The following is a 53,686-nucleotide window of genomic DNA, read 5'->3' on the forward strand; positions in this document are numbered from 1 at the left end:
TGGGTCCAGCGCCGTGAACCCCCGCTCGTTGAACGTGTGGATCACCTCACGCACGTAGTCCTCGCTCACCTGCATCAACGAGGTGATGTCCCGGACCGCCTGACCCTGGCCCGACATCAGCACCACGATCGCCCGCCGCAGCCGCACCGGATCCTTCGAGGTCCTGGTGATCCGCTGGATCTTCCGGCCCTCCTCCATCGATAAGGGCCGGACAAACACGCTCGGTCGACGAGCCACAGCCACCTCCCGCACTCGACATGCGAGACCAGCCTGGCCGATCAGCCCACCAGACCGATTACCGGGTCAACCCTCCGAGACACGCCACTAGTTGTCGGCGGTCGCTCTGAGCTGTACTCGGTGCTGCGCGTTGATTCCGCTAGCTGTTGGTGGTCGACCTCGTGCTGTCGCTGAGGCGGGTCCACCTGACCCCGACCGGTCCCGGTCGGGGTCAGGTGGGACGTGCTGGAGCTGGTGGTGCAGGCAGAGCGGTCGTGCGGGTGCGGTGGTGTCGGGGCTGGTCGGACTGGGCTGGGTCAGCGGGTCGCGGTGGCTGCCGTGGCAGGCTGTTCCACGACCACGCGGCCTGTGCCGGGCAGCAGCGCGGCCACGCCCGCTGCGGACAGCGCGGCGCCCGCGCCCACGGCCATGATCACCTGGAACGCCTGCTGCGACGGCAGGCCCGCCGCTGTGGTCAGCTGGGTCAGGATCACGCCCGCGACCGCGCTGGACAGCGACGTGCCGATCGAGCGCATGAGGGTGTTGAGGCTGTTCGCGGCTGCGGTCTCCGAGACCGGGACGGCGGACATCACCAGCGCGGGCAGCGCGCCGTAGGACAGGCCGATGCCCGCGCCGATGATGCTCGACACCAGCACCAGGTGCCAGATCTCGCTCATCAGCACCACGTTGAGCCCGTAGCCGACCGTGACCACGAGCGCGCCGGTGATCAGGGTGACCTTGGGGCCGCGCTCCCGCGACAGCCGCGCGGACAGCGGCGCCATCGCCATCATGACCAGGCCGGACGGGGCGAGCACCAGGCCGACGCCGAGCAGGGACTGGCCGAGGCCGTAGCCGGTGGACGCGGGCAGTTGCAGCAGCTGCGGCATCACCAGGGACATCGCGAACATCGCGAACCCGAAGACCACCGAGGCGGCGTTGGTCAGCAGGAGCTGGGGGCTCGCGCTGGTGCGCAGGTCCACCAGCGGTTCGGCCGCGCGCAGCTCCCACCAGCTCCACGCGGCCAGCGCGACGACCGCGCCGCCGAGCAGGCCCAGCGTCAGCGCGCTGCCCCAACCCCACTGCGCGCCCTTGGACACCGCCAGCAGCAGGCACACCAGCACCACGGACAGGCCGAGCGCGCCCACCAGGTCGAACCGGCCGCCCGAGCGCACCGCTGATTCCGGCACCAGCGCGACCACGAGCACCCCGGCGATCACGCCGAGGCCTGCGGCGGCCCAGAACAGCACATGCCAGTCCAACTGCTCCACCAGCACCGCGGCCAGCGGCAGACCCAGCGCGCCTCCGACGCCGAGCGAGGCGCTCATCAGCGCGGTCGCCGAACCGAGCTTCTCGGCGGGCAGCTCGTCACGCATGATGCTGATGCCCAGCGGGATCACGCCGGACGCCAGGCCCTGGAGCACCCGGCCGACGATCATCGGACCGAGGCTGTCGCTGAGCGCGCCCACGACCGAGCCCGCGACCAGCAGCACGATGCTGATCAGCAGCATCCGGCGCTTGCCGTGCATGTCGCCGAGCCTGCCCACGGTGGGCGTGGCGACGGCGGCGGCCAGCAGGGTCGCGGTGATCGCCCAGGCGGTGTCGGCGGGGTCGGCGTTCAGCAGCTTCGGGAACTGCGGGACCAGGGGGATCACGACCGTCTGCATGAGCGAGACGACGATCCCGGTGAAGGCCAGCACCCAGACGACGGTGTTCGCCCCCGGTGGCGCAGAGGGGGCTGCTGGCGTGTGCGGGCGTGCGCTGGACATGGTGAGTCGGCCTTCCGGGAGGGCGGGGTTCGGCAGGGGGTTAAATCAGTTGCTTGACTTAGGTTAACCCGGACGGCTTCACTGTCCCGCACGCGCCCGCGCCGGTGTCCGAACTGTCCGGGGGCGTCCCGAATCGACCTGAGGCGGAGGAGGTCCCCCGGTGAGGCGGCTCCACAACGAGACCACGCGCGCCCGCATCCTGGACACCGCCGAGCGGCTGTTCGCCGAGCGCGGCCTGCACGCGGTGTCCAACCGGCAGGTCAGCGCGGCGGCCGGGCAGGGCAACAACGCGGCCGTCGGGTACCACTTCGGGACCAAAATCGACCTGGTCAGGGCGATCGTGCGGCGGCACGGCCTGCCCGTCGAGGCGCTGCGGGCGGACATGGTCGCCCGCGCCGGGGACTCGCCGGTGCTGCGCGACTGGGTCGACTGCCTGGTGCGACCGGTCACCGCGCACCTGGCCGACCTGGCCGGGCGCGCCGACGTCGTGGCTCCGGGCGGGATCACCTGGTACGCGCGGTTCGTCGCGCAGGTGGTGACCGATCCGGCGCTGCGGCTGGTCGCGGCGGCCGAGGTGATGACCACGCCGGGGATGGGGCTCGTGCTGGAGCGGTTGCGCGCGCACCTGCCCCCGGAGGTCGCGCCGGAGGTGCGGTTCGGGCGGGAGCGGATGGTGTGGCACCTGATCGTGCAGGTGTGCGCGGAGCGGGAGCGAGCGCTGGCCGAGGGGGTGGCGACGCCGCGCGACACGTGGGACGGTGCGGCGCGCGGTTTGGTGGACGCGATCACCGGGCTGTGGACCGCGCCGGACAACACGGTGGGGGAGCGGGTCGGGCGCGGGTAGAAGGCTCGGCGGGGCGACCGGGGGTGGGCGTTGGCGGGGGGACGGGGCTGACGTCGTGGGCCTGGTCGGCGGGGCGGCCCGGTTGGCGTGGTGCGCGCGAGGGGGCGGCTGATCGGCCGGGTGGACGTGGGGTGGGCGCGGTGAACAGGCTGGGCGCCTGCCGGTCAGGTGTGGTGAACGCGCTGGTTGGGCGTGTGTCGGGTTCGGCGGGCGGACTGGGTGGGTGCTGGTCGGGTTTCGTGGACTGGTCGGGCGGCGGGGCGAGCATGGTCGTGGCAGGCGGGGCGAGCGTGGTCGTGGCAGGCGGGCTGTGCGGCGGAGTGGATGCGGCTATGGCAGGCGGGCTGTGCAGCGGGGTGAACGCGGCTGTGGCAGGCGGGCCGTGCCGTGGGGTGGATGCGGCTGTAGTCGGTGAGCCGTGCGGCGGGGTGAACACGGCTGCGGCTGGTGAGCCGGACGGACGCCGGTCGGGTGCCTGCGTGGCAGGCCTGCCGGGCAGGCGTTTGTTATGCGTGGCCTGCCGGTCGGTCGGACGTGTGTCGAGCGTGGCCGGTCGGCCAGCGGGGCGCGGGTCGGGTGCGGCTGTGACCGGTCGGTCGGGTGAGCGCGGATCGGGTATGGCTGTGACCGGTCGGTCGAGCGGGTGTCGAGCGGGCGCGGCTGCGGTTGGTCGTGCGATCGGGTTCGGCCTGGGTTCGGGTTCGGCGGAGTGGCGCGGGGGCAATTCGCCCATCGTGGTGGCCGTGGGGCGTTACCGCGCATTTCGTAAGTCAGTCGCTTGACTCAAACGGAGAGCTGTGGCTATCTGGAGTCATCCCCGACGACACCGCGCTGGAGGACTCCATGCCCCCGAGCGACCACCACGAGAGCGATCCCGGCGAGAGAGCGCCGCGCACCACGCCTTCCACGACTACGCCGATCCGCACTCCACCGGTCGGGAACACGCAGTGCGCGGCCGGATTGGCCCGCACCGCGACCGCTGCGTTCGGCACCATGCCGTTCAACGCCGCGACCTCCCCGCGCGCAGCCGCGCCGACCCACCTCATCCCACCCGGCTCGCGGCGGCGCGTCCGGCGGAAAACCGGGGAGCGCCCGTGACCCCCTCCCATCAGGGCGACGGCCCCTCCCGCCGGAACGACCGGGCCGCCGAGACGCGCGAGGTGATACTGGCCGCCGCCGAGCGGCTGTTCGCCGAGCGCGGCGTGAGCGCGGTGTCCAACCGGCAGGTCGGCGAGGCCGCCGGGCAGGGCAACAACTTCGCCGTCGGGTACCACTTCGGCAGCCGGGTCGAGCTGGTCCGCGAGATCGTGCGCAGGCACGCCGAACCGGTCGAGCGGGCCCGCGCCGCGATGCTCGCCGCCGCCGGGGACAGCCTGGACGTGCGCCACTGGGTGGACTGCCTGATCCGCCCGTACACCGAGCACCTCGAAGCGCTGGGCAGCCCGAGCTGGTACGCCCGGTTCGCCGCCCAGGTGCTCACCGACCCGGTCCTGCGCCAGGTCGTGGTCGACGACGCGCTCAGCGGCGGGACGGTGCGGCAGGTCGTCGAGGGCCTCAACCGCTGCCTGCCCGCGCTGCCGCTGCCCGTGCACCTGGAGCGCGGTGACATGGCCCGCACCCTGCTGTCCCACACCTGCGCCGAGCGCGAGGCCGCGCTGGCGCGGGGCGAGCCGACCACCAAGACCAGCTGGGACGCCACGGCGACCGGGCTGGTCGACGCGATCGTCGGCCTGTGGCTCGCGCCGGTCACCCCGACCGGCCCGCGCCGCGACCGCCAACCCTCCCCCGATTGGAGTGCCCGATGAAGATCACCGTCGACGAAGGCAAGTGCTGCGGCGCGGGTTCCTGCGTGCTGGCCGCGCCGGAGGTGTTCGACCAGCGCGACGAGGACGGCGTGGTGGTGCTGCTGGACCCGGAGCCCGGCGCCGAGTTGCACGCGGCCGTCCACGAGGCCGCGAGCGTCTGCCCGGCCGCCGCGATCGCGCTGGCGGAGGCGCAGTGAGCCACGTCGGGACCACCGGTTCCGCCGACGGGCAGGGGGCGAGCGGGGGCCCGGCCGGGGAGGGCGCGGGCCACCCCGGCCACGTGCTGGTCGTCGGCGCCGCCGCAGCCGGCCTGTCCACGGCGGAGGCGCTGCGCCGCAAGGGCTTCACCGGCCGCCTCACCCTGCTCGGGGCCGAGGCGCACCCGCCCTACGACCGGCCGCCGCTGTCCAAGCAGGTGCTCGCGGGCGCCTGGGAGCCCGAGCGGGCACGCCTGCGCACCGCCGAGGTGCTCGCCGACCTGAACGCCGAGTTCCACCTCGGCGACCCGGCCGTCGCGCTCGACGTCGCCACCCGCACCGTCCGCACCGCCTCGGGAGCCGAGCACACCGCCGACGCCGTCGTCATCGCGACGGGCGTGCGACCGCGCGCCCTGCCGGGGCAGGACGGGCTCGCCGGGGTGCACGTGCTGCGCACCCTGGAGGACTCGCTCGCGCTGCGGGCCGACCTGCTGCCCGGCCGCCGCGTCGTCGTGGTCGGCGACGGGGTGCTCGGCGCGGAGGCCGCCGCCACCGCGCGCGGGCTCGGCCTGGACGTCGTGCTCGCCGGACCGCAGGACGCCCCGCTCGCCGCCCAGCTCGGACCGCTGGTGTCCGGGCTGCTCCGCGAGCTGCACGCCGAGCGCGGCGTGCGGCTGCGGCTGGGCACGGCCGTCCTCGGGCTGGAGGCCGAGGGTGGTCGGGTCACCGGCGTGCGGCTCGACGGCGGCGAGGTGCTGCCCGCCGACGTGGTCGTGGTCGCGCTCGGGGCCGTGCCCTGCACCGAGTGGCTGGAGGGCAGCGGCCTCGCGCTCGACAACGGCGTGGTGTGCGACGCGAACTGCCGGGCCGCCGACGGCGTCTACGCGGTCGGCGACGTGGCCCGCTGGCAGCACCCCGGCCTCGGTCGCCTGGTGCGGCTGGAGAACCGCACCAACGCCACCGAGCAGGCAGCCGCCGTCGCCGACAACCTCCTCGGCGCACCGGTCGAGTACGCGCCCGTGCCGTACTTCTGGACCGACCAGTTCGACGCCAAGGTCCACGTGCACGGCGTGCTGCCCGCCGACGCCGAGGTGACCGTCGAGGACGGCGACCCGGCCGCCCGGCGGTTCACCGCCGTCTACCGCAGCGGCGGCCTGGTGACCGGCGTCATCGGCTGGAACATGCCCAAGCAGGCCAGGCAGACCCGCCAGCGGCTGCTCACGCCGGAAGGGCTGGCTGCCGCGCGCGTGCCCGCCGTCGCGCCCGCCGGACCGACCCTGCCCGTCGCGCAGACCCCGCCCGCTCTCGCGCAGGGCGCAGCGGCGGGAGCAGTGGCTCCCGCGTTGACGACCGCGCTGACCACGGTAGCGCCCACCCCCGACAGAACCGCTCCGAGCGCTGCCCTCCGCACCACCCCGGAAGGACGAGCATGACCAGCACGCAGGTCCCCGCAGGGGCCGAGACCACCGAGATCCCGGACTACCCGATGCCCAGGTCACAGGGCTGCCCGTTCGACCCGCCGCGCGAGCTCAACGACCTGCAGGAGCAGGCCGCCATCACCCGCGTGCGGCTGTGGGACGGCAGCACCCCGTGGCTGGTCACCCGGCACGCCGAGCAGCGCGCCGTGCTGTCCGACCCCAGGGTCAGCGCCGACATGACCCACGAGCGCTACCCGCGCCAGGCCCCCGGCCGCGCCGGTTCGCTCAGCTTCATCGGCATGGACGACCCCGAGCACGCCCGCCAGCGGCGCATGGTCGGCTCGGCGTTCACCATCAAGAACGTCGCCGCCATGCGCCCCATGGTGCAGCGCGTCGTGGACGACGCCGTCGCCCAGCTCCTCGCGGGCCCCAAGCCGGTCGACCTGGTGGAGGCGTTCGCGCTCCCGGTCCCGTCGCTGGTGATCTGCGAGCTGCTCGACGTCCCCTACAGCGACCACGACTTCTTCCAGGACAACAGCAAGCGCATCATCAACCGCAACTCCACCCCCGAGCAGCGCGCCGAGGCCTCAGGGGCGCTCGCCCAGTACCTCGGCGGCCTGGTCGCGGCCAAGCTCGACAACCCCGGCGACGACCTGGTCTCCCGGCTCGCGGGCAAGGTCGAGGCCGGTGAGCTGACCATGGAGCAGGCCACCTCCATGGCCGTGCTGCTGCTGATCGCCGGGCACGAGACCACCGCGAACATGATCGCGCTCAGCACGTTGCTGCTGCTGCGCCACCCCGACCAGTTCGCCCTGCTGCGCGACTCCGACGACCCGGCGCTCGCCGCGTCCGCCGTGGAGGAGCTGCTGCGCTACCTCAACATCACCCACGGCGGGCGGCGCAGGTTCGCCACCGAGGACATGGAGGTCGCGGGCTGCCCGGTCAAGGCCGGTGAGGGGCTCGTGCTGCCCACCGACATCGCCAACCGCGACCCGAGGGCCTTCGACGACCCCGACCGGCTCGACATCACCCGGTCCGCGCGGCACCACCTGGCGTTCGGGTTCGGCGTGCACCAGTGCCTCGGCCAGCCGCTCGCCCGGCTGGAGCTGGAGGTGGTGTACCGGACGCTGTACCGGCAGGTGCCCGAGCTGCGGCTGGCGACCGACTTCGAGTCGGTGCCGTTCAAGCACGACGGGTTCGTGTACGGGGTGTACGAGCTGCCCGTGACCTGGTAGCCGACCGCCCCGCCGCGCTCCCCGGCGCGGCGGGGCCGCCGGACCCCGCGCCCGCCCGGCGCTGAACCGCGTCCCCCGAACCGCGTCACCGACCGCCGCTCCCGAACCACCGCCTCCACCCCGCCGCCACCCAGCGACCGACAGGAGAGACCGTGGCCGACCAGCTGCGCTACCCGTTCACCGGCCCCGCCGTGCTCGACCCGCCCACCGAGTGGGCCGCGCTGCGCGCCGACCGCCCCGCCGCCCCCGTCACCCTGCCCAGCGGCGACACCGCCACCCTGGTCACCCGCTACGCCGACGTCCGCACCGTCCTGGCCGACCCGCGCTTCAGCCGCGTCAGCCCGGCGGGCGAGGGCGCGCGGGTGGGCGAGCAGGAGTCCGGCGGGGTGTTCACCAGCGACATGTCCACCGTCCTGCCGCAGAGCGGCGAGGGCCACCTGCGCTGGCGGCGGCTGCTCAACCGCTGGTTCACCGCGAAGCGGATGGCCGCGCTGCGCCCCGGCATCGAGGACATGGCCGATCGGCTGCTCGACGAGCTCGTGGAGCGCGGCGCGCCCGGCGACCTCAAGGCCGGTTTCGCGTTCCCCCTGCCGGTGTGGGTGATCTGCACCATGCTCGGCGTCCCAGACTCGGACCGGGACCGGTTCGCGCACTGGTCGGACACCCTGCTCAGCATGACCCGCTACACCCAGGCCGAGATCGCGTCGGCGCAGGCGGAGTTCGTCGAGTACATGGCGTTCCACGTCGCCGCCAAGCGGGCCGATCCCGGTGACGACCTGATCGGCGAGCTGATCACGGCCACCGCCGCCGAGGGGCAGCCCATGTCGGACGCCCAGCTCGTGGCCACCGCGCAGGGACTGCTGGTCGCCGGGCACGAGACCACCGCGAACATGATCGCCAAGATGGTCGCGATGCTGCTCGCCGACCGGGAGGAGTGGGAGCGGCTGGTCGCCGAGCCCGCGCTGGTGCGGTCCGCGGTGGAGGAGGCGCTGCGGCTGGACGCCAACCCCGGTTTCGGCATGGTGCGCTACCTGGACGCCGAGCTGGCCGTGGCCGGGACCGTGCTGCCCGCAGGTACGACCGTCGTGTGCAGCATGGCCTCGGCGAACCGCGACGACGAGGCGTTCGAGCGCGCGGGGGAGATGGACCTGGGCCGAACCCCCAACCCGCACCTGTCCTTCGGGGCGGGCGCGCACTCCTGCCTCGGGCAAGCGCTCGCCCGCACCGAGCTGCAGGCCGCGCTGACCGCGCTGCTGCGCCGTCTGCCAGGCCTGAGACTGGCCGTTCCGGTGAGCGGGCTGCGCCGGGTGGAGGGCTTGCTCGTCGGAGGTCTGCGGGAGCTGCCCGTGGCGTGGTGAGTAGGGTCTCGCCATGCGCGTGCTCTTCGCCGCCCTGGCGTCTCCCGGTCACACCTTCCCGATGATCCCCCTGGCCGTCGCAACCCGAGAGGCCGGCCACGAAGTCCACTTCGCGGCGGGGGAGAGCGTGCACCCGGCGCTGGCGGCGCAAGACCTGCGACCGTTCCGGCCCGCCGACGCCTTCTACGAGCTGTACCCGGAGGACCTGGAACCCGAGCTCGCCCGCCTGGAACCCGACCTGGTCGTGCACGGCTGGGGGGTTCCGGGCGCGGCGGTCGCCGCCGAGCGCGCGGGCATCCCCGCGCTGTGGCACGGGTTCGGCCGGATGTTCGACGAGGGCATCGGCTTCGACCGGCCGTTCGGCACCGGCAGGCCGCACCTGGACGTCTGTCCGCCGTCCTTGCAGGACAAGGAGTTCATGGCGGTCGAACGGCGCGTGGAACTGCGCCCGGTCGCGCTGCCCGAGCCGGGCGCGGTTCCCGAGCGGGACACCTCGAAGCCGCTGGTGTACCTCACCCTCGGCACCGCGTTCGCCACCGCAGGCCTGCTCAGCACCGCCGTGCGGGCGCTCGCCGGGGTGGGCGCGCAGGTCGTGGTGTCGACCGGGCGGGTGCACCCGCAGGAGCTCGGCCCGCTGCCCGAGGGCACCACGGCGCACGAGTGGGTGTCCCAGGGCGCGCTGCTGCCGCACGCCTCGGTCGTCGTGCACCACGGGGGCAGCGGCACCACGCTGGCCTCGCTGGCCACGGGCGTGCCGCAGCTGTTCCTGCCGCAGGGCGCGGACCAGTTCAGCAACGCCGACGCGGTCAGCGCGGCGGGCGCGGGCGTGGCGCTGCGCGGTGAGCAGGTGACGGCCGAGGCGATCGCGGCGAGCGTGCGCAAGCTGCTGTCGCCCAAGGACGGGGCCGGGCACCGGGAAGCCGCGCGGGCCATCGCCGAGGAGATCGCGGGGATGCCCGCGCCCAGCGAGGTCGCGCGACAACTGCCGGAGCTGGCCGCGAGCTGAATCCCCGGTCGCTTCCGAGCCTACCGGCGCCGACCTGGTAGATCCCGCACCGCCGGTGGTGCTCGTGAAGTTCGCCCTATCGGGGAAGGTGCGGGTTCGCCCCATTCGCACGGCGAACCCGCACACTGTGATCAGGCCCGTTGTGGTGCGGTGGCGCGGTGGTCCGGTGGTGCGGCCGGAGTGACGTGGCGCTGTGGTTTGGCGCTGTGGTGCGGACGGTTTCGCGGTTCAAGGGACGCGGTTGTGCGCCGCTGGTGCTGCTCCACGCCGTGAGCACGCCGCTGTCGCCTGGTCATCCGGTGCGCGGCGTGCCGCAGGGGCGCGGATTCCTGTCTTGCGAGAACCGTCGAGGAGCCTGGACTCGGGAGCCGAGGGCGCCATCGGGTTCCTGGTGCTGTCCCTGCCGGGTGCTCTGGGGACGACGCTGGGCGCCCACCTGCCGGGCCGAAGGTGAGCAGCTCCTGGAGCGCTCCGAGTGCGCCTACCGGATTACCGCCGGTGAGGACGGTGCCGACAGGCGTGAGCGGTTGGTCGGCACACCTGCACCTGCTTCTTGCGTGGGGAGTTCCGCGCGGGGAAACGTCAGAAGGGCCCCGACTGGGTCTTTGTCGCGAACGCGAGGCGCTCGCGCACCGCGAGGCGCTCGCGAACCGTGGGGTGCTTGCGAACTGCGAGGTGGTCGCGAACGCAGGGAGGTCGCGAGTGCGGGGTGCTCGTGAGGGCTCGGAGGTGTGGTTTCGCTTTCCGTGGCTCTCGGGTTCGCCGGAGCTGATCGGGGTGCGAACGGCGTGATCGTGTCGCGCTGACGGTGAGAACCGGGTGACCCGGTGTGACCGTGAAGTGGCGATTTACCCCTTTTGTGCGCCTCGTGGTGGTTGTGCTGGAAAACTAATGGGCATGAGCACGCCGCCACCGGGCCGGGCACCCCGGCACCCGCACCTCCAGTCGCAGGTCATGCCTGCTTCGCCGCCCTTCGCGGTGGGTTCCCGGTGCGGTGCGCGAGGGCGTCGCGAGCGATGGGTCGGTCACGGCGTGCTACCGGTTGATCGGCGCGTTCGGTGGTGGCCTTCCCCCGGAGGAGTCACCGGCTCGTCCTCCGTCGCGGTCGTGGGCTGAGGCGCCGTGACCGATCACCACCTGCGGCCGGAGGGGCGGTCCCGGTCCGGTCGGGAGGACGTCCCGATCCCGCGTGAGGGAGACCGCTCCGCGCTGGTCGACGTGCCCGTCGCGAAACGGGTCGGGTTGCTGCGCAAGCACCTCGTCGCGCTCGCCGTGTCGACCGCGGTTCTGGCGACCGTGCTGTTCGGGTTGCCGCTCGCGCTCGGGGTCGCCCAGTACAACCTCGACAACGAGCGCGCCGAGCTGGAGCGGGCCGCGTCGCGGGTCGCGCTGTCGCTCGCCGACGACCCGGACCGCCTCGTGCCGCCCGTGGGCTCGGGCAGTGATCCGGCCGCGACGATCGGCGTCTACTCCGCGCAGGGGCGGTTGCTGTCCGGGGAAGGACCTGCCGAGGACGTGCTCGCCCGGCAGGCCGCCGAGTCCGCGCACGTCGCCGACTCCGACGGCATGGTCGTGGCTGTTCCGGTCACCGACGAGGGGGAGGTCACGGCTGTCGTCCGCGCCGCCGCGCCACCCGGTGAGGTGATCGGCCGGACCATGGTCGTCTGGGCCGGTATGCTGGTCAGCGGTGCCTTCGCGATCGCGTTGACGTGGCTCGTCGCCAAGCGGATGGCGGCCAGGCTCGCCCGGCCGCTGGAAGAGCTGTCGGTGCTGGCGCACGACCTCGGTGACGGTGACTTCACCATCCGCCCTGCTCGCAGCAGCGTCGCGGAGATCGACCAGGTCGCCACCGCGCTGGAGTCCACGGCCCGCAGGCTCGGTGAGATCCTGCGCCGGGAGCGGTCGTTCACCTCACGGGCCTCGCACCAGTTGCGCACGCCCGTCGCCGGGTTGCGGCTGCACCTGGAGTCGGCGCTCGACGCCCCCGAGGCCGACCTGCGGCCCGCGCTCCGCACCGGTGTGGAGGCGGCCGACCGGTTGGAGCGGACCATCGACGATCTGCTCGCGTTGACGCGCGCGACGCACGGGCGGTCGAGGCTGGACCCCGAGGCGTTGCTGACCGACCTGCACCGGACGTGGCGGGACCAGTTCGCGCTGCACGGGCGGACGCTGCGGGTGGTGGTGGCCGGTGCGCCCGGTCCGCTCGCCGCCGAGGCCGCGGTGCGGCAGGTGCTGCACGTGCTGCTGGACAACGCCGTGGTGCACGGCCGGGGCGCGGTGGAGGTGACCGCGCGGGACGCGGCCGGGCTGTTCGCGGTGGACGTCGTGGACGAGGGCGAGGTGCACGGTGATGATCCGTTCCAGGTCCGTGATGGGGACGGTGACGGTTCCGGGGACGAGCGCGGAAGTGGTGAGGACGAGCACGGGCAGGGCGGCGGTGCGCGCGGCGGCCACGGGAGCACTGGCAACGCGAGTGCCGGTAGCGGAGGCGCGCGTAGTGGAAGTGCGGGCAATGGCAGCGCGGGCAACGGAAGTACCGGCAGCAGGGGAATTGGTGGCGGAAGTGCCGGTAGTGGGAGCGCTGGTAGCGGGAGCGTCGGTAGTGGGGGTTCTGGCAACGGGCACGGTGTGGGGCGCAACGGCACGCGGGTGCACGGCATAGGGCTCCCGCTCGCTCGTGACCTTGCCGAGGCCGAGGGGGGCAGGCTCGTGCTGTCCGATCGCTCCCCGACCCGGTTCACCCTGCTGCTGCCAACCGGTGGCACCGACCGGCCACAACTGCCGGGACCGGCCTGACCGGTTTCCGGGGCCGGTCTGACTGAGGTCTTGGACCGGTCTGACTGGGTTCTTGTACCGGTTGGATCGGCTTTCGGAACTGGTTGGGCCGGTTTTCAGGAGTGGTCCGGTCTGCTTCCGGGAACAGGGTCGGTCTTCGGGGACGAGGGGCGACGCACGAGGGGTGGCGTCGGGAGTTACTGGGTGGGGGACCACTCCTCGGGGAGTTCGTCCTCGAAGGTCTCGCCCTCCTCGAAGTCGGTGACCGTCGCCGAGATCTCCACGCTGCCCTCGTGCAGCAGGTAGCGAGGGGACCAGAAGGCGATCATCCGGTTGATCCGCGTCGAGTGCTCGACCAGCCGGTTGAACACCGCGCCCAGCCTCGGCAGCGTGTCCCTGCCCGGTAGCACGATCGACACTTCCTCGTGCGCTTCGAGGACGTGGTGGTGGACGTCGTCGGGCAGGGACTCGGGGGCGATCGGGGTGCGCACGGGCAGGGCGACGAACAGGTCGTGGCCCTCCGGGTCCATCATCTTCGCCTTCTGCTCCTGGGTTTCCATGGCGTGCTGCTTCCACGGTGGTCCGGAGGGCTCGACGCCCGCTTCCGCTGCGATGTGCCGCAGTCGGTCCACTGCGGCTGACACGCGCGCCGCGACCACGTCCTCGTCCCTGCTGCCCGGCACGATCGTTCGCAGTGCCGTGAGCTCCGGGACGGTGTGCTCGCGCACCTGCGGCCAGTCGGAGACGAACACCTCCGCGTCGCGCAGCGCCTCGTCTTCGAGCTTCCGCTTGCGCAGCAAGGACTCGCGGTGCTCGGTGAGCAGGCCGAGCGCGGTGTCGGGGGCGTCGAGCGCCTGGCGGACGTGCCGGACGCTCAGCCCGGCTCCGCGCAGGGTGCTGATCAGCATGGCTTGTTCGACCTGGACGAAGTCGTACGAGCGGTAGCCGGTTCGCTCGTCGACGTGGGCGGGGACCAGCAGGCCCTCGGAGTGGTAGAAGCGGAGGGTTTGGGCAGGGAGCGCGCACATCTCGCTGAACTCGCTGATCGACAGGAACACCATGTGGCCAGCATGGGCCTTGAGGTAACTGCAAGGTCAAACCCGGCCTTCGCGCCGGGGTGGACGACGTGCGTGCGCGGTGCTGTGACCACGGCGGATGGTTGTGGACGGCAGCGGTGAACGAGTGCCGTGGCTGGTTTTCGTGAGCGGAGGCGGTGGCCTGCGTTCGTGAGCGAAGGCGGTGGCTGGCGTTCGTGAACGAGCGCGGTGGCTGGCTTTCGTGAGCGAGGGCGGTGGCCTGCGTTCGTGAGCGAGGGCGGTGACCGGTGGTGCGCCCGGTGGGGGCTGGTTGCGGGTGGGAACCAGCCCGGCTCCGGGCGCACCGACCTGTGCCCTGCTTTCCGGCGAGCCCTTGCTGTGCTCTGCTCTCCGGCGAGCTCCTGGGAGCAGTGGTCAGCTCGTCGCCCACTCCGGGGCGTTCGCCGCTCCCGCCGCCGCCATGTGCTTCAGGAGGCCTTCCGGGCGTGGCGGCAGGAGGCCGCCTCGGGCTGCGATCCTCGGGGCCAGGCGGGTCCACACCGCGTCCGCCAGGTCGGTGGCGCGTTCGGTCCGCCCGCCCAGCAGCAGGCCGGCGCGCTTCACCGGTTCGCCGCCCACCAGCACGGTGTCCACGTCGCTCGCGCGCGAGTGCAGCACCACGGTCGCCACCGGGTCGACCACCGGGCGCTGGTGCACGCCGTCCGCGCGCAGCACCAGCACGTCCGCCGCCTTGCCGACCTCCAGCGAACCGGTCACCTCGCCCAGGCCCAGCACCCGCGCGCCGCCCAGGGTGGCGTGGTGCAGGACGTCGCGCACCGACGGGGTGGGCGTGGTCAGGCTGGCGCTGCCCTCGGTGTCCAGGACGTGCTGGTGCCGCTGGCCCCTGACCGCCTGCAGTGCCGCGCGCATCCACGCGAACGGGTCCGCCGGGCTGCCCGCCTGGATGTCCGTGCCCAGGCCCGTGGGGATGCCCAGTTCGGCCGTCCTCGCCAGCACGGGGTAGCCCAGGCCGAGCATCACCTCGGTCTCCGGCGTGCTGGACACGGCGGCGCCCGCCTCGGCGAGCAGCGCCAGCTCCTCGTCGGTGGCGGCGTTGGCGTGCGCGTGGACCTGGTCCGGGGACAGCAGGCCGTCGCGGTGGAGCCAGGTGATCTCGGGCGCGGAGAGCTCGCCCCAGAGGGAGCGCGCGTGGACCGTCGAACGCAGTCCGAGCTCGCGGGCCAGGTGGAACTCGGTGCGGGTCTGGGTCCACGGTACCGAGCCGATGTCGTTCACGGCCACACCCAGGCGGACCCGACTTGCCGCCGTGGGGGAAGTGAACTCGTCCGTGTGAAGGGCGCGCAGGTCCGCCCGCCGCTGCTCGGCGGTGAACGCCTCCGCGCCCGGCGTCGTGGTCAGGCCGTAGCAGAACAGGGCGCGCACGCCCGCCTCCCGCACGGCCCGCAGCCCCTCGCGGGCGTGCTCGGGGGTGTTCACCGCGTGCGCGACGTCCAGGACGGTGGTGATGCCCGCGTCCAGCGCGGCCACGGCGCCCGCGTACGTCCCGGCGTGCACGTCCTCCGCCTCGTGCGCGCCCGCGTGGTGGGCCCGGACGCCCCAGAAGAAGTCCAGGGCGCTCCAGTCCGCGGTCAGGCCGCGCAGCGAGGCCTCCCACAGGTGGTGGTGGGTGTCCACGAAACCGGGCAGCACGAACGAGCCCGTCGCGTCGACCCGCTCGGCGCCCGGAGCCTCCAGGTCGGGGCCGATCGCGGCGATCAGGCCGTCCCGCACGAGCACGTCGGCCCGCTCGAAGCGGCCGTCCAGGGGGTCGCCGAGCAGGACCGAACCGCCCGTGATCAGCAGGTCCGCCAACGGCAGCGGCATGTCCGCCTCCTCGATGTAAAAGCTTTTAACATCAAGTTAGGCGGGTAGGGTCTCGCTCGTCAACCACGGCGGGGAGGGTGCGGTGACCGGGGAGGGCACGGGCAAGCGCGGGTACCACCACGGCGACCTGCGGCGGGCGGTGATCGACGCGGCGCTCGACCTGGTGTGGGAGCGCGGCGCGCACGGGTTCAGCCTCGCCGAGGCCGCGCGGCGGGCCGGGGTGTCGGTCGCGGCGCCCTACCGGCACTTCGCCGACCGGGAGGCCGTGCTCGCCGCCGCCGCCGCCGAGGGGTTCGACGCGCTCGCCGACGTGCTCGACGCGGCGCGGGCGAGCGCGGGGGAGGGGCGGCTGGCCGAGGAGTTCGCGGCTGCCTACGTCGCGTTCGCGCTCGAATCGCCCGCGCGGTTCACCGTCATGTTCGCCGCCCGGCTCGACAAGCCCAAGTACCCGGCCCTCATGGCCGCCGCCGACCGCACCGGCGTCCCGCTGCGCGCCGCGGTCGAGCACCTGCCCGACCCGGACGGCGCGGTGGCGCGGGTGTGGGCCATCGCGCACGGCGCGGCGACGCTGGCCGTGGAGGGGCTGCTGACCCGGTACCACGCCACGGGTGAGACGGCGGATTCCGTGGTGCGGTCGGCGGTCCGGGACTGGGAGGCGGGCGCGGGCGGTCACGGCGGGGTGGACTAGCGCCCGACACGGGCACTGTTCGCCTTGTGCGGCAGGGAAACCGCGACCGCTCGCGGGTCGGGCTACCAGGTCGAGATCGTGCGCCGGTCCACCTTGCCGCTCGGGGTGCGCGGCAGCGACCCGGCCAGCTCCACCTTCGTCGGGACCATGTGCTCCGGCAGCCGCTCGCGCAGCGCCGCCAGCGCCGCCACCGGGGAGAAGTCGGTCCCGGACGGCACCACGTGCGCCCGCAGGTGCCGGTCCTCCGCCGCGCCGCCCGCCAGCACCACGACCGCCGCCGACACCTCGGGCATCGAGTTCAGCAGGGTCTCGATCTCGCCCAGCTCGATCCGGAAACCCCGCAGCTTCACCTGGGTGTCCCGCCTGCCCAGGTACTCCAGCCCGTCCTCGGCCACCCGCCCCAGGTCACCGCTGCGGTACGCGGGCGTGGTCGGGTCCAGCGGGTCCGGCAGGTAGCCCTGCGCGGTGCGCTCGGGCAGGTTCAGGTAACCGGGGCCCACGCAGGCGCCGGAGATCCACAGCTCGCCCACCTCGCCGTCCGGCAGCACCCGCCCGTCGTCGTCGCACACCCGCACCGCGCTCCCGCGCACCGCCCGCCCGATCGACGGCAGCACCGGCCACGACGCCACGTCCTCGGGCAGCTCGTGCCACGTCGACACGTGCGTTTCCGTGGTGCCCCACTGGTTCACCAGGCGGCAGTCCGGGAGCCGGGTGAACAGCGCCCTGATCCGCTCGCTGATCTGCATCTGCTCCGCCGTGGTCAGCACCTCGCGCAACGGGTGCGCCTGCGGCGAGGCGTCCTCGGCGAACAGCGCCAACGACTGGAGCACCACGAACGGCAGGAACAGCCGGTTGACCCGCTCGCGCTCCACCAGGTCCCACAGCAGCTGCGGGTCGAGCCGCTCGTCCTCGTCGCAGCACACCAGCGCGCCGCCCTCGCCGAGCGCGGTGAACACCTCCTGGAACACCACGTCGAACGACGCGGGCGCGAACTGCAGCGTCCGGTCGCCCTCGCCGCACCGGCTGACCTCGATCTGCCAGGCGATCAGGTTCTCCAGGTTGTGGTGCTCGTACAGCACGCCCTTGGGCAGCCCGGTGGAACCGGAGGTGTAGACGATGTACGCCAGGTCGAGGCCTTCCGCGCCGGTCGGCTCGGCGGCGTCGGCCACGCGGGCGAACACCACGTCGCCCAGTTCGTCCACAACGGACAGACCGGCGAAGCGGTCGACCGGTCCCCGGTGGCCGATCACCAGGCCCACGCCCGCGTTGTCGCGCATGTAGACCAGCCGGTCCGTCGGGTACGACACGTCCAGCGGCACCGCCACCGCGCCCGCGCGCAGCACCGCCAGGATCGCCACCACCAGGTCGGCGGACCGCTCCAGGTGCAGCCCGACCCGGCCGCCCGCCGCGCCCAGCGCCACCAACCGCCCGGCCACGGTCTCGGCCTCGTCCCACAGCTCCCGGTAGGTCAGCACCCGGCCCGCCGCGCGGACGGCCTCGGCGTGCGGGTGGCGCTCCACCCGCTCGGCGACGCGCGCCAGCACGGGCGGGAGCGGGGCGGTGTCCAGCGGTGCGGCCATCGGTTTCCTCACTTGTGCCAACCGGTGTCGGTCACCGGGCTCAGGATGATGCGGCGCGGGCGCTCGGCCCGCAGCAGGACGCGGTGCAGCGCCCGCTGGATCTCGGCCTGCCGACGGGCGCTGGGCTCGTCCACGTAGACCTCCAGCTCGTAGCCCTGGCCGTCGTCCTCGCGCCGGACGCGGGTCACCGCGCGGTGCACGCCGGGCAGCGCGCTCGCCGCCTCGCGCACGGACGGCAGCCAGACCTTCTCCCCGTTGACCACCAGGGAGTCCGAGCGGCGGCCCCGGAAGTAGTGGTAGCCGTCGTCGTCGACGGTGAACAGGTCGCCGGTGGCCACGGTCCGGTGCGCCACCAGCGGGCTCGGCAGCCCGGCGGGGAGCCTGCGGCGCAGCGCGGTGTCCGTGTGCACCAGCAGTTCCGCCGTCCCGTCGCCCACCGGGCGCAGCGACGTGCGCACGTCCCGCAGCGGCAGGCCGGTGGACGCGTGCCGGTGCGCGGGCTCGGCGTGCGCGGCCAGCGTCGCGACGCGCGGACCGGCCTCGCTGAGCCCGTAGGTCAGGTACAGCTCCAGGCCGGGGGCGGACGAGAGCAGCTCGCGGGTCAGCTCGGGCGGGCAGGCGTCGCCGCCGACGGTCAGCACCCGCAGGTCCGGCGGCGGCCCCGACGCGGTGAGCCCGCGCACCAGGGAAGGCGTCAGCGAGGACACCGTGACCCCTTGGCGCGCAACGACTTCCCGGTACTGGACCGGGGTGAACGGCGGACCGGACACCACCAGGCGGGAACCGGTCACCAGCGCGGCCAGCGCCTGGGCGACCAGGCCGTACGAGTAGTGCAGCGGCAGGTTCACCAGCACGGTGTCGTCCGGTCGCTGGCCGATCGCCTCGGCGTGGCGCCGGGCGTTGCGCAGCAGGGCGTCCACGCCGTGCACGCAGCCGCTGGCGATGCCGGACGTGCCGGAGGTGGTCAGCACGACCTCGCCCGGCGACAGGTGCGGGCGCGGCGCGCCGGGCAGGCGGACCAGGTCCAGGTCGCCGACCCGCGTGACGTGCCCGGCCCCGTAGCGGTTCGGGTCGAGCACGGGCGCGAGCACCGCCGACGCCCCGATCCCCTCGGCCAGCGCGGTGATCCGCCCGGCGCCCGCCGATGGCGCGACCGGGACGGGGACGCAGCCCGCGCTCAGCACGGCGAAGAACGCGGTGAGCATCCGGACGCCGTTGGGCGCGGACAGCAGCACGGCCGAACCGGGTTCCAGGCCGAGCGCGCCCACGACCTCGGGGAGCGGCGCGGGTGGTGCGCCGGGCGCGTCCTGCTCCACGACCCCGGCCAGGAAGTCCACGAGCGCGCGCTCGGAAAGTCCCGGCGCGGCGAGCGGGTCGGCGGTCACCGGGCCAGCACCGAGGTGCGCGCGTGCTGGCGGCCCGCCTCGTCGGCGTCGTGCGCGGTCACCAGCGCGTAGTCCGCCGCGCCCGAGCGCAACCAGGCCCGCGCCACCGTGCGCGCGGCGGGCAGCCCGTCCGCCGGGCTCGTCGACAACGTCATGGTGGGGCCACGGAAACCGTGCAGCAGGCACACCAGGGTGCCCGCGCCGCCGGGGCTCGCGCCCGCGAACTTCAGCGGTGACACGCGTCCGCGCGGCACGGCCTTCGTGGCGAGCTCGGTCATGGTCCACAGCGTGCAGCGCGCGCTCACCAGCAGGACCGCGACCTGCGCCGGGTCGCGCTCGACCGGTTCGGCGCTGTCCGCCAGCGCGTTCCGCACCGACTCGGCCACCAGCCAGGCCACCGGGTCCGCGTACACCGAGGGCAGGGTCCCGCGCTCGGGTCCCAGCGCCTCGCGGTGCGCCGAGCCTGCGCCGACCACGCGCAGGCCGGTGGCGGAAAGCGCTTCCCGATACGCCTCCGAGGTCACGTCCACGGCACTCCCTCCAGCAGCAGGCAGGTGTTGAAACCGCCGAACCCGAGGGTCACGCTCATGCCGAGCCCGTCTCGAACCCGCGTCGTGCCGCCGATCGGCAGGGGCAGCGGGAAGCCCGGCAGGACGTGCTCGGTGCCGTGCACCGGCGGCACGACCCGGTCGCGCAGCGCCAGCACCACCGCGATCGCCTCCAGCGCCCCGGTCGCGCCGAGGGTGTGCCCGAACGCGCCCTTGGTGGCGAAGCCGACCGGTGGCGCGGTGGGGAAGAGCTCGGTGAAGCTCGTGGCCTCCACCGCGTCGTTGACCGGTGTGCCGGAGCCGTGCGCGTTGACCACGCCGACGTCGGCCGCCTCGCGACCGGCCGCGCGCAGCGCCCGCTCCACCGCCAGGACCACGCTGCCACCGCTCAGGTCCGGCGCGGCGGGGCTGGCGGCGTCGTTGGCCGAACCGGCGCCGACGACCGCCGCGCGGGGGCGCGCGCCCCGTGCCCGCGCCGAGTCCGCCGACTCCAGCACGAGGAACCCGGCGCCCTCGCCGAGCAGGGTGCCGTCGTGCCGGGTGTCGAAGGCGCGCAACGAGGTCGGGGACATCGTGCCCAGCGCCGAGTGGCCCAGCCGCTTCGCGTCGGTGAGCACGTCCGACCCGCCGCACACGCAGATCTCGGCCTCACCGGCGGTGATCAGCTCGGCCGCCAGCAGCACGCTGTCCGAGCCCGATGAGCAGGCCGTGGACACCACGACCGGCGGGCGGGCCATCCCCAGCTCGGCCGTCACGTCCCGCGCCCAAGTGTCCATCGTGGACACTCCGGTGGTGTCGGCGTGCGCGCCGTAGCTGGTGCCCAGCACCGCGTGCAACCTCGGGTCTGCCGGGACCAGACCCGCGTCGGCGAGCGCCGACCGCAGGGTGTCCGCGGCCAGCACGTGCTGGCGCCGCGCGGGTTCTGCGGGCAGTCCGGGCACGGCCGCCGCCGCGGTGTTGCGCAGCGGGTGCGGCGAGGGCACCGGCCCGATGCCGGTGCGCCCCTCCAGCAGCGCGCGCCACACCCGGTCCGCTCCCGCGCCCAGCGCCGTCGTCCAGGCCAGGCCGGTGATCCAGACGGGTGGCGCGCTCACCACAACTGCTCGCCCAGGTCCGCCGTCCTGACGCGCACCAGGGTGCCCCGGAAGGCGGCGACGAGCTTGCCGTCCACGGTGGCGCGGCAGGAGAAGAAGAACGTGCCGGACACCAGCCGGTCGGCGCGCACGTCCAGCAGCACCCGGTCGCCGGGCACGACGACCTTGGTGAAGCGGGACTTCACCGAACCGATCAGGGTCAGCTCGTCCTCGCCCAGCGGGCTGGTCTCCAGCTGGTAGAGCACGATCCCGGACTGGGCGAAGGCCTGCATCAGGTGGCTGCCGGGGTAGATCGCCCGCTCCGGGAAGTGCCCGGCGATGGCGTCGTTGTTGCCCGACACCGAGAGCACGGACACCAGGTGCGAACCGGGGACGTACTCCTCGACCCGGTCGACGTAGATCATCGGGTGGCGGTGCCGCAGCCACCGCTTCAGCTCGGTGAAACCCATGGCGCGCTTGGGTTCGCGCACCTCGGGGGTGGTGGTGTCAGCGTGCGCCACGGTCGTGCTCCTTCAGCAGGGTCGCGATCGGCTCTGGCAGCGGGGTCGGGGTTCCGGTGCTCTGGTCCACCACACCGAGGGTGAGGGTCCCGGTGGCCAGCGGCTCGCCGTCCGCGCGGCGGACCTCGGTTTCGGCGCGCAGCCGCACCACGCCGAACTTCACCTTGGTGACCAGCAGGTCCAGCTCGTCGGGGAAGCGCGCGGGGGAGTGGTAGCGGATCGACAGCTCCGCCACCACCAGGTCGAGCCCGTGCCCGGCCAGCGCGGTCAGCCCGGCGCCGATCCGGTCCAGGTGCTCCAGCAGCGCCGTCTCCATCAGCGAGGCGTAGCGGGAGAAGTGCACGAGACCGGACGCGTCGGTGTCCACGTGCTCGACGCGGCGGCGCACGGCGGTCACAGGTGCGCCTCGGCGAACGCGCGGGCGCCCTCGTGCAGGCGCGCCACCAGTTCGCCCGCCTGCTCGGGCGTGGTGGTCAGCGGCGGAGCAACGCGCATGGTGGGGAACACGTAGCGCAGCCCGTGCGAGCGCCTTCCCGCGCCGGACATGAACTCCACGTACACGCCGGAGCGGATCACCTGCTCGCGGAACGCGGTCAGCTTGTCCGCCGCGCGCTCGGTCAGCTCGACGCCGTGCATGACGCCGAGGCCGCGCGACTCGCGGAACACGTCGGGGAAGGACCGCACCAGCTCGTCCAGCAGGCCGGTGAGGTGGCCGCCCAGGTGCGCCGAGCTCTCCAGCAGGCCCGAGGAGACCACGTGGTCGATGCCGGAGCGGATCACCTCGCAGGTCAGCGGGCGCAGGTCGGAGGTGGCGATGGCGCCGGTGGCGCGCACGGTCAGCTCGCGGCGGGCGATCACCATCGACGTGGACAGCGCGCCCATGCCCAGGCTCTTGCCGATGACCGTGACGTCGGTGGGGATCGGGCCGCGCTCGTCGGTCATGCCGAAGAACCGGCCGGTCTTGGCGAAGGTGAGCACCTCGTCGGCGATCACCAGCGCGCCGGAGGAGGCGGCCAGCTCGGTGAGGCCGCGCAGGTAACCGGGTGGCGGCACCAGGATGCCCGCGTCGCCCTGCACCGGCTCGACCACGACGGCCAGCACGCGGTGGCCGTGCTCGGCGAAGAACTCCTCGGCGATCTCCAGCTCCCCGTAGGGGATGTGCCGCGTGGTGACGCCGAAGTCGCCGGAGTCCTGGGCGGGCAGGCCGACCCGGTAGTGCCTGCGGTTGAGCACCGGGACCAGGCCGGAGGTCCAGCCGTGCCAGGCGCCCTCGAAGCCGAGGACGATGTCCCGCTCCGCCTTGCCCTCGGCGTGGCGCAGCCTTCGCCGGTCGAACCGGGACTCCAGCGCCAGGCGCAGCGCCAGCTCCACGCCCTCCGAGCCGGAGTTGCGCCCGCTGACGTGGTAGTCCGACACCGGGAAGCGGTCGGCCCACAGGCCTTCGCGGCCGAACAGCCGGGACAGCAGGCGGGCGCGGCTGACCGAGGCGACCTCGTCGGTGACGTACTCGCCGTGGTCGACGGCGCGGACCAGCGCGTCGCGCACCACCGGGGACCCCGCGCCGAGGCAGGCGCTGGCGTACCCGCCGCTGGCGTCGAACACCTCGAACTCGCGCCCCGCGTCCGCGCCCCCCAGTTCCACGAACCGCTGGACGATCCCGCTCGCCCCAGTGCAGCCGAATGGCAGGCGCGCGCCGTCGTACTGGTTCATGTGCGCGGCTCGGTCGAACCAGTCGAGCTTTTCCTGCTGGGTTCCGACGTTGTCCATCGGTGCTTACTCCTGGTTCTTCTGGAAACCGATTCCCGGTGCAGCAGAGGTTTTTCTCAAACCTTCGCTTCGGTTTCCTGGCGGAGCTTGAGGACGAGTTCGGAAATGGTTCGGATGCTGGTGAAGTTCTCCGTGTAGAAATCCTCGTCGCTGATCGTCACGCCGAACGCGTCCTCGCACTGGACGCGCAGTTCGACGAATCCGAGCGAGTCGATGCCGAAGGTGGTCCGCAGGCCGTCGTCGAGGCCGATCCGGTCCTCGGGGACCTCCACAAACAGGTCTTCCACCAGCATCGATCGGATGCTGCGCTGGATGTCGTCCACGGGGCGGACGTCCTTCCGCTCGGTGTGCCGAAGCACGCTGAAGCCCTCCGCGAGGAGGGGGTCAGGTGGTTTGTCGCGAACAGTGCCGCAAAAGGATCGGGTGGAGTTCCGGGCCGCTCGGCAGCCGGTGCTCCGCCGTGCTGGATTCAAGCTCAAGAGGGTCTCGTATGCAACAGTGCATCGGGCATGTCCGGCGCTGTTCCTGATCATGACGCCAGTGCTTAACCTGCGGTTCAACCGGTCTCGACCGACCTTGTCGGACCGGTTCCGCTGTGCAAGACTCCCGGCCGCACCCGGCAGTTCCGCCGGACTCCGCTCCCATTTCCCGCGATTTTTCCGCGACTTCCGCCCACCGGTCAGAGCAGGCGAGGGAACAGCGTGCACCAGAAGATCACCCCCGGCGGACGGCGCACGGTCCCCGGCAGGGCGGACCCGGAGCGCCCCGCGCCCGCCACGGACGCGCAGCGGGCGCTGTGGCTGCTGGAGCGGCTGCACCCCGGCGGCTCCGCCCACACCGTGCCGGTGGCCGTCCGCCTGGACGGGGCGCTGGACGTGCCCGCCCTGCGGCGCGCGCTGGACCTGGTCGTGCGGCGGCACGAGGCCCTGCGCACCACCTTCGCCGAGCGGGACGGCGTGCTGCGCCAGGTGGTCGCGCCCGCCGGGCCCGTCGCGCTGCCGATCACCGACCTGGCCGGTGAGCCGGAGCCCGAGGCGATCGCCGGGAGGCTCCTCCAGGAGTGGGCGGACGAGCCGTTCGACCTCGCCGCTGGGCCGTTGTTCCGCGCGCGGCTGGTCCGTCTGGCGGACAACGCTTCCCTGCTCGTGCTCCTGATGCACCAGACCACTTCGGACGGTCCCTCCCTGCACCTGCTGTTCGACGAGCTGGCGCGCGGCTACGCCGGGGAGTCCCTGCCGGAGCTGGAGGTCCAGTACGGCGACTACTCCGAATGGTTGGGGGGCAACGGGACCGAACGGGCGGAGCTGGACTGGTGGCGCGAGCACCTCGCGGGCGCACCCACCACCCTCGCCCTGCCCGCCGACCGGCCGCGCCCGCCCGTGCGGGGCAACCGGGGCGGCACGTTCACCGGGACCATGCCCGAACCCGTCGCCACCGGCCTGTTCGCGCTGGCCGCGACCCTGCGCACCACCCCGTTCGCGGTGGCGCTGGCCGGGTTCACCGCGCTGCTCGGCACCCTCGCCGGGGTCGACGACCTGCTCGTCGGCACCCCCGTGGGCGCCCGCGACCTGCCCGAGCTGGAGCCGCTCATCGGGTTCTTCGCCACCACCCTGCCGGTGCGCGCCGACCTGTCCGGCGACCCCGACTTCACCGAGCTGGTCCGGCGCACGTCGGGAGCAGTGCTGGACGTCATCGAGCACCGCGAGGTCACCTTCGAGGAGTTGGTCGCCGAGGTCGCGCCCGACCGCAGCCCCAGCCACACCCCGCTGGTGCAGGCGTTCTTCAGCTTCGAGCCCACCCCGATCGTCGACGCGCGCTTTCCGGGGCTGACCGCGACACCGGTGGAGATCGCGCCGTCGGAGGCGAAAGTCGATCTCGACGTGATGATCGTTCGGGCCACCTCCGGAAGCGGGCATTTCCGGACGACCTTCACGTACGACCCCGCGCTGTTCGACGCCGGGACAATTCGCCTGCTGAACGAAAGGCTCAACGCGCTGCTGGCCGCCGCGGTGGCCGATCCGTCGATCAAGATCCGCGATCTCCCGCTGCTGGTCGAGGACGAGCGCGCGTCGGTGACCGGGTGGAGCGGAGCGGAATCCCCGGTCCCCGAAGCGGAACCGGTCGAACTGCTGATCACCCGGCAGGCCGCGCGCACCCCGGACGCGCCCGCCGTGCGCTGGGAGGGCGGGGTCCTGCGGTACGCGGAGCTGGAGGCTCGATCGGCCGCGCTCGCCCGACGACTGGTCGATCGGGGAGCGCGACCAGGGGTGGTCGTCGCGGTGCTGCTGCCGCGCGGGCCCGAACTCGTCGTGGCGCTGCTGGCGGTGCTGCGCAGCGGTGCGGCCTGGCTGCCCCTGGACCCGGCGCACCCGCCCGCCCGCGTCGCGACGTTGATCGCGCAGGCCGGTGCGGAGCTCGTGGTCGTTCCTGCGGAAGGCCTTGCCGCAGAATGGGAGTCGATCGGCGGCACGCGGCTCGTGGCCGTGCCGGTCAGCGCTCCCGAGGAAGGCCTCGCCGGGGACTTCCCCGCGCGGACCGGCGACGACCCCGCGTACGTCGTGTTCACCTCCGGCACCACCGGCAGGCCCAAGGGCGTCGTCGTCGGCCGGGCCGCGCTGGCCAACCACGTCCACGCCACCACCCAGCGCTACCGGCTCGGCCAGGACGACGTCGTGCTCCAGTTCTCCTCGGCGGTGTTCGACGTGCTGGTGGAGGAGGTCTTCCCGACCCTGGCCACCGGCGGCTGCGTCGTGCCGCGCCCCGAACCCGCGCCCGCCCCGGCCGAGCTGACCGCCCTGCTGGTGGACGGCGGCGTCACGGTCGTCAACCTGCCCGCCGGCTACTGGCGGCAGTGGCTGGCCACGCCCGGCTGGCGGGTGCCCGATTCGCTCCGCCTGGCCGTGGTGGGCAGCGAGCCCGTCGACCCGGCCGCCGCCCGCGCCTGGCTCGCCGCGACGGACGTGCCGCTGGTCAACGCCTACGGGCTCACCGAGACCACGGTCACCGCGACCGCGCACACCGTCACCGCGCGGGACCTCACCGAGCCGGGGGCCGGTGTCCCGGTCGGCGCACCGCTGCCCGGCGTGCGGGCGCACGTCCTCGACCGGCACGGGAACCCGCGCCCGCCCGGCGTTCCCGGTGAGCTGCACGTCGGAGGCGCCTGCCTGGCGACGGGGTACCTCCCCGCCGACCCGGACCGCTTCACCACCGTCGCCGGGGAACGCCTGCTGCGCACCGGGGACGTGGCCCGCTGGCGGCGCGACGGCGCGCTGGAGGTGCTGGGCCGGGCGGACGAGCAGGTCAAGATCCGGGGCCACCGCGTCGAACCCGGCGAGGTCGAGGCCGTGCTGCGCGCCCACCCCGACGTGCTCGACGCGGCCGTCGCGGCCCACCCCGCGCCCGGCGGCGGGCACCGCCTCGTCGGGTACCTGGTGCCCCGCAACGGGAACGCGCTCCCGGACGGGCTCCGGCGCCACCTGGTCGCGACCCTGCCCGCCTACCTGGTGCCCACCGCGCTGGTCGTGCTCGACCGGCTCCCCGTGACGGCGGGCGGCAAGCTCGACCGGGCCGCGCTGCCCGCGCCGCAGGCCACCGCGCCCGGAGCCACCCCGGCCCGCACCGACCTGGAGCGCGCGCTCGCCGACGTCTGGCGCGCCGCGCTGGACGTGCCCGAGGTGGGCGTGCACGACAACTTCTTCGACCTGGGCGGCACCTCCGCCGCGCTGGCCACCGTGCACGCCCGGCTCGCCGACCTGGTCGGCAGGCCCGTGCCGCTGGTGGCGCTGTTCGAGTTCCCGACCGTGGCCGCGCTCGCCGCGAGCCTCGGCGACGGCGCGGGACCGGCGGGGGCCGCAGACCCGGCGCTCGCCGACCGGGAACTCGCAGACCGGGCGCGCGTGGGTCGCGCCCGGCTCGGCAACCGCCGCCGCACCCGGTGACACCACCGACTCCGACGCACCCGGTCCGCGCCACCCGGCAGCGCACCACCGACGACCCCACGACGAGGGATTGAGATGGCACCGACCCTGTGGCGCTCAGCCAACTTCCGCAACCTCTGGTTCGCCCAGACGGTCAGCCTCGTTGGCACGCAGGTCACCCTGCTGGCGCTGCCCCTGCTCGCACTGCTGGTGCTCGACGCGAGCGCGTTCGAGATCAGCCTGCTGGCCGCGATCGAGTTCCTCCCCGTGCTGCTGCTCGGTCTGCCCGCGGGGGCCTGGATCGAGCGCCTGCCGCTGCGCCCGGTGCTGATCGCCACCGACGTGCTGCGCGGCGTGGCGCTGCTGGCCGTGCCGCTGGCCGCCGCGCTGGACGTGCTGTCCATGCCGCTGCTGTTCGCCGTCGCGTTCGCCATCGGCATCGGCACGCTGTTCTTCGACGTCGCCCAGCTGTCCTACCTGCCCGACCTGGTCGCCGAGGACCGGCTGGTCGACGCCAACGGCAAGCTGGAGCTGTCCCGCTCGGTGTCCCAGCTCGGCGGGCCGGGGGTCGGCGGGTTCCTGGTGCAGATCTTCACCGCGCCGATCGCGCTGCTCGTCGACGCGGTCAGCTACCTGGTGTCCGCGCTGTTCCTGCTGCGGATCAAGGGGCCGGTGCGGCGCACCGTCGAGCCGGAGAACCTGGGGCTGCGCAAGGAGATCGCGGAGGGCTTCCGGTTCGTCTTCGGGCACCCGCTGCTGCGCCCGCTGATCCTGTGCGCCGCGCTGGCCGAACTCGCGTTCGCCGCCGTGCTGGCGCTGCAGGTCGTGTTCGCCGCCGACGAGCTGGGGCTCAGCCCCGGTGTGACCGGTGTGGTGCTGGCGATCGGCAACGCCGGTGGGCTGATCAGCGCGCTGCTCGCCGGACCGATCTCGCAGCGGCTCGGCACCGGGCCGACGTTCATCGCGTCCATCGTGCTGTTCAGCGCCGGTGCGGCGATGCTGCCGATGGCGTCCGGGGCGGTGCTGTTCGGGGCCGGGCTGTTCGTGGTCTACCTCGGCGCGGTGCTGTTCAACGTGCTCCAGGTCAGCCTGTGCCAGGTGGTCACGCCGATCCGGTTGCTGGGGCGGATGAACTCGGTGTTCCGGTTCGTCACCTGGGGCATGGTGCCGCTGGGCGCCGCGCTCGGTGGCGCGCTGGTGGAGCCGGTGGGGCTGCGCGGGGTGTTCTGGGGCGCGGCGATCATCACGGCGCTGTCGATCATCCCGCCGCTGCTGTCGCCGGTGCGGACCTTCCGGGAGAGCGAGTCCGCCGAGCCCGGTGAGTCCGGTGATTCCGCAGAGTCCACTGAGGACGGTGCGGTTGCCGTTCGGGAGTCGGGGGAGCGCGGGTGACCGGGCAGGACACCGGGGCGCACCTGGCCGTCGTCGGGCTGGCCTGCCGGTTCCCCGGTTCGGACGGGCCCGACGAGTTCTGGCGCGACCTGCTCGACGGCCGGGACCGCGTCACCCGCGCGCCCGGTCACCCCGCCTACGGGGAACTGGCCGGTGGCAACGACTTCGAGGCAGCCCTGTTCGGCTTCTCCCCGCTCGAAGCGCTCATGATCGACCCGCAGCACCGGGTGTTCCTGGAGTGCGCGCGGGAGGCGCTGGAGCACGCGGGCTGCGACCCGCGCCGACCCGGCGGGGTGATCGGGGTGTTCGGCGGGTCCGGCGACACCGGCCACTTCACCGACCTGCTCGCCCACCGCGACCGGTTCCCAGGGGTGACCCGCTGGCAGCTCCGGCTCGCCGCCGGAGCCGATTTCCTGACCAGCCGGGTCGCCTACAAGCTCGGTCTCACCGGACCTGCGGTGACCGTGCAGACCGCGTGCTCCACGTCGCTGGTCGCCGTTCACCTCGCGTGCCAAGCGCTCCTGGCCGGGGACTGCGACGTTGCCCTCGCTGGTGGTGTGACCGTTCGCGCGTCCGTGCCGCTGGACGAGGGGGACGACGACGTGCTCGCGGGGGACGGGCACTGCAGGCCGTTCGACGTCGCGTCCGACGGGACGGTCGCCGGTGACGGGGTCGGGGTGGTGGTGCTCAAGCGGTTGGACGACGCGATCGCGGACGGGGACGCCGTGCACGCGGTCGTCCTGGGGTCCGCGGTCACCAACGACGGGGCCGCCAAGGTCGGGTTCACCGCGCCCGGTGTGGCCGGGCAGTCGTCCGCTGTCCGGGCCGCGCACGCGGTCGCCGACGTCGATCCGGCGACGATCGGTTTCGTCGAGGCGCACGGGACCGCCACGCCCGCAGGCGACCCCATCGAGGTCAGGGCGCTGGCCAACGCCTTCGGGGACGGGGCCGCGGACTGCGTGCTCGGGTCGGTGAAGGGCTCCATCGGGCACACCGACGCCGCTGCCGGGGTCGCCGGGTTGATCAAGGCGGTGCTGGCGGTGCGCGAGGGGGTGATCCCTGGGACCGCGCACTTCCGCGAGCCGAACCCGTTGCTGGAGCTGGGTTCCACGCCGTTCCGGGTGACCTCGGAGGCCGAGGTGTGGGGCGGGTCGGTGCGCCGGGCCGGGGTGAACTCGCTGGGGCTGGGCGGGACCAACGCGCACGTCGTGCTCCAGCAGCCGCCGGTGCTCCCGGTGTCGGAGCCGAGCGGGCGGGCGCAGGTGCTGCCGCTGTCCGGGCGCACGCTCGAGGCTGTTCTCGCGGCTGCCGGTCGGTTGGCCCGGCGCCTGGACGCGGGGTCCGGGGTGGTGCTGGACGACGTGGCGTGGACGTTGCAGACCGGGCGGACCTCGTTGGCACACCGGACTTTCGTGGTCGCCGGTGATCCGGGGAGCGCTGTTCGGTCCTTGGCGGCGGTGGACGTGGTGCGGGCTCCCGCCGCCGCGCCTGGTGTGGCGTTCCTCTACCCCGGTCAGGGTGGGCAGCACCCCGGCATGGCGGTCGACCTGCACGAGAGCGAGCCGGTGTTCCGGGCGGCCTTCGACCGGTGCGCCGAGCTGGCGGCGCCGGAGCTGGGCGTCGACCTGCGGGAGGTCGTCTACGGCGACCGGGGGGAGCTGCTCGGCACCATGACCGGGTGCCAGCCCGCGCTGTTCGCGGTGCAGCACGCGCTCACCGAGCTGTGGCGCGACCGGGGGGTGCGCCCGACCACTGTGCTCGGCCACAGCCTCGGCGCGTATGCCGCCGCCACCGCCGCCGGGGTGCTCGCCGTCGAGGACGCGCTGGACCTGGTCATGACGCGGGGCAGGCTGCTCGACTCGATCCCCGCCGGGGCGATGCTCGCGGTGCCGCTGCCCGAGGCCGAGCTGACCGGACTGCTGGACGGGCGGTTGTCGCTGGCTGCGGTCAACGGGGTCGACCAGTGCGCGGTGGCCGGGCCTGCGGACGAGATCGAGGGGCTGCGGGAGCGGTTGGACGGGCTCGGGGTGGACGCCCGCGTGCTGCGGATCAGCGCCGCCGCGCACTCCAGCCTGGTCGAACCGGTGGTGGACGAGTACACGGCGCGGGTGCGGCGGGTCCGGCTCTCCGCGCCGGAAATCACCTGGATCAGTGATAGGACGGGACGTCCGGTTTCGGTGAGCGAGGCCACTGATCCGGTACTCTGGGGGCGGCACCTGCGGGATGCGGTTCGTTTTGCCGATGCGCTTGGCACGCTGCTCACGGGCGGCGATGCCCTGCTGGAGATCGGGCCAGGGCAGACCCTGGGCGGACTGGCACGCAGGCACCCCGCCTTCGTCCCGCACCGGTCGGTCGTCCGGTCGCTTCCGCACGCCGCCGATGGTTCCGGCGGTGAGGTGGAGTTCCTGCGCGCCACCGGGGCGCTGTGGGCGGCGGGGGTCGAGGTCGACTGGGGCGCGGTCCACCACGGTCGTGCGCGCCGCAAGGTCCCGTTGCCCGGCTATCCGTACCAGCGTGCTCGCTACCGGCTTGATGAGCCGTTGCCCGGTGAGCGCTCGGTGGCCGGTGAGCGCTTGGTGCCCGGTGAGCGCTCGGTGGCCGGTGAGCGCTTGGTGCCCGGTGAGCGTTCGGTGGCCGGTGAGCGCTGGGTCAGTGGCGAGCGTTCGGTGACTGGCGAGGGCTCGGTGACTGGCAAGGGCTCGGTGACCGGCGAGCGTTCGGTGGCCGGTGAGCGTCGGGTGGCTGGTGAGGGCGAGGCTGGTGGCGGGCGCGGCGGGGCGAGCGGTGGGCCCGGAGAGCCTGGCGCTGGGTGGAGGGCTGTCGCTGAGCCCGGTGCTGGTGGTGCGCGGGGGTTTGTCGCCGAGCGCGGGGTGACCGGTGGGCGAGGGGCGGCCTTCGAGTCTGGAACGGACGGTGCGCAGAGGGCTGCGGCTGAGCCGGGGGACGGCCGTGCCCAGGAGACTGCCGCTGAATCGGGGCCTGCCGCTGGACCGGGGATCGGTGCTGCTGAACCGGGGATCGGTGCTGCGCGGGTGCCTTCCGTTGAACCGGGTGGTGGTCGTGCGCAGGAGCCTGCCGTTGAGCGGGGGGCCGGTGGTGCGCGCGGGCTGGGTGGCGTCGAGCAGGAGTCGGTCGGGGCTGGATCGGGTCTGGCTGGGGCGGGCCTTGCTGAGTCGGGCCTTGCTGAGGGTGGGGTCGGGCTGGGTGGTGCGCGGGCTGGTTCCGGTTGTGGGGCCGGCGTTGGGGAGCGGGCCGGTGCTGGTGGCCGGGCCGGTGCTGGCGCGCGGGCTGAGGGTGGTGACCAGGTCGGGGTGGGTGCGCTGGACGGCTTGGGCGGGGGTGCTGGGTGGAGCGCGCCTGGGTCGGACACGGAGAAGTTGGTCGCCGAGGTGTTCGGGGAGGTTCTCGGGGTGTCCGGGCTCGGGGGTGGGGACGACTTCTTCGCGCTCGGGGGTGACTCGCTGATCGCGTTGCGGGTGGTGCGCCGGTTGCGGCCGGTGTTCGGGGACGACCTGTCGGCGCGCGTGGTGTTCCGGGCTTCGACGGTCGCGGGGCTCGCCGCTCTGCTCGACGAGCGGGGGCGGCGGTGAGCGCTTGGGTGTTGCGGCGGGCGGCTCGGGGTGGGGTGCCTCGGGTGTTCTGCTTCCCGCACAGCGGTGGGTCCGCCGGGGAGTTCCTGGGGTGGAGCGGGAACCTGCCTGACGTGGAGGTGTGGGCGGTTCAGCCGCCTGCGCGTGGTGGGCGGTTGGACGAGCCGGGGATCACCGGCATGGGCGAGTTCGTGGAGTCGTTGGTCGACGCGGTCGACTTCGGGGCGGACTCGCCTGATCGGGGTGCGCCCGGACGCGGTGTGGGCGGGGTGCCGTTCGCGTTCTTCGGGCACAGTCTCGGGGCTTACACGGCTTTCGAGACCGCCCGCGCGCTTCGCGACCGGGGGTTGCCCGGACCGTTCGGGGTGTGGGTGTCGGCGTTGCGGGCGCCGCACCTGCACGAGCGCGAGCCCGACCTGAGCGCGTTGCCCGACGACGAGCTCGTCGCCGCCGTCGAGCGGGAGCACGGGCCGCTGCCGCCCGAGTTCGCCGAGGAGCCCGAACTCCTGGAGCTCCTGCTGCCCGCGCTGCGCGCCGATCTCGCGCTGCTCAGCGGGTACCGGGCCTCGGGGGAACCGCTGGACGTGCCCGTCGAGGTCTTCGGCGGGCGGGACGACGGCGAACCGCTCGCGGCGCTGGAGGCGTGGCGGCTGCACACCACCGGTTCCTGCCGCACGTACCTGTTCAACGGCGGCCACTTCTACTTCCGGGAGCGCACCGATGAGTTCTTCCCCGTCCTCGCCGAGAGCGTCCGCGAGCGTGCTGCGGGACGTCTACCGGGGTTCGGTCCGCTGGGACCTGCTCGCTGACTTCCCCGAGCAGGACCCGGTCGACCGCGCGATCGGCGACGAGGTCGTCGCCCGCACCGAGGAGCTGCTGCGCGAGCTGGTCGACCCGGACGAGGTCGACGCGACCGGCGCGTTGCCGGACGGGCTGCTGGAAGAGCTGCGCGGCAACGGGTTGCTCGGGGTGAGCGCCGATCCGGCGCTCGGCGGGCTCGGGCTGTCCAGGCTCAACACGTGCCGGGTCGTCCAGGCCGCCGCGTCCTGGTCCATGCCGGTCGCGTTCAGCCTCGCCATCAACAACGGGTTCGGGTCGCACACCTACCTGCCCGCGCTGCCGCCCGGTCCGCTGCGCGACGTGATCGCCGAGCGCGCGGTCGGCGGGGTGATCTCCGCGGGGGCCGACGCCGAGGTCGCCGGTGCGGCCAACGAGCGGCGGACCACCGTGGCCACGCCCGTGGACGGCGGTCACCGGATCACCGGCGAGAAGGTGTTCATCGGCAACGGGGCGGTCGCCGAGCTGCTCGACGTGTCGGCCACCGTCACCGCCCCCGACGGCTCTGAATCGGTGCGGTTGTTCTTCGTGGACACCCGCAGCCCCGGTTTCGCGGTCGTCGGGCGGCACGAGTTCATGGGGTTGCGCGGGTCGACCATCGCCGCGCTGCGGTTCGACGGGGTGTTCGTGCCGGAGGCGAACGCCATGCCCGCGCTGTCCGACGGGTGGCGGATGCGGCCCTCCGGGGACGTCGCCGGGCCGGGTGAGCTGGCCGACCTCGGTGAGCTGGCGCTGTTCGGGCGGCACCTCGTGGTCGCGCCCGCGTCCCTGGCCGTCGCCTCCGCCGCGCGTCGGTGGGCCGACGAGTTCGCCGCGCGGCGCAGGATCGACGGGCGGGTGCTCGGCGAGTACGAGGAGGTGCGCAGGCTCCGGGCGGAGCTGGCGGCCGAGGAGTACCTGGCCGAGAGCACGCACCTGTGGTGCCTGCTCGGGTCCGCGCGCTCCGACACCCGGCCGGACCTGACCGCCGCCAAGAACACCACCTCGCTCGCGGCGTGGCGGGCGATCGACCGGACCATGGCGCTCTACGGGGCCGAGGGGTACGAGACCGCGCGGGGCAAGGCCGCGCGCGGGGCGCCCGCCGTGCCGGTGGAGCGGTGCTTCCGGGACGCGCGGGCGCTGCGGGTGGCCGGTGGCGTCGACTTCATGCTCGACATCTGGTCCGCCAAGGCCAACCTCGGGGTCGACGCCGCCGCCGACGGCGGTGCGGCGCCCGGCGCGGACGGGCGGTTCGTGGCCGAGCGGGTCGCCGAGCTGGGGGCCTGGTGCCGGGAGGCCGCCGCCGGGGACCTCGGTGAGCGGCAGCGGTGGGTGGGGCTGCTCGGGCGGGGCGCTCGGGAGCTGCACGGCGCGGCGTGCGCGGTGGCCAGGGCCGCTGGGCGGGACGACGGGGTGGCGCACGCGGCCGTCACCTCGGTCCGGCACCGGATCGCCGCGCTGTGGTCCGAGCTGGAGAGCGAGCGGGAGGCGTGATGTCGGTCGAGGAACTGGCCAGGTTGGTCGCGGGCGTGTGGGCGGAGCTGCTCGGCGTCGAGGTCGGCGTGGACGACGACTTCTACGGGTTGGGCGGGCATTCGTTGATCGCGGTGCGCACGGCGGCGCGGTTGCGCGCGGAACTCGGGTTGCGGGTGCCGGTTCGGGTGATCATGGAGAACCCGACGCCGAACGCCCTCGCGGCTCTGCTCGCCGATGCGGTCGCCTCGGCGGCTCGGTAGCGGGCCCCGGTCCCCTTTCGGACGGTGAGCGGATGGTCACTTATGGAACAAAGTGGCACCACCGTGTTGATCCAGTCCGGGATGTTGAAACACTGACGCCTACTCACGTGCTGGACGACCTGCCTTGACCTGGGCGGGTGCCTGCTGTCGGGGAGGGCTTCATGAGCTGGTGGAGGCGTTTGCTGGGAATCCGGGAAAAGACCCAGGACGGGCAGCACCTGCCTGCGGTACCGGAAGCTCAGAAGACGGAGAACGAGTCCGAGAAGGCGGGCGCGCCTGGCGTGCCCGCCGTGAGTGCGGGGAGTGAGGAGAAGGCGTCCGGCGGGACTGGGGAACCGGTGGCGCCGAAGAACGAGGGGTGGAAGTCCGAAGCCCCTGGGATCGATGTTCCGAAGGCCGCCGAATCCACGCCGGTGGTCGTGGAGAGCGCTGCGGACGAGGGCGTTGCGGGCGGGAGCGGGGGGAGCGCGGCGGAAGCCGTGAAGCCCTCGGTGACGCCTGCGGCTCCCGAGGCCGTGGCGGAGGTCGTCGTGCCGGAGGCGGTCAAGGTCGACCCGCCGAAGGCCGACGTGCCGGTGGTCGAGGCGCCCGAGGTCGTGGCGCCGGTGGTCGAGGCGCCTGCGGTTGAGGTGCCCAAGGCTGAGGCGCCTGCGGTTGAGGTGCCGAAGGCCGAGGTTCCTGAGGTCGTGGCGCCGAAGGCGGAAGCGCCCAAGGCCGAGGTGCCCGAGGTCGAGGTGCCGAAGGCCGAGGTTCCCGACGTCGAGGTGCCGAAGGTGGAAGCGCCCAAGGCGGTCGCTCCCCATGCCGAGGTCCCCGAGGTCGAGACGCCCCGCACCGAGGTGGCCAAGACCGAGGTGGCCAAGGTCGAGGAGCCCGAGACCGAGGTCGCCGAGCCCGAGGTCGTGAAGGCGGAGGCCCCCCAGGCCGTCGCCGAGCCGGAGGTCGTCGCGCCGAAGGCCGTGGCGCCGGAGGTTTCCGAGCCCGCGGTCGTCGAGCCGGTGGCCGTCGTGGCGCCCGAGGTCGTCGCGCCGGTCGCCGAGAAGCCCGCCGAGGTCGTTCCGGCCCCGGTCGTGGCCGAGGTCGCCGACGTGGTCGAGCCCGTCGAGGTCGCGGAGCCCGAGACCTCGAAGCCCGAGGCCGCCCCGGCCCCCGTGGACGAGCCGGTGGAGAAGGACGTCGAGAGCAGGAGCGCGGTGGCCGGTTGGCCCGTCGCGCAGCAGGCTGAGGTCGTCGTCGACGACGCGCCCGAGGCCGAGGCCCTGCCCGAGGCGCCCGCTCAGCCGGTCGTGCAGGCGGAGGCGGTCACGCCCGAGCCCACGACGGTCCCGGAACCGCAGGCGGCGGTGGCTCCGGGTTCCGCCAGCTCCCTCAAGGGCTGGCGGGTCGCGGTCGACGGGAGCGGGGACGAGGTCGTCGCGCTCGCGGCGCTCGTCACCGCGCACGGCGGCGCGGTCGCCAAGCGGATCACCCCGACCGTGCGGTTCATGATCGCCGAGAACCCGGATGCCGCCAGCGCGCCGCTGCGCCAGGTCCGGGACCTGGGCATCCAGATCCTCACGACGGCGCAGGCCCGCGAGCGCATCGAGCAGGCGGTCAACCCGCAGGCCGCGAGCGCCGCGAAGCCCGTGACGTCCGGCTGGCCGACGCTGGCCGCCGCCGTGGAGCTGCCGCGCGGTCAGGAGCTGCTCGACGCGTGGGAGCCCGCCCGCGAGGCGGTCTCGCCGACCGCGCAGGAGGCCGCCGAGCTGGGGGCCGCCCTGCGCAAGGCGCTCACCGCGTACGGCACCCCGGTCCCGGCCGCGATCACCGACCTGGACCGGCTGGCCAAGGCCGCCGGTCAGGTCCGCGACCGGTTCTTCGCCGACTGGCTCCCGGTGCTCAACGAGCACCGCACGGCCAAGCGCGACGACGACGCCCTGGAGCTGCTCCTGGTCGTCGTCGAGGCGGCCGAGCGGCACGCGGCCGTGGCGGGCACCGCGCCCGTCCCGGTGTACACCGAGCGCGCGGCCGTGATCCTGCGGCGGCGCAAGGCCTACGCGACCGAGGTCGAGCTGCTGGAGCGCTGGCTCCGGGCCAACCCGGAACCGGTGCCCGCGACCGACAAGCTGGCCCAGCGCCTCGAGTCGGTCCGGAAGCTCCAGAGCAAGGGCAAGTGATCCGGAGCGCGGGCGTCGCGGCACCTCGCCGCGGCGCCCGCGCTCTTCGTCAGACCTGAAGACCGGTCGGTTCGGCCACCGCGCGCCGCTCGGCCACCGCGCACTGCTCCGGCACGTGCACCGCCGACAGGTCCGCGACCCCGCCGAACGCCCCCAGGACGCGCAGGTTCCGCACGTCCGCGCGCGCGTGCGGCAGCAGCGGCCTGCGGTGCCGCAGCGGCACCACCACCGCCTCGTCCAGCACCAACCGCTGCGCCTCGCGTGCCGCCGCGCCCGCCCGCTCCGGGTCGTCCTGAGCGGCCAGCGCCGCCTCGACCAGCGCGTCCGCCCTCGCCAGCCCGTGCCCGCCGGGGTTCGCGACCCCCGTCGAATGGCACAGCGGCAGCAGGAACGCCCGCGCGTTGCCCCGCGCCCAGTCCGGCAGCCAGGTGCCCAGCAGCAGGTCCCACTCACCGGTCTCGGCTCGCGACCGGTCGGCCAGCAGTGCCGCGTGCTCTGCCTGCGGCAGCGCGCGGGCCAGCACGTCCAGGCCCGCCGCCATCAGCTCGGCAGCCACCGCGACGGCCGTGTCGTAGCCCTCCGGCGTGTCCGGGTGGATCATCGTCAGGGTCAGCGGCGGCGGGAGGAGCAGCGGGCCGCGCTCCGGTGGGGCGGCGTCGTCGGGTCGGGCGGTGGAGTCGGGCGGGACCAGCCAGTGCGCGCCCCGCCGCACCGCGCCCGCCACGGCCGAGCGCACCACCCGGTCCCGCAGCGGGCCGCGCGGGTTCAGCGCCAGGTAGTCCACGCCCAGCAGCGGCGAGTCCTCGTCCCGGCCGACCACCCGTTCTCCGGTCAGGTCCAGGTGAGGATCGTCGTCCAGGTCGCTGACCAGCACCGATCCCGGCACGCGGGAGCGCACCGGGTCGCTGTCCGCCCGCCAGGCCGGGTTGTGCTCCAGCCGGACCGCGTCGCCCGCGACCAGCGCCACCCGGTACGGGCCGGTGCTGCGCAGGTTGTGGCGGGCCTCGCGGCTGTCGGGCAGGAACTCGTCGTACTCGGCGGGCGCGGGGGCGGCGCAGGGCAGGGCCAGCAGGTCCGCGAACTCGGCGGCCGGGTGCAGCAGCTCCACCAGCACGGTCCGCTCGTCCAGCGCTCGCACGCCCGCGATGTCGTGCGCGGCGGCGTGCTCGGCCAGGTCGGCGGCGGTGCGCAGGGTGGTGGGGTGGCCGTCGCGGTAGGCGGTCATGCCCCGGATCGTGCTCAGGAAGTAGGGCAGCGCGGTCGAGGTGTGGTGCGGCGCGCAGAGCCGTTTCAGGCCGCGCACCACGTCGTGCGAGGTCACGGCCCGCGCGGGGGAGGTGTCCCAGCGGACGTCGGCGCGCAGCCTGATCAGGTGCTCGGTGGGGCCGACCCGCTCGACCGACTCGGCCAGGTCCGGCACCGGCGCGCTCGACCCGTTCGGGTAGGCGAACAACCCGCGCGTGTGCAGCAGGGTCACCGGGAGCAGCGGGTGCCGGTGCGAGGCCACCGGTTCCGGCAGCTGCGGGAGCGCGCGCAGGCGCAGCACGCCGCCGAGGTGGGGCTGGGCCATCTGACGCGGTCCTCCTGCTGTTTCGACTTCCTCGGAACCGTCCCGATTCGCCACGGCGGCGAACGTAGCACGGTGCGCGGGATTGACCGCCTCACGTTTCCGCGCGGCGCGTGACGCGTTCGGCTGCAACGCTGCCACCTGCGGCGGAAAGGGCGAAGGGGGATGCGGTGAATGCCCGTTCCGGTGCTGCAGCATGGGTTTTTCGGCAGTGTCGATACGTGATCAAAATCCTTCCAACGGGCTATTCGATCCCGCTTTCGGGTATTACTCGCCGTCACTATCCGGAGTGGTATTCACCGGCTATGGAACCCCGTGCCCGTGCGCCGTGGTGCGAACGACCGACGTGGGGTGTCGGACCCCGTCGCTACCGTCCGATGCGGACGGAGCGGGGAACCGTCCGACGTGGACGGCGTCCAACCGGAGCCGATCGTGAACCACCCCACCGGGTGAACGGCCGAACGCCCGGAATTGTCGGACCCCCTCCCTAGCGTCTGGATCGACAGCGCAGGACCGTCCGGAGAGGAACAACCGAGGTGCCGCAGGAGAACGCAGGGGCAGCAGCGCGCGAGTGGCCCGACGAGGAGACCTTCGCGCCGGGCAGGCTGGCGCGCTCGCACCACCCCCGCCACGACCAGGACCCGCCCCGCTACCAGGGGCCGCCCGAGGCGCGGGGCGTGCTGGCGAGCCTGGTCGCGCGGCACCCGGACCTGATCGCGAAGGCGCTCGCGCACTCGCAGTCCGACCCGGAGCTGGTGGCCTCGGCCCGAAGGCACCGCGACGGCTCGCCCGACCCGCTGGGCGCGGCCGTGCTGCTGGAGGTGCTCGCCGCGAACACCCCGCACCACCAGCGCGAGGTGTTCCGGCTCGTCGCCGCCGAGTGGGTGGTGGAGCACGGAGTCGAGTTCGCGGCCCTGGCGGTCGTGGAGCTGGCCGGGGTCGGCCCCGCGTACTCGGTTGAGGACGGGCTCTGCGTGGTGCGCCAGAGCGCGCCGGACCGGTTCTCCTTCTACTGGCACGGCCTGCAGTGCGCCACCGAGGTCAGGCGCGCGCTCGCCTCGGTCGGGGACGAGGAGTACGCGCGGGTCGTCGCCCTGCTGGACGGGATGCGCTCGCGCGGCCCGAAGGCCGGGATCCTCGCCTCGTTCCTCGCGCCGACTGAGGCGGACTGGCTGGACGAGTTGCTGGCTGCTGGCGTGGCGCAGCGGGCGGACCTCGTGGAATCCACGATGCTGCTCAGCTCCGTGAGCACACGCGCGCAGGTCGAGCGGGTGCTCGCGGACGTGAATACGTGGGGGCTGCACCGCGACCACCGGGTCGCCGCGACCCTGCTGCGCACCCTCGGGCCGGACGCGGCCGGGACGTTCATCGCCGGGCTCGGCCACTCCGACGCCGACACGATCCGCAAGCTCGCCGGGTACCTGGTCGCGATCCCCAGCGACGAGGCGCTGCGCGCGCTGGTCGAGCGGGCCGAGGACCGGCGGGTGCGGCCACTGCTCCAGGAGGCCGTGCGCGCCTACCCGCGCCGTGCCGCGCGGCTGCTCGCCGAGGCCCTGGTGGGGCGCGGCAAGTCCGTCGACGTGCTGCTGCGCTCGCACCTGACGGCGTTCCCGGAGCTGGCCGACGAGGTGCTGCCGGGGTTGCCCGACGACCAGCGGGCCGCCGCCGAGGCGCTGCTGTCCCCGGTCGGTCCGGTGCTGCCGCAGGCCCCGCCGGAACTGCTGCCCGAGGTGCTGACCAGCCCGCCGTGGACCAGACCCCGGCCCAAGGCCCCGCCCGCCCTGACCGACCTGGCCCCGGCCGGGGAGGCCGCGCTGGTGTGGAAGCCCGGCGAGGAGCGCGAGTGGGCGGCCGAGAGCGCCCGCAACGTGCCGTACCGCCGGACCACCAACTGGGACGAGGAGCTGCGGCGCGGGCTCCAGAGCGTCGGCACGATCTCCTACATGTCCGTGCTGCACGCGCCGGTGGAGGTGGCGCTGCCGCTGCTGGGGGCGTTCACGCCCAAGCACAACTGGAACGTCCACTCGTGGGGGCGGGCGCTCATCGCCCGGTTCGGGCTGCGCGCGGTGGACCGGTTGCTGCTCGCGCCGGTCAACGCCGACGTGCTGCGGGTGTTCGCACCGGTGCTCGACCAGCGGGTGGCCGACCTGATGGCCGACGCGCTCGGCAAGAAGAAGCTGCGCTGGCAGGGGTTGGACTGGCTGGCCAGGCACGGCGCGGCGGCGCTGCCGTTCCTGCTGCCCGCCGCCCTCGGCAAGGCGGGCAGGGCGCGGAGCGCGGCGCGGGACGCGGTGGCGGTCGTCGCCGGGGCCGAGGGGCACGACGCGGTGGTCGAGGCGGCCCGCGCGCACTGGGGCGACCGGGCCGCCGAGGTGACCGCGCTGGTGCTCCGGATCGACCCGCTGACCGTGCTGCCGTCGAAGCTGCCCGCGCACCCGGCGTGGCTGGACGTGCCGACCCTGCCGGGAATCCGGTTGCGCGGCCACGAGCTGGCGCTGCCGCCCGCGTCGGCGGTCGACGTGGTCACGATGCTGACGCTGTGCTCTGCGGGGGAGCCGTACGCGGGGCTCGCGCAGGTCCGCGAGGCGTGTGACCCGAGGTCGCTGGCCGAGTTCGGCTGGGAGGTGTTCGACCGCTGGCGGCAGGCCGCGCTGCCGCCCAAGGACGGCTGGGCGCTGGCCGCGCTCGGCGCGGTCGGGGACGACGAGGTGGTGCGGCGGCTGTCGCCGCTGGTCAGGGCGTGGCCGGGGGAGGGCGGGCACACACGCGCCGTGGCCGGGCTGGACGTGCTGGCCGACATCGGCACGGACGTGGCGCTCACCCACCTCAACGGCATCGCCGACAAGGCCCGGTTCGCCGGGTTGAAGAAGCGGGCCAAGGAGAAGATCGCCCAGGTCGCGGACAAGCTCGACCTGACCCCCGAGCAGCTGGCCGACCGGGTCGTGCCGCACTTCGACCTGTCCGGCTCCGGGTCGCTGGTGCTCGACTACGGGCCGCGCCGGTTCCTGGTCGGCTTCGACGAGCAGCTGCGGCCGACCGTCGCCGACGAGGGCGGGGCGCGGCGCAAGGCGCTGCCCAAGCCGGGCGCGAAGGACGACCCGGAGCTGGCGCAGGCGGCGTGGGCGCGGTTCGCGGCGCTGAAGAAGGACCTGCGGGTGATCGCGGCCGACCAGGTGCGCAGGCTGGAGCGGGCCATGGTCGGCGGGCGCGCGTGGGGAGCGGACGAGTTCACCCGGTTCCTGGTGGGGCACCCGGTGCTGGTGCACCTGGTGCGCAGGCTGGTGTGGGTGGCGGTCGACGGGCGGTCGACCGGGTCGTTCCGGGTGTCCGAGGACAACACCCTGTCCGGTCCCGCCGACGAGCCGTTCGAGCTGGCGGACGGCGAGCACGTGCTGGTGGCGCACCCGCTGCGCCTGGGCGGGGACCTGGCGGCCTGGTCGGAGCTGTTCGCGGACTACGAGATCCTGCAGCCGTTCCCCCAGCTCTCCCGCCCGGCCCACCGGCTCTCGGACGAGGAGCGCGCGGGCACGAGACTGGGCCGCTTCGAGGGCGTGAAGCTGCCGGTGCGCGAGGTGCTGTCCCTGCTGGCGCGGGGCTGGCAGCGCACCGAACCCCTGGACGCGGGCGTGGAACCGGGCCTGGTGAAGCCGGTGCCGGGCGGGCGGTACGCGGTGGTGACGCTGGATCCGGGGTTGGTCGCGGGCGATCTGGACGCGATCGGCGACGAGCAGGAGCTGAGCGAGATCTTCCTGGCCGATGAGGCCCACGGCTACCGGTGGGGGCGTGAGCGGCACCTGGCGCTGGGGGAGTTGGACGTGATCAGCGCGAGCGAGCTGGTGGCGGACCTCGTGGCGCTGACGGGGAGGGCGGCTGGGTGATGGGGGAGGGGTGAGCGGGGGCTGGTGACGGGGCAGGGTTGACGAGTAGGGGCTGGAGCAGGAGGAGCCGGGCTGCTGAGCTCTGCGGGTGGGGCGGATCTGTCCGACCCCGGCTGTTCGAGCGCTGGTCGTGCTCGCCTGCCCAGTCACGCACTTGTGCTGCGGGCGAGGGATGGCTGTGCGCGGGTTGGTCCGGTATCACTAACCTACCGGGGTGCGCTTGGCCGATCCCTACCTGACACCTGCCCTCACAAGGGTCTCCGTTCGATCGGGGTTTTGGTGCGACCGGGGCTTGTGGAGTCGCCGCGCTGGCAGTTTGGTGGGCTCTGGCGGTGGTACCGCCGCGATGAGGGCGTCGTGCGGTGCACGAGCACGGTTCCTGCGGACGGTGCCCACAGGCGAACTCGCGGTGATCGGGGTGAGAGCGTCATGACGAGCGCGCTGGCGGTGACCGCCCGTGCGATGTCCGATCGCGCCTGTTCGGCTGGTCCGGTGTGGTCCGGTCCGCTGGTGAGCGGGGTCGTGAAGCTCTCCGGTGGGCACGTCGGCCTGGTGCTCGAACTCGACCAAGCCGAGGTCGAGCGGCGTGCCGCCAGCGGCTGGTCCGGGGTACTGGACCTGGGTGTTCTCGACGCGCTCATGAACCTCCCCGCCGGGGTGCCGGTTTCCTGGGCGGATCTCACCGAACGGGAGCGGTTGGCGGTCAGGAAAGTGCCGGAGGGCGTTGTCGAGGTCGCGGGGGACCGGGTCGTCAGGCGCGCTGTCGCGCCGTTGACCGTGCGCTTGGCCCTCGTCGCAGCCAGGGACTGGCGGTCCGGGCTCAAGCGAGCCGGGGAGTTCGCGCCGTTCTGCGCGCGTGGTGTGGTGCTGTCCCGCGTTCCCGATGACGTCGACGAGCTGCACTTGCGCTGTGGCGTCTTCGGGGTCGGCGCCTACGTGGCCAGCCGTGGTGAGGCTGATGTGCTGCTGGAACCGCGCGCGTACGTGCGTCAGCGGCACACGGCTGCGCACTGGCGCTTCGCGGAGGAGGTCCACGCGCGGATCAGCGCGTCTTCGACCGCTTGGGCGCAGGGGTAGCCGACCAGGCGGGCATGGTCGCCCAGGAGTCGAGCGGTCCCGGCGGGGTGAACGCGCCCTCCTGCTCGATCATCGTGTTGACGACGTCGTGGTGGCCGACGGCTCGCGCGCACTTCTCCTTCCACCACCGCGCCCGGTCGGCGAGCGTGGGCAGGGAGAGCATCTCCTCGACCCACTCCGACCACACGCGGATGCCGTGGGCGTGCGCCTCGGCGCTCTCCGCGCGTCCCAGGAACCTGGTGAGCTCACGGCCGTCGCACGTCCCGCAGTCGCAGGTCTGGGCAGGCACGAGGTTGGCGAACTTCGTGGCCAGCAGCGCGCCCTTGAAGAAACCCATCAGCTCGGGGTGGAGAACGCTGGGCGAGGGGTCCTTCACCCTGGAGCGAGGGCCCGCGCCCTTGCGGACGACGTGCCTGAGGCTGCCCCCGGTGCCGATGGAAGCGGCGAACGCGCCGTGGGTCATGGCGTCGAACGCGGCCAAGTCGGTGCGGAACAGCGCCAGGGGACCCGCCTCGGCGATCAGCTTCCGCAGGTTGCCCGTGCTGCGCTTGTTGCGGGAGAGCGGGTCGAACTGCGCTCCGAGGAAGAGCGCCGCAGGCTGCTCGAAGCGGGAGAGCACGGCGAACAACTGGGGGAAGTGCTCTTCGTGCAGCCACCCGACGTCGATCGGCAGGCTGAGGACCGCGTCGTCCCGGCCGAGCCGTGCGAACTCGGTGCAGGCGGCCTTCAGGGCTTCGCTCTCGCCCACGTCGATGTACCCGGTCGGGGTGAGGGCGACAGTGGCTCCGTTCCTCCGCTGCGCGGTGAGGACGTCGTCGAGGGACACCCGGAAGGAGGCGTCGAGCACGTTGTCGGAGCTGGGCAGGATGAACGGGGCGTCCTCGGTGGCGAACCCGTCGAGATAACCCTCGGAGTCCGACACGAGCGGACCGGTGTACCCGGCCCTCCGGAGTTGGAGGATGGTGCTCGCGCTCCTCTTGCCCGTGATCACGAGACCGCTGCCGCGCACGGGCAGCAGGCCGAACAGCTCCTTGGCCCGGTCGCCCGACGCCTGGACCAGCAGGTGGTCGGCGAGCTCGCCGACCGGTCCCGCAGGTGTGCGCGGCTTGGTCAGTCGGCCCGTTTCCGGGCGGAGCCCGCTGCCGGAGACGAGGTCTGTCGGTGGCCTGGGGGTCGGAAGGGCCGGGTGCTCGTCGCTCATGGCTCCACCTCGGTGAAGGGAATGAGATCACGGGTCTCGGCTGGTCTTCTCGCGCTTGCGCCGGCACCGCCGAGGTAGAGCCGGTCGAACTCGTCGGGGTTGAGGAGAACCGCGCAGGCCAGTTCTTCCGGGGTTCGTCCCTGGGACAGGTGCCAGCGCACGACCTGGTTGACGGCGTTCGGCTGCTCGGAGTCGAGCCCCAGGGGTTCGGTGGTCCGGTAGCCCAAGGTCGTCATCTCCACGGCCAGGTTCCGGTACTGCCAGTCGGTGATCGCGTTGAGGGTGTGCGCGCGCCTGAGCAACGCCCACATCGACACCCGCCAGCGGGGCTTCAGCCGAACCAGCGCGCGCAGGTCGACCACGCCCGCCAGGTCGTCCCGGATGTCCCGAGCGGGCATCAGCAGTTCGGCGGCGAACCTGTTGGCCTGCTTCTCCTGCTCTGAGTTCGGCACCTGGTGCATCACCATGTGGCCGAGCTCGTGCGCGAGCGTGAACCGCTGCCGGTCCGCGGGGGTGCCCTCGTTGAGCAGCACGATCGGGTCCTCGCCGGGGAGGAGGCCGCTCACCGCGTCGAGGGGGACGCTCTCGGCGCCGGAGTCCAGGGCCATCGGTGAGACCAGCGACCGGCGCAGCACCAGGCCGCCTGCTCCTTCGAGCAGCGCGACGACGGAGTCCAGCGGGCCCCGCTCCACTCCCCACTTCTTGCGGACCGCGCGCGCCGCCTCCTCGGGCGAGGTGTAGTCGTCGACCTCGATGGAGGGCAGTGCGTGCGGAGCGTGCCTGGGCGCGCCGTCGACGAGCCGTCGCACCTGCACCCTGGCCAGGTTCAGCGCCGCGTGGATGCGACGCAGGTCCTGCGCGACGACGGCCTGTTTTTTCCGGTGGTGGACGATGCCGGGGCCCGCGCCCACCTCGGTCTCGTTCAACGTCAGCAGCTCGACCGGGTAGTCGAGGGCGCGTGCGTAGAGCTCCAGCCGCTCTCCGGACACGGTCACCCGTCCGCTCTCGGCCCGGCTGACGTACGCCTGCCCGACCTTGGAGCCCTCGCCTTCGAGCTCGCGCATGGCGGTTGCGACGTCGTCCTGCTTCCAACCGCGCGACTCGCGCGCGAGGGTCAGCATCCGAGGCTGTGCGGCATCCGCTCGCGCCTGCTGACCCACTGGAGATTCCTCCAAAAACTACCTCAAAATATTCAACCGTTCATGTGCGAGGTAAGCACAGGTGTCCGAGGTGCGCAAGCGCGTGGCGGTGCGGACTACTCCTCCGGCCCCAGGGTGAACCACACCGTGGTGCCCTCGCCCGGTTCGGAGTCGAGGGTCAGGGTGCCTCCGTGCCTGGACACGATGCGGTCCACTATCGCCAGGCCCGCGCCGTGGCCGCCGCCGTAGGTGCCCCTGGGGTGGAGTCTGCGGAACAGGCGGAAGACCTCGCGCTGGTGGGTCGTCGGGATGCCGATGCCGTTGTCGCGCACGTACACGCCCCGGTCCTCGGTCAGGCCCACCTCCACGGTGCGCTCGCCCTCCGCCCTGGCGTACTTCGCCGCGTTCACCAGCAGGTTCACCAGGAGCTCCTGCAACCGGTCCGCGTCCGCCGAGACCATGGCGCCGCTCGGCGGCATGCGCACCGACACGTCGCGCTCCTCCAGCCTCGGGCCCGCGATCTCCAGCGCGCGCTCCACCGCGCCCCGCAGGTCCACCCAGACCCGGCGCAGGTCCGCCTGGCCCAGCTGGGCGAAGTGCAGCAGCGAGTTGATCAGCTCGTCCATCCGGTGCGCCAAGGCCTGGATCGTGCCCAGCCTGCGCACCGTGACCTCGTCCAGCGCGTCGCCCGCGTCCTCGCCGATGAACGCCGCCGCGTTCGAGATCCCGCGCAGCGGCTCCTTCATCTCGTGCGCGGCGACGTGCGTGAACGTGTCCAGGTCCGCGTTCACCCTGCGCAGCTCGTCGTTCAGCCCGGTCAGGTGCGTGCTGTGCCTGAGCGCCACTGTGGTCACCGCGTGGCCGAACTCGACGGCCACCGCCTCGTCCGCCGCCGTCCACGGCAGGCACCGGCCGCGCACCACCGCCCGGTACACCGCCGACGAACCCCGAGGGGTCAGCCGCTCGCCGTGCGGGCCCAGGCGGATCGGGGCGTTGGGGTCCGCCGCCCACGTCCTGGACGCCCGGCGCTCCCGGCGCGTCCACGCGACCAGCTCGCCCTCGCCGTCCAGCGCCAGCACCAGCGCGCCGCTCAGCTGCTCCGCGCACCACGCCAGCGCCGGGTCGTGCTCCACCAGGCTCTCCGCCGACCACACCTGCCCCGCCCGCAGCGGCGGCAGCGCCGCCCACAGCGCGTCCAGCGCCGCCTGCTCCGGCGGGTGCGCGCTGTCGGGCGCGGGGACCGCCACGCCGTTCAGGCGCAGCACCACCGCGTCCGCGGGCACCAGGTCCGCCAGCAGCGCGCTGCTCTCCAGCACCGACCGGACCACGTCCGCTTCCAGGCCCCCGACCAGCCGCGACAGCGCCGTCCGCGCCCCGTCGCGCCCCTGCGACGCCTGCGCCTCCTGCAGCGCGGCCAGCTGCAGCGACAGCGTCACGCCGAAGAACTCGCACGCCGCCCGCACCTCGGCGCCCAACCTGCGCGGACGCAGGCCGTGGCAGGCGATCAGGCCCCACAGCTCGCCCTCGCGCAGCAGCGACACCGACATGGACGAGGTCACCCCGATGTTGCGCAGGTACTCCAGGTGGAACGCGGACACCGTGCGCAGCGTCGAGTCCGACAGGTCCAGCGGCTCGCTCGTTCCCGGCAGGGCGGGCGGGACCAGCGCGGCCGTCTCGTCGTCCACGTCCTGGATCACCCGGATCCAGTTGCGCTCGTACAACCGCCTCGCCTGCGGCGGGATGTCGGTCGCCGGGAACCACAGGCCCAGCCACGGCTCCAGCTCGTCCGACACCGACTCGGCGATCACCTCGCCCGGCCCGCCCGGTCCCTCGAAGCGGTACGCCACCACCCGGTCGTACCCGGTGAGCGACCTGATCTCGGCCACCGCCGCCGCGCACACCTCCTCCACCGTGCGGCTGTGCTGCAACCGGGTCAGCGCCGCGCGCACCGCCGGGTAGAACCGGGAGAACGCGAACGGCCGCTCGGTGGTCGGCGGCTCCAGCTCCAGCACCACCCGGCCGTCCGCCCGGTAGACCGTCACGTCGAACTCGCGCCCGCCCTCGGGCACCGCCAGGCTCAGCAGGCCCCGGTCACCCGTGGGCGCCCCGAGCGTGGCGTCGACCGCAGCCACGCCCTCGGCGCCCACCAGCGCCTCCAGCGCCGTGCCGACCAGGGACTCCGGCGCGCGGCCGATGATCGGTCCGCAGGTGGTGCTGGCGACCTCGATCAGCCCGTCCGCGCCCACGGCGAGCAGCGCGCCGTACGATTGGATGCCGCCAAGCCGGTGGATCGGCTCGTTCAAGCAGACGGACAGGTCGAACGCCGTTCCGGACTCGGCCTCGGCCGCCAGGTCGCAGACGCCGGGCAGCCACGTCGAGGCGGGCTCCTCGGGGGTGTCGCCACCGGTTGTCATCGTGTCCCGCCTTCGGTGTGGTCACGCCGACGCGGGGCGCGTGAACCGATTATCGTGCCGGAACCCTACAGTTGTGCAGCGCCGACGTCGCGGCGCTCGGAAGAGCGGAGAGCCGGTGCCTGCGAACCCGTCGACCCCCTGGTCGACCCGGCTGCACGCGCTGTGGCGGTCGGCGTCGGACGCCATGAGCACCAAGGGGTTCTCCGAGGAGCTCTACTTCGGCCTGCTGTCGCTGCCCGGCGCGTGCGGCCTGATCGGGGCCCGGTTCGGGCTGCGCGGCGAGGTGCAGATCGTGCGGTGGGCGGACCACGAAGGGCTGGTGACCTCGCCGCTCGGGCTCGCCGAGCAGCTCCTCGACTGGACCGCCGCGCACCCCGCGCGTCCGACCGAGAGCGCGCTGACGCCCCTGGACGAGCTGCGCGGGCAGTCGGCGGACCTCGCCGACCGGGTCGCGGCGACCGGGGCCACGGGGCTGCTGGTGACCTGGTTCGAGGTGTCCGAGGGCGAGTGGGGGCTGCTCGGGCTGGCCGTCTCGACGCCGGACGTGCACGCCGCGCCCACCGACGCCGTCGGCATCGACATCGTCACGGCCATCCGGCAGGCCACCGACGTCATCGTCGTCGCCGACCACCACATCACCGAGCGGCGCGCCCTCGACGACCAGCAGGCCAGGGACGCGATCCTCGCCGAGGCCTCGCTGCGCATGGACGCCTCGCTCGACATCGAGGACACCCTGCGCGCCGTCGTGCGGATGGCCGTGCCCGGTCTCGCCAGCGGGGCCGCGATCCACGCCGAGCGGGACGGGCGGATGGCGCTGATCGCCGTCGCGCACGTCGACGCGCGGCGCGAGCGGCGGCTCGGCGAGCACCTGCGGGCCGGTCGCTGGGCGGGTGAGCCGGTGGTGCTGGGTACCGACAGCTCCTCCTGGGACGAGGAGACCCGCGAGTCCGGGCTGCCCGACGAGGTCGGGCTGGAGCTGATGACGATCAGCGTGCTGCGGGCGCGCGGCCGGGTCGTGGGGATGCTGACGTTCTTCCACCGGGCCGGGTCGCCGCGTCGCCCGCTCGGGGTGTTCCTGCAAGACCTGGCCGGTCGCGCGGCGCTGTCCATCGACAACGCCACGCTGTACGAGCGGCGGCGGCGGGACGCGCTGTCGTTGCAGCAGCACCTGCTGCCGACCGTGCTGCCGGACGTGCCGGGGCTGGAGTTCGCGACCACCTACAACGTCGCCGACCACACCCTGGAGGTCGGCGGCGACTTCTACGGGGCGGTCGACCAGACGAGCGGGCGGGTCACCGCGCTGATCGGCGACGTGTGCGGACGCGGCGCGCCCGCCGCCGCGCTGACCGGGCTGGCCAGGCACACCCTGGAGACCGTGCTCGCGGAGGGGCGGTCGGCGCAGCACGCGGTGCGCACGCTCAACGACAAGATGCTGCGCATCGGCGTCACCCGCTTCCTGACCCTGGCCACCGCGACGCTCTGGGCCGACGAGTCCGGCTTCCGGGTACGGACCCTGTCGGCCGGGCACCCGCCGACGCTGCTGGTGCGCCGCGACGGCGTCGTGCGGGAGACGCGCAGCACGGGCAGGCTGGTGGGCGTGCTCCCCGACCTGCGCCTGCGCACCGCCACCGACGTCCTGCGGCCCGGTGACGCGCTGGTGATGTACACGGACGGCCTGATCGAGGCCCGCGACGAGGAGGGGCGGTTCTTCGGGGACACCGACCTGGAGCCCACGCTCAGCAGGCTGCGGGACCTGCCGCTGCCGGACCTGGTGTCCTCGCTGATCGCGGGCACCGGGCGGTACCACGTCAACGACGACGCGGCGCTGCTCGCCATCCGGTGCACCGGGGCGCGGGCGCTGCGGGCCGAGCTGCCGCCCTCGGCGGCCGGGGACGCGGTGCTGGCGGCGGTGCGCGGGCTGCGGGGGGCCTCGGCTCCGGAGGAGCTGCCCGAGCGGTTGGTGGCGTTCCTGGCCGAGTGCGCGCTGGAGGGCGTGCGCGCGGTGCGGGTGGCGGTGGACGGCGACGCCGGGTGGGCGCGCGTGGAGATCACTGGGGAAGGGCGCGTGGCGTGGGCCGAGCTGACGGACTGACCGCGCAGCGGCTGCTCCTGGTGGTGGAGGACAGCGAGGAGGACCGGGAGGCGATCGACCGCGCCCTGTCGCGCTCGCACCCCGAGCTGCTGCTGGAGTTCCTGCCGGACGGGGGAGACCTGCTGGCGCGGTTGCGCGACGGCTCGCGGTCCCGGCCGAACCTGATCCTGCTGGATTTGAACATGCCGGAGGTCGACGGGTACCGGCTGCTGGCGGACGTTCGGGCGGATCCGGAGCTGGCGTCGCTGACGGTGGTGGTGTTCACCTCCTCCACGGCCTCGGCGGACATCGACCGGTGCTATGCGGCGGGGGCGGACAGCTATGTGTACAAGCCGGTGAACTTCTCGCTGTTCCGGACCGTGCTGCAGGGCGCGGTGGACTACTGGCAGGACAACCCCAGGTAGGTCGGTTTCACCCGGTGGGGGTGGGGCGTCACCTTGTCGTGCGAGTGTGCCGGAATTTCCGCTACAGGTGTGATGGCTTCAGTGTGGAATAAAATCAGCGGTGGAGCGGCACGTGGACACCAGCCCACCCGAACTCCGGGTGATCCAGTGGTAGATCACCAACGGTGATGCCGGGTCCGTCCTGCGGCAGCGTTGGGGGAGTCGCTTCCCCGTATGCCTGTGACTGCTCGGCCCCGAGCTCCTCCGCCGCAGCGGGCGGTAGCCGCCTCTACTGCGTTCGAAGGTTCTTGATCTTCTGAGGTGCGGGGTGCTCACGTTGCCCCTAGTGTCGGTTCGGCCGGGCTCCACAAGAGGAGTGCCGGAGCGCTGGGCGCCGGGGGGCGTTCCAGCTCGCAAGGGGGATTCTCGTGAGACGCAGGATGCTGCGTGGATTTGCGCTGCGCTCTTGAGCCGGTGCGCTGTTCGCCGCTGCGGTTGTCGTGGCGCCGACGGCATCTGTGACCGCAGTCGCGGAACCCGGTGTCGCCGAACCGGTGACCTGGTCGCCGCCGCAGGAGGCCAAGCGCACGGGGGCGGGCGGGCCGCCGCCCAGCACGGTGTGGCAGCCCTCGGGGGAGCGCGAGTCCGAGCGGCGTGGTGTCGGGACCGCATCGGCAATCGGCTGCATCGCTGACAACGACGGTGTGCTCCCGTGGTTCCCGATGGAGCGACACCCGATCAGCGACCGCTTGGAGCTGATGGTCAACCTGTCCAACCGCAACGTCGTGCTGGCCTACCGCGAGCTGACGGTCAAGGGCACGGGCTTGCACCTGTCGGTGAACTGGTTCCTCAACACCCAGGAGGGGTACGGGAGTTGGGAGCGGGGCTACGACCGGATCGGGCTGCGCCAGTACGACACGGGCGCGCTGCTGTACGGGCCCAGTGGTGAGTGCGTGTGGTTCGACAAGAACGCCGACGGCTCCTTCGCGCCCGCCGAGCGCCTCCACACCAAGCTGACCAGGACGCCCGAGGGCGGCTACGTCGTCACCTTCGACTCCTCCGGTGAGCGTTGGCTGTTCACCGGATCGGGCTGGCTGGTGTCGCAGTCCGACCGCAACGGCAACGCCTTGACCATGGGCTACGCCCCCGAGGGACACGTCTCGTCCGTGACCGACTCGCAGACGCGCGTGACGACCTTCGCCCACGACGCCGACGGGCTTCCCCGGTCCATTACCGATCCGGCGGGTGAGACGTACGGGGACTACGCCTACGACGGCGGTTCCATCCGCGAGTTCACCGACCGCGCGGGGGAGCGGACCAAGGTCTCCTACATCCGCGACGCCGCGGACTGGAAGCTGCCCGGCGCGATCACCGATCCGCGTGGCAACACCTACAGCCTGGAGTACGACTCGGCGCGGAGGTTGACGGCGCTGACCAAGCCGGGCGGAGCCACCAGCACCTACGCCGACAACCGCGTCACGGACGCCAACGGCCATGCCGCCACCCACGAGTTCGACGACAAGGGCAGGCAGACCAAGGCGACCGACGCGCTCGGGCACGTCCAGTCGCAGACCTGGACCGCGGCCAGCGACGTCAACACCACCACGAACTCGCTGTCGCACTCCACCACCCGCGAGTACGACTCGCTGAACAACATGATCGGCACCAAGCTGCCGACCGGCGCGGAGAACGTGGTGGGGTACACCGACTCCGCTCACCCGCACCTGCCCACGCAGGTCACCGACGGGTCGGGGAACCAGGTCACCCGCGAGTACGACGCCAACGGCAACCTGACCAAGGCGCGGTCCACCGGGCTGAACGCCGACATCGAGACCTACTCCTACTTCGCCCGCGGTCTCGTGAAGACCCGGACCGACGGCAAGGGCGCGGTCACCAACTACTCCTACGACACGCGCGGCAACCTCACCGCCGTCGCCCCACCCGCTCCCGCCGGAGCCAGTTCCTACACCTATGACTCGCTGTCGCGGTTGACCGGCGTCACCGACGGCAACGGCGTCAAGCTGGAGTACGGCTACGACCGGCTCGACCGGGTGGTGTCGGTCAAGCGCGGCGTGGAGGTGTTGCAGGCCAATAGCTATGACGTCAACGGCAACCTCACCGGTACGCAGGTGCCCGGTGTGTCGCGGGTTCTGGCCTACGACGCGCGCAACCAGCTCGCCCGCGTCACGCGCGGCAGTGAGGTCGTCTCGTACACCTACGACAAGGTGGGCAACCTCAGGACGTTGACCACGCCGAGCGGGACGGCCACGTACGCCTACGACGCGGCGGACCGGTTGACCTCGCTGGCCGACGCGCACGGCGGGACCACCGGGTTCGGCTACGACGACGCGGATCGGCGCACCAGCACGGACTTCCCCGGTGGCGCCACGCAGCGCACCGGGTACGACGACTCGGGCAGGCAGACCTCGATCACCGTGGTCAACGGCGACCGGGAGCTGCTCGCGGCCTCCTACCGGTTCACCCGGCCCGACGGCGGTGACACCGACCGGGTCCAGTCCAAGACCGTCAAGGGCGTCACGACGGACTACGGCTACGACGCGCTGGGCAGGCTGACCTCGGCCGGTGCCGGGACCTACCGGCTGGACAACGCCTCCAACCTGCTCTCCGGTGAGGGGCGCAGTTATGAGGTCAACGCCGCCGACCAGTACACGAAGATCAACGACATGGCGGTGTCCTTCGACGGGGCGGGCAACTACAAGTCCACGTCGAGCCCGGCGACGAGCTTCACCCACAGCCCCAGCAACCAGGTGCGCACCGGGGACTACGAGGGCGCGCGGGTGATGGAGTTCGCCTACGACACCGCCGACCAGACCCAACCGAACCAGATCACCGAGACCCCGACCGGTGGCAGTCGGGTCACGCACGTGTTCACGCGCACCGCGCTCGGGGTATCAGAGTTCGTGGACAACGGCGTGCGCTCGGGATTCACCCGTGACACCAATGGTTTGCTGGTCGGGGTGAAGGACGGTTCGGGCGCGCGCCACGGGGCGGTGACCGACTACCAGGGCAGCGTTCTGGCCCTCGTTGACGGGAACGGCCTGATCGCCGCCGAGTACAGCTACGCCCCGTACGGCGCGGTCACGGCCACCGGGGCTGCGGCCAAGGCCAACCCATTCCGCTACCTGGGCGCCTACCAGTTGCAGCGGGGGCACTACCTGCTGGGCTACCGGGTGTACGACAGCGCGTTCGCGAGGTTCAGGTCGACCGACCCGACCGGGCAGGAGG

Annotated in this window: 37 protein-coding genes; 21 read left to right on the plus strand and 16 right to left on the minus strand. The window is 73.4% G+C overall.

All coding sequences use genetic code 11. From position 1 onward, the window contains the following. Together LV78_RS39250 and LV78_RS39255 are read right to left on the minus strand one after the other, a co-directional pair. Positions 1-198 (minus strand): helix-turn-helix domain-containing protein (locus tag LV78_RS39250; protein ID WP_253851298.1); only part of this gene is annotated, 198 nt, incomplete at its 3' end. A gap of 335 nt (positions 199-533) precedes the next feature. Next, on the minus strand, positions 534-1,982 hold the full coding sequence (locus tag LV78_RS39255) for an MFS transporter (protein WP_253851299.1): 1,449 nt from the start codon (positions 1,980-1,982) through the stop codon (positions 534-536). 160 nt (positions 1,983-2,142) lie between these two features. On the opposite strand from LV78_RS39255, the gene LV78_RS39260 reads away from it, so the two are divergent. The 8 genes from LV78_RS39260 to LV78_RS39295 all read left to right on the plus strand — a co-directional run bounded on the left by LV78_RS39260 (position 2,143) and on the right by LV78_RS39295 (position 12,641). Further along, complete coding sequence (locus LV78_RS39260) at positions 2,143-2,826, plus strand: TetR/AcrR family transcriptional regulator (RefSeq protein ID WP_253851300.1); 684 nt, start codon at positions 2,143-2,145, stop codon at positions 2,824-2,826. A gap of 1,094 nt (positions 2,827-3,920) precedes the next feature. Continuing rightward, the gene (locus tag LV78_RS39265; protein WP_253851301.1) at positions 3,921-4,631 is read left to right on the plus strand and encodes a TetR/AcrR family transcriptional regulator; all 711 of its coding nucleotides are present in this window, start codon (positions 3,921-3,923) and stop codon (positions 4,629-4,631) included. After that, on the plus strand, positions 4,628-4,828 hold the full coding sequence (locus tag LV78_RS39270) for a ferredoxin (protein WP_253851302.1): 201 nt from the start codon (positions 4,628-4,630) through the stop codon (positions 4,826-4,828). Before LV78_RS39265 ends, LV78_RS39270 begins: the two co-directional genes overlap by 4 nt. Further along, positions 4,825-6,261, plus strand: a complete 1,437-nt coding sequence (locus tag LV78_RS39275) for an NAD(P)/FAD-dependent oxidoreductase (RefSeq protein ID WP_372495052.1) — start codon at positions 4,825-4,827, stop codon at positions 6,259-6,261. Before LV78_RS39270 ends, LV78_RS39275 begins: the two co-directional genes overlap by 4 nt. Next, complete coding sequence (locus LV78_RS39280) at positions 6,258-7,481, plus strand: cytochrome P450 (protein ID WP_253851303.1); 1,224 nt, start codon at positions 6,258-6,260, stop codon at positions 7,479-7,481. The genes LV78_RS39275 and LV78_RS39280 overlap by 4 nt, the downstream gene beginning before the upstream one ends. 152 nt (positions 7,482-7,633) lie before the next feature. Next, complete coding sequence (locus LV78_RS39285; RefSeq protein WP_253851304.1) at positions 7,634-8,839, plus strand: cytochrome P450; 1,206 nt, start codon at positions 7,634-7,636, stop codon at positions 8,837-8,839. 13 nt (positions 8,840-8,852) lie between these two features. Further along, a complete protein-coding gene (locus LV78_RS39290; protein WP_253851305.1) occupies positions 8,853-9,845 on the plus strand; it encodes a glycosyltransferase in 993 nt (330 codons plus the stop codon). 1,122 nt (positions 9,846-10,967) lie between these two features. Beyond that, positions 10,968-12,641 carry a histidine kinase dimerization/phospho-acceptor domain-containing protein gene (locus tag LV78_RS39295; protein ID WP_253851306.1) on the plus strand — a complete coding sequence of 558 codons (1,674 nt, stop codon included), beginning with the start codon at positions 10,968-10,970 and terminating at the stop codon, positions 12,639-12,641. Between the two features lie 176 nt (positions 12,642-12,817). Here LV78_RS39295 and LV78_RS39300 read toward each other — a convergent pair whose 3' ends face one another. Both LV78_RS39300 and LV78_RS39305 read right to left on the minus strand, forming a co-directional pair. Continuing rightward, on the minus strand, positions 12,818-13,681 hold the full coding sequence (locus tag LV78_RS39300) for a MerR family transcriptional regulator (RefSeq protein WP_253851307.1): 864 nt from the start codon (positions 13,679-13,681) through the stop codon (positions 12,818-12,820). 390 nt (positions 13,682-14,071) lie between these two features. Further along, positions 14,072-15,520, minus strand: coding sequence for an amidohydrolase family protein (locus LV78_RS39305; RefSeq protein WP_253851308.1), 1,449 nt, complete (start codon positions 15,518-15,520; stop codon positions 14,072-14,074). Between the two features lie 82 nt (positions 15,521-15,602). Here LV78_RS39305 and LV78_RS39310 point away from each other — a divergent pair, with 82 nt between their 5' ends. After that, positions 15,603-16,208, plus strand: coding sequence for a TetR/AcrR family transcriptional regulator (locus LV78_RS39310; RefSeq protein WP_253851309.1), 606 nt, complete (start codon positions 15,603-15,605; stop codon positions 16,206-16,208). 62 nt (positions 16,209-16,270) lie between these two features. Here LV78_RS39310 and LV78_RS39315 read toward each other — a convergent pair whose 3' ends face one another. Genes LV78_RS39315 through amcB form a run of 8 tightly spaced genes read right to left on the minus strand, consistent with a single transcriptional unit; the run spans position 16,271 to position 23,405 of the window. Then, on the minus strand, positions 16,271-17,788 hold the full coding sequence (locus tag LV78_RS39315) for an amino acid adenylation domain-containing protein (protein ID WP_253851310.1): 1,518 nt from the start codon (positions 17,786-17,788) through the stop codon (positions 16,271-16,273). Positions 17,789-17,796: 8 nt separating this feature from the next. Next, the gene (gene amcH / locus LV78_RS39320; protein WP_253851311.1) at positions 17,797-19,173 is read right to left on the minus strand and encodes an adenylate-forming 2-oxoglutaryl-ACP ligase AmcH; all 1,377 of its coding nucleotides are present in this window, start codon (positions 19,171-19,173) and stop codon (positions 17,797-17,799) included. Next, a complete protein-coding gene (gene amcG, locus LV78_RS39325; protein WP_253851312.1) occupies positions 19,170-19,703 on the minus strand; it encodes a cispentacin moiety biosynthesis protein AmcG in 534 nt (177 codons plus the stop codon). Before amcG ends, amcH begins: the two co-directional genes overlap by 4 nt. Further along, on the minus strand, positions 19,694-20,815 hold the full coding sequence (amcF, locus tag LV78_RS39330; RefSeq protein ID WP_253851313.1) for a cispentacin biosynthesis acyltransferase subunit AmcF: 1,122 nt from the start codon (positions 20,813-20,815) through the stop codon (positions 19,694-19,696). The genes amcG and amcF overlap by 10 nt, the downstream gene beginning before the upstream one ends. Beyond that, positions 20,812-21,315, minus strand: coding sequence for a cispentacin biosynthesis cyclizing decarboxylase AmcE (gene amcE / locus LV78_RS39335; RefSeq protein ID WP_253851314.1), 504 nt, complete (start codon positions 21,313-21,315; stop codon positions 20,812-20,814). The genes amcF and amcE overlap by 4 nt, the downstream gene beginning before the upstream one ends. After that, the gene (locus tag LV78_RS39340; RefSeq protein WP_253851315.1) at positions 21,302-21,712 is read right to left on the minus strand and encodes an acyl-CoA thioesterase; all 411 of its coding nucleotides are present in this window, start codon (positions 21,710-21,712) and stop codon (positions 21,302-21,304) included. The genes amcE and LV78_RS39340 overlap by 14 nt, the downstream gene beginning before the upstream one ends. Next, the gene (amcC, locus tag LV78_RS39345; protein WP_253851316.1) at positions 21,709-23,082 is read right to left on the minus strand and encodes an amipurimycin biosynthesis protein AmcC; all 1,374 of its coding nucleotides are present in this window, start codon (positions 23,080-23,082) and stop codon (positions 21,709-21,711) included. The genes LV78_RS39340 and amcC overlap by 4 nt, the downstream gene beginning before the upstream one ends. 56 nt (positions 23,083-23,138) lie before the next feature. Beyond that, the gene (gene amcB, locus LV78_RS39350) at positions 23,139-23,405 is read right to left on the minus strand and encodes a cispentacin biosynthesis acyl carrier protein AmcB (RefSeq protein WP_253851317.1); all 267 of its coding nucleotides are present in this window, start codon (positions 23,403-23,405) and stop codon (positions 23,139-23,141) included. Positions 23,406-23,783: 378 nt separating this feature from the next. Here amcB and LV78_RS39355 point away from each other — a divergent pair, with 378 nt between their 5' ends. The 7 genes from LV78_RS39355 (at position 23,784) to LV78_RS39385 (ending at position 36,689) form a co-directional block, all read left to right on the plus strand. Beyond that, the gene (locus LV78_RS39355) at positions 23,784-27,020 is read left to right on the plus strand and encodes a non-ribosomal peptide synthetase (RefSeq protein ID WP_253851318.1); all 3,237 of its coding nucleotides are present in this window, start codon (positions 23,784-23,786) and stop codon (positions 27,018-27,020) included. Positions 27,021-27,095: 75 nt separating this feature from the next. Then, a complete protein-coding gene (locus LV78_RS39360) occupies positions 27,096-28,391 on the plus strand; it encodes an MFS transporter (RefSeq protein WP_253851319.1) in 1,296 nt (431 codons plus the stop codon). After that, positions 28,388-31,981 (plus strand): type I polyketide synthase, encoded by a 3,594-nt coding sequence (locus LV78_RS39365; protein ID WP_253851320.1) that lies wholly within the window; start codon positions 28,388-28,390, stop codon positions 31,979-31,981. Before LV78_RS39360 ends, LV78_RS39365 begins: the two co-directional genes overlap by 4 nt. After that, complete coding sequence (locus LV78_RS39370; RefSeq protein WP_253851321.1) at positions 31,978-32,790, plus strand: thioesterase II family protein; 813 nt, start codon at positions 31,978-31,980, stop codon at positions 32,788-32,790. The genes LV78_RS39365 and LV78_RS39370 overlap by 4 nt, the downstream gene beginning before the upstream one ends. After that, entirely contained in the window at positions 32,702-34,291 is a 1,590-nt protein-coding gene (locus tag LV78_RS39375; protein ID WP_253851322.1) for an acyl-CoA dehydrogenase family protein, read from the plus strand. The genes LV78_RS39370 and LV78_RS39375 overlap by 89 nt, the downstream gene beginning before the upstream one ends. Next, the gene (locus LV78_RS39380) at positions 34,291-34,533 is read left to right on the plus strand and encodes a phosphopantetheine-binding protein (RefSeq protein ID WP_253851323.1); all 243 of its coding nucleotides are present in this window, start codon (positions 34,291-34,293) and stop codon (positions 34,531-34,533) included. The genes LV78_RS39375 and LV78_RS39380 overlap by 1 nt, the downstream gene beginning before the upstream one ends. Positions 34,534-34,823: 290 nt before the next feature. Further along, complete coding sequence (locus tag LV78_RS39385; RefSeq protein WP_253851324.1) at positions 34,824-36,689, plus strand: hypothetical protein; 1,866 nt, start codon at positions 34,824-34,826, stop codon at positions 36,687-36,689. A 49-nt stretch (positions 36,690-36,738) separates the two neighbouring features. On the opposite strand, the gene LV78_RS39390 is transcribed toward LV78_RS39385, so the two are convergent. Then, entirely contained in the window at positions 36,739-38,259 is a 1,521-nt protein-coding gene (locus LV78_RS39390) for an ABC transporter substrate-binding protein (RefSeq protein WP_253851325.1), read from the minus strand. 533 nt (positions 38,260-38,792) lie between these two features. On the opposite strand from LV78_RS39390, the gene LV78_RS41925 reads away from it, so the two are divergent. Continuing rightward, the gene (locus tag LV78_RS41925) at positions 38,793-42,134 is read left to right on the plus strand and encodes a DUF4132 domain-containing protein (RefSeq protein ID WP_253851326.1); all 3,342 of its coding nucleotides are present in this window, start codon (positions 38,793-38,795) and stop codon (positions 42,132-42,134) included. A 510-nt stretch (positions 42,135-42,644) separates the two neighbouring features. After that, positions 42,645-43,211, plus strand: coding sequence for a hypothetical protein (locus LV78_RS39400; RefSeq protein ID WP_253851327.1), 567 nt, complete (start codon positions 42,645-42,647; stop codon positions 43,209-43,211). Here the strand turns inward: LV78_RS39400 and LV78_RS39405 are convergent. From LV78_RS39405 to LV78_RS39415, 3 genes are all read right to left on the minus strand, one after another. Next, complete coding sequence (locus tag LV78_RS39405) at positions 43,177-44,412, minus strand: hypothetical protein (RefSeq protein WP_253851328.1); 1,236 nt, start codon at positions 44,410-44,412, stop codon at positions 43,177-43,179. The two genes, LV78_RS39400 and LV78_RS39405, sit on opposite strands and share 35 nt — an antisense overlap. Continuing rightward, the gene (locus LV78_RS39410; RefSeq protein WP_253851329.1) at positions 44,409-45,533 is read right to left on the minus strand and encodes an ImmA/IrrE family metallo-endopeptidase; all 1,125 of its coding nucleotides are present in this window, start codon (positions 45,531-45,533) and stop codon (positions 44,409-44,411) included. Before LV78_RS39410 ends, LV78_RS39405 begins: the two co-directional genes overlap by 4 nt. 134 nt (positions 45,534-45,667) lie before the next feature. Continuing rightward, complete coding sequence (locus tag LV78_RS39415; protein ID WP_253851330.1) at positions 45,668-47,965, minus strand: ATP-binding protein; 2,298 nt, start codon at positions 47,963-47,965, stop codon at positions 45,668-45,670. Between the two features lie 115 nt (positions 47,966-48,080). Between LV78_RS39415 and LV78_RS41385 the strand changes: the two genes are divergently transcribed. The 3 genes from LV78_RS41385 to LV78_RS39430 form a co-directional block, all read left to right on the plus strand. Beyond that, positions 48,081-50,057, plus strand: a complete 1,977-nt coding sequence (locus tag LV78_RS41385) for a PP2C family protein-serine/threonine phosphatase (protein ID WP_308208811.1) — start codon at positions 48,081-48,083, stop codon at positions 50,055-50,057. Next, a complete protein-coding gene (locus LV78_RS39425) occupies positions 50,036-50,461 on the plus strand; it encodes a response regulator (protein WP_253851333.1) in 426 nt (141 codons plus the stop codon). The genes LV78_RS41385 and LV78_RS39425 overlap by 22 nt, the downstream gene beginning before the upstream one ends. A gap of 701 nt (positions 50,462-51,162) precedes the next feature. Next, the coding region (locus tag LV78_RS39430; protein ID WP_253851331.1) for an RHS repeat domain-containing protein at positions 51,163-53,686 on the plus strand (2,524 nt) is incomplete at its 3' end.

Source organism: Actinosynnema pretiosum (assembly GCF_024171695.1).
Classification (GTDB): domain Bacteria; phylum Actinomycetota; class Actinomycetes; order Mycobacteriales; family Pseudonocardiaceae; genus Actinosynnema; species Actinosynnema pretiosum.

Bases quoted from the DNA above. Each gene is read 5' to 3' on its own strand.
- LV78_RS39290 (WP_253851305.1), top strand. From the start codon at position 8,853: ATGCGCGTGCTCTTCGCCGCCCTGGCGTCTCCCGGTCACACCTTCCCG.
- LV78_RS39270 (WP_253851302.1), top strand. From the start codon at position 4,628: ATGAAGATCACCGTCGACGAAGGCAAGTGCTGCGGCGCGGGTTCCTGC.
- LV78_RS39255 (WP_253851299.1), bottom strand. From the start codon at position 1,982: ATGTCCAGCGCACGCCCGCACACGCCAGCAGCCCCCTCTGCGCCACCG.
- LV78_RS39380 (WP_253851323.1), top strand. From the start codon at position 34,291: ATGTCGGTCGAGGAACTGGCCAGGTTGGTCGCGGGCGTGTGGGCGGAG.
- LV78_RS39405 (WP_253851328.1), bottom strand. From the start codon at position 44,412: ATGAGCGACGAGCACCCGGCCCTTCCGACCCCCAGGCCACCGACAGAC.
- LV78_RS39415 (WP_253851330.1), bottom strand. From the start codon at position 47,965: ATGACAACCGGTGGCGACACCCCCGAGGAGCCCGCCTCGACGTGGCTG.
- LV78_RS39305 (WP_253851308.1), bottom strand. From the start codon at position 15,520: ATGCCGCTGCCGTTGGCGGACCTGCTGATCACGGGCGGTTCGGTCCTG.
- LV78_RS39360 (WP_253851319.1), top strand. From the start codon at position 27,096: ATGGCACCGACCCTGTGGCGCTCAGCCAACTTCCGCAACCTCTGGTTC.
- amcC (WP_253851316.1), bottom strand. From the start codon at position 23,082: ATGGACAACGTCGGAACCCAGCAGGAAAAGCTCGACTGGTTCGACCGA.
- LV78_RS39375 (WP_253851322.1), top strand. From the start codon at position 32,702: ATGAGTTCTTCCCCGTCCTCGCCGAGAGCGTCCGCGAGCGTGCTGCGG.
- LV78_RS39390 (WP_253851325.1), bottom strand. From the start codon at position 38,259: ATGGCCCAGCCCCACCTCGGCGGCGTGCTGCGCCTGCGCGCGCTCCCG.
- LV78_RS39280 (WP_253851303.1), top strand. From the start codon at position 6,258: ATGACCAGCACGCAGGTCCCCGCAGGGGCCGAGACCACCGAGATCCCG.
- LV78_RS39315 (WP_253851310.1), bottom strand. From the start codon at position 17,788: ATGGCCGCACCGCTGGACACCGCCCCGCTCCCGCCCGTGCTGGCGCGC.
- LV78_RS39410 (WP_253851329.1), bottom strand. From the start codon at position 45,533: ATGCTGACCCTCGCGCGCGAGTCGCGCGGTTGGAAGCAGGACGACGTC.
- LV78_RS39300 (WP_253851307.1), bottom strand. From the start codon at position 13,681: ATGGTGTTCCTGTCGATCAGCGAGTTCAGCGAGATGTGCGCGCTCCCT.